Consider the following 48,784-nt stretch of genomic DNA (forward strand, 5'->3'; position numbering starts at 1 on the left):
TTTTGTCAACAGCCTCAATGGATTTGCCATCCATCCTTTTTTCAGAAATCAATCATTCCCAAACTGATCATTAACGCTTCATTGACGCGATTCATCATCTCATCATCCAAATGAGTAATTTTATCCGTTAGCCTTTGTTTATCGATCGTTCGTATTTGTTCCAACAAAATCACAGAGTCACGATCAAACCCATATGCTTTGGCATCGATTTCCACATGCGTAGGTAATTTCGCTTTTTGAATTTGAGCTGTAATCGCGGCGACGATCACGGTGGGGCTGAATCGATTGCCAATATCATTTTGAATAACTAAAACAGGCCGAACCCCACCTTGTTCGGATCCGACCACAGGGGATAGATCTGCAAAATAAACATCGCCACGTTTCACAATCAAACCGGTTACACCCCACTAACCAATCGATCCAAAGTATCTTCAGCCTCTTTCTCCGCTACAAATGCTTCTGAAGCGATGTTGAGATTAATGCGTGCCATCTCCATATAGCCTCTTTGCATCATTTCGCGGATGATTCGTTTTTTCCGTTCCTGGAGATACATCTTCATCGCCTGACGAATAAACTCACTCCGATTTGAGTTTTCTCTCGCCACCATTCCATCCACTTCCTGAAGCAAATTTGTTGGCAGGCTGATCATGATTCTTTTTGTTCCGGACAAATGAAGCACCCCCAACCAATCATCACCGTTAGAATTCCCCTATTAATACTACCATTATGTCGAAGATGTTGCAAAATTATACTTATATGAAAGTGAATAAAAAAGCCTAGTTAAATCTATTCGTTCAAATATACAAAATTCCTTCAGCAACATTTCTGCACACGAAAATTAACAGTTGTCCCATTCTTCCGTCATACATTCAGCAAGACATTCTCCCGCAGCCGGTTTACAATATCTACCACTTTCCCGTTACGTTTGTAGACTCTCGGGATTCTGCTGCTTAACATGCAGGTAACCTCATAATTGATGGTATCCAGGAGATCAGCCACCTCATCCACTGTGATTTCAGCTCCCTGCTGTTTCCCGTATACAACCACTTCCTGCCCGACTTCCACCGGCATGATTTCTGTCACATTGACCATGAGTTGATCCATACAGATCCTTCCGATGATCGGAACTTTTTTGCCGGCGATCAGGACGTGCCCGCGATTTGAAAGGCGGCGATTTATTCCGTCTGCATAACCGATGGGAAGAGCGGCAACCCATTCTTCACCATTGACAATATAGGTTTTTCCATAGCTAATCCCGGTTCCGGCAACAGGTTTCTTGACAGAAGCCACTTTCGTTTTCAAAGTTAAAATGGGTTTTAACGAAACGGATTGTCGGTTTACTTCGGCAGAGGGATAAAGACCATACATACTGATCCCCAATCTTACCATATTATACGTGCGTTCACGCAGATCAATCGATCCGGCACTGTTGGCAATATGGGCAATTTTGGGTTTCAGGTTTTCTCTGGTAAGCGATTCTACCACTTGCCTGAATTTCTGCTCCTGTTTCAAGGCATATTCCTTGTCTGCCTCATCGGCTGTCGCATAGTGGGTAAAGATTCCTTCCCAGTCGATATAAGGGGATTGAACCATATCTCGCACGAAAGAAAGCACATCCTCCGGAAATAAACCCAATCTCCCCATCCCTGTATCCACTTTGACATGAACACGCAAAGTCTTTCCTGCTCTTTTGGCTGTCTCAATCATTTGCCGCAAGTTTTCCCGTGAATAAACCGTGCAGGTCAGGTCGTATTGGACTGCGGTTGAAATGGCCCTGGGCGGAGTATACCCCAGAATGAGAATGGGTGCTGCAATCCCCGCATTTCTTAGCTCAACCGCTTCATCCACAAATGCAACCGCCAGATAAGAGGCACCTGCTTGCAAAGCGGTCCTGGCAACCTGTACTGCTCCATGACCATATGCGTCCGCTTTCACAACCGCCATCACTTTCACATTTTCCTTCAAGTGCCTGCGAAATTGCCTGATGTTGTGCTCAAGTGCATCCAAATCTACTTCAATGACCGTATCCCTGCCAATTTGGTTCTTCCAGCCAGTTTCATCCATGCTTAACCACTTCCAATTGTCCATTTAACTTCTCTAAAAATTGATTGCTTACTAATAAGCTTTCCCTTTTATTTTCAATTACATAAATATAAGACAAATCAAAATCCTTTTTGATTTGCTTCAGGGAAAACGTCTTTGTACGGTTTCTGAATCCGATCTGCAACCGGTCCGGGTACAGGAGATAGTACGGACGCAAGCAATATTTATAAATAAGCGGAGCTCCAAAAAAAACGGCAAATGCAAGACTGAAAACGGCAATAAAAAAAGGGAAACTGCGAAAAGGAAAGTTCATGATCACGATAATAAGTCCAAAAACAAATGCGATTGACTCGCCGTAACGCATCCAACGCATTTTCCGGTAGAGCAAGGTTACATAAGAGGTATATTCTTCGGCTATCGGCTGACTCATGTTGTTTCATCCTTTTTTGCGCCAAATGCTACAAGTATTATACCAGTTTTTGTGCACACATGAAATGCAAAAATGAATTGGCGCGGGTTTCCGATTGCACTTTGCGTGTGAAACCCGCTGACAAAACCGGTAACGGAAACAGCAATTCTTCCTATTTATATGGCTGGTCAAAAGTAGAATTGGCGATTTCGATCATTTCCTCCTCCGTCAGCTGGCCGACAATCTCATAATCAATACCCTGATAGGTCCAGCTCAACCGTTTTTGATCCCCGGTTTCCAGCAACACCCCAACGGTTCTTTTCAGTTCAATCGGTTTGCCCATTAACGGAAGACTGGTAGCGACCGGCTGGGCAACCCGTTCCGTCAGGGTAAATGTCTTCTCTCCCTGGAAGCGCATAATGGATACCGGACCATTTGGTGTTTGAATCGTTTGTTCGCTGGACAAATGGCTCTTTTCCGGAACATAGCCCGGCAAAACCGTGGCCAATTCCCTGTTTTTCTGGTCAGGGACAAGAGTTTGCCTGGAGTCTGTTGACAGATCCTTCATGTTTCGTTCTGTATCAAACGCATCCTTGTCAAAGGAAGCGTCTAAATGAAACCGGTCAAAGCGAACATGAATCAGGGGCTCGTTCTGCTCGCTCAGAACATCCAGTTTGGTCGGCAATAGCTTGGAATCAAGCCATATCTTCTGTTTGGTTGCTTCCGAATTGAACGGATACTTGGCTGCCACTTCCAGTTGGTATGTCTTTTTGTCGGCCTGAAAATGCCGCTCTTCATCATCAATAATGCTCTGTATGATAGATTGATATAAATAGATTTGTCCATTGCTTTGCGGCCAGTCACTCTGAAAACGGAAACTTTTTTTCAATTGTGGTGTCATCACATATACGCCATCTTCATTACGCAATAAAATCTGGGTAATGTTTTTCTTTACATTTTTTATGGCAATCCGATAATAAAAAGGTTTCATGTACCAAACTTCAATATCGTATTCTTGCGGCTGGGAACTGGTTAAAATGGTCATTTTCCCGTGACTGAGATACGATTCCATTTTTTCCGCCCTTTGTGCCAGTTCACTAACCACATCCTGCTCGCCTTTCATTCCGCAGCCGGTCAATCCCAGAACGAGAATGCCCAGCAAAAGAAATAAATACCATTGTTTCCGACACATATAACCATCCCTTTCGTCAATTTCCCGGGCAATGTGTCGGCTAGTAAGGGACACTACTCGACAAATTCCTGATCGATGGTCTGCTGAAGTCCGTGAAGCAAATTGTTATACATCACACTACACGCATGGACTCCCGTCATCTCCCCGGCTTTTCCATGCAAGTAGACCGCCATGCAAGCAGCCTTGAACGGAGATACTTTCTGAGCCAGCAGGGACCCGATCATCCCCGTCAGCAAATCTCCGGATCCTGCTTTGGCCAGCGCCGGACTACCCGAATGATTTAAATGCAAGGTACCGTCAGGATGAGCGATCAGGGTATGACGCCCTTTTAAAATAACAATCATTCCTGTTTTCTCCGCAAAAGAACGGGCCGTTTCACGCCGGTTTGCTTCCACCTCAGCGACAGATAATGAAGTTAAACGGGCCATTTCTCCCGGATGGGGTGTCAGGATGGTGGATTCCTTTCTTTTTCGACACAGGGAAAGCAGCTCCGGGTATGCCGCCAGGATATTTAATGCATCCGCGTCAAGTACCAGGGGAACCTTTATTTCTGTCAACAGGTGTTTCAGCCATTCATCTTCGCCGGCAAATCTGCCCAGACCCGGACCAATTGCGACAGAAGTAAACCGATTGGCCTTTTGCCTGAATTCCCCCGCACTCTGCACTGAAAAAAATTCTTTTCCCGGCCAGGGCCAAATCAGTTCCTGTGTAACTTTGGCCGCCAGTGCATGCCGTTCCGACTCCGGAACCGTTAATGTGACATAACCGGCACCCATGCGGTAGGCGGCTTCTCCTGCCATACAGATTGCCCCCAGCATGCCTTTTCCTCCGCCAACCAGCAGCAAATGGCCATGGCTTCCCTTGTGTGACCATTCATCCCGGGCTGGCCAAGCGTCTTTCCACCATGAGGGGTCATTGATTTTTGCGGACGGTTCCAGTTTCCTGTCAGGAATGGGCGGCAGTCCGATATCTTTTACAATCAATTCTCCGCTCATTTTTTTGCCCTGCCGCGAAAAATGCCCCCACTTGGGATACTGAAATGTAACGGTAACATCGGCTTTCACACAATTGCCTTCATTGTACATGCCATCCGTATCGACTCCTGTGGGCAAATCGACGGCCACCACCCACTTTTGCGCCCGGTTGATCTGATCCACAATTTCCTGATACATCGGACGCAAGGGACCTTTTACTCCAGTTCCCAACAGCGCGTCCACAATAACGGCCGCCCCGTTTAAATCAGCCGCCAATTCCCCGCTGTGGGTCGTATCGAATCTTTTGACCGGCTGATTCAGCCTGATCAGCAATTGATAAAAAACCTTTGCATCCGGAGTAATCTGATCCGGATTTCCAATCAGCCAGCAAGACACATTCCAGTTCCGCTGCATAAGATAACGGGCAACCACCCATCCGTCTCCACCGTTGTTACCTTTTCCGGAAATAATAACGGCTTTTCCCGGCTTGGGGAAGCGTCTTGCAATTTCATCCGCCACCGATCTTCCTGCTGTTTCCATTAACACGATACCGGGCAAACCTGCCTTATGAATTGCCCATTCCTCCAAACGACGCATTTCTTCTGCTGTGACCAGATACAATGATTGTCCCTCCTAACCGCGTTATATATGTATGTCCACAACCAGCAAGTTATGATTATTCTGCTGCCTGTTCCTCCGGCCGTCCATTCACCTGTCATTTTCAATAATGGCCATCGCCAGCACATAATGCTCACTATGGGAAATGGATAAATGAACATGAATCCGGCTTCCAGAAAACCGTGACTGAATCAGCCGGGGTGAAAGGGTAACAACCGGCTTCCCCTGCTGGTCATTCAGAATCTCTATATCCTGGAAAGAACACTGCTGACCAATGCCTGTTCCAAGCGCTTTGGATACAGCCTCTTTGGCTGCAAATCTCCCGGCGACAAATTCCAGACGACGCCTGGGATGACGAGGCAAACAGGAAATCTCTTCTCCGGTCAAGATCCGTTTGGCCAAACGGGAAACAACCTTTTCAACCCTTGAAAGTTCAAGCATATCTGTGCCGATTCCGGTAACCAACTATTTCACATCCCATCGAAACGTCAAGGCTGCAATCACAAACGAGCCCACAGCCCATGCCAACAGGACCGTGACCGGAAGGATCAGCTGTCCAAGTGTCAAGCCATCATTCATCACTCCGCGCAATGCATCCGTCAAATGGCCGATCGGAATTGCCTGGACAAGCGGTTGGAGAATCCCTGGCAAATCGCGAATCGGGAAAAAGATACCTCCCACAAAAATCATGGGAAAAGAAATAAGCCCGGCAATCGGTGATGCGCTTTCCGGCGTTTTGGACAGACTGGCCACGATAAATCCCATCGACATGAACGTCAATGTTCCCAAAAAGATGAGCAGGATCAGTGTGCTCCATGAACCAAATACACTGATATCAAACAGAAAATAAGCAACCAGTAATACAACAATGGCCTGAAACGCGTTTAACAGTATGCGGGCCGTCATCTGCCCGGCAATAAAGGTGGAGCTTGTCAGCGGCGTTCCCTGCAGGCGGCGCAAAATTCCGCGCTCACGCCAGGAAGCAATGGTTGCAGCTACTCCATTTAAATTATTACTCATAATCATTAAAGACAAAATCCCTGGCACCAAAAAATCCATATAAGAAAGGTTTCTACTATGTACGGGCTTGATTTCCGTCTCTACCACCGGCTGATAATCAACGCGCTCTTTATTGAAACGTTCAACCGCCTGATTGACAACGGTTGTTGCCATTTGTGTCACCGTCTGATTGCCAGGGTCCGCATAAATGGCCACCATTTTGGCGCCGGAATAGGGTTCTTTCGCTTCAAATGCTTCCTGAAACCCCTGTTTTATTTTCACAATCAGATCAATATCCCCGGTTTTCAACTGCTTCATCAGCGCAGACTCTGATCCGGGTTCCAACTGCACTCCCTGGAACCCGGCAATCTCTTTTTTCCATGCTGCCGAGGCCGCAGTCCGGTCAGCATCCACCACTCCGATTTTCAGAGAAATCTGGTCTCCCCCATCATTCATAAATGTTCCCAATGCCAACATCATAAAAACCGGCAGGAAGAAAGACCAGATCATCGTATTCTTGTTGCGCACAAACAAGAGAAGCTGCGCCCGCACCAAATGCCAATATGCTTTCATTCGCCACTCAACCTCTTCCCTGTTTTCTGAAGGAATACATCTTCCAACGTTGCACTTCGCGTCCTGAGTCCCATCAAGGGAACGGAACGGTCGCTGGCCCACGGGACCAGGTCATGCAAAGTCCGGGATAAATGGTCAGTATGGAGCGATACGACCTCATTTTCTTCCCTGACGACATCTGTCACTCCTTTCAGACGGGTCAATTCCTGGTCCAGCCGGTGATCCGGCAGTACAAACTCAATGCGGCTTTTTGAGGAAAGCCCCCGAATCAGGCCCGCCGGAGAATCGATGTCAATAATTTTCCCCTGACTCATAATCCCTACCTGATCGCACAGTACTTCGGCTTCCTCCATATAGTGGGTAGACAAAATAACTGTCCTTCCTTCATCCCGAAGCTGAAAGACAATATCCCACAATCTCCTTCTCGCTTGCGGATCAAGACCGGTAGTCGGTTCATCAAGAAATATAACCCTGGGATCATGGATGACGGCAATAGCAATCGCCAGCCTTTGCCGCTGCCCTCCTGACAGATGCTTTACTCTGGCTTTCTCTTTTTCCGTCAGGTCAAACGCCTGCAGGATCTCTTTCAATGGTCTGGTTTTGCGGTAAAAGCTGCCATATAATTGCAAACTTTCGCGCACGGTCAAATGTTCAAACAAAGAAGTTGACTGAAGCTGGACTCCAATGATCCGTTTCAGTTCGCTCCGGTTTTTCACTGCATCGATCCCGGCAATTTCAATGCTTCCTCCATCCGGAGTTCTCAGCCCCTCCATCATTTCCATCGTAGTCGTTTTTCCGGCACCGTTTGGTCCGAGCAACCCGAATATCTGTTTTTCCCTGACCATAAAAGAAATACCCTTTACGACCATCTGGCTGCCATATTTCTTGACCAGATTTTTGACAAAAATCATCTGTGCATCACTTCAATCCCTGTTTTTTTAAAGTATAACATGATCCATCTCCAATTAAAAAAATGATTCAAAGTGAAAAGCAGGTCTTTATTTCGCATTAAAAATGGTATAGTATTAAATGTTACATATACAGCTATGGGAGGTTTTTTTATGTATCTCGTAAACAATCGGATTGATCTTCAGTCTTCGGAACACTTTGCCAGATTGAAAGAGCAGTTTGCCAAGGCTCCTGAATCCATGAAAGAGGTGCCCGGATTTCTGTCCTTCCGGTTGCTCAAGGCGGAAGATGGTTCCCATGTGGTTGCGGAAACGGTATTTGCATCCAAAGAAGATTTTCATAACTGGGTTCACAGCGAACATTTCCAAAAAGCCCACGGCGGCCGGAAAGGGGATCTGAACCGTCCTGAACTTTCTGTTTACCACATTGTCATCGGCTAGAAAGGAGTAATCGAAGTGACAGCATTTGGCATCGTAAAATTTTTGCATGTTGTGTCTGTCGCCTTTTGGCTTGGTGGCATCGCTTTACTGGCATTTTTCCTGAGAGATGCCATGATGACAAAACAGATTGACCAGATGAACCATGTGCTTGAGCGGGCCCAACATTGGAACCTGGTCATGTTTGTCCCAACTTCGGTCATTGTTTTGCTGACCGGTGTAATCATGATGATGACAGTTGACGGGCACAAGCCTTCCTGGCTGCTCGCAAAGGAACGGTTTGGCAGCCTGTTTGTCATTCTGTTCATCCTGTTTGTCGTCTTCAATGGCCGAAAGACTTTGGCAAAGGTGAAATTCAAAGGCTTTGGAGACGAAAAAACTGTTCGAATTTTGAAATATTATATTGCATTTTTAATTATATCTCTAATTTGTATGGTTATTCTCATTTTCTTTGTAACCGTAAAATAAGGACTTCCTTTTTAAAAGACTGCTGACTTGAACGAGTCAGCAGTCTTTATGTGGTTTAATCGTCTTCAACAGGGTCCAGCCGACATTCTTCCAGTGGAATCACTTTCGTTTTGTTTTTCCATTTGTAACCCAGCCACAACAGGATAAACAACGGCAAACCGATATAAGATACGAGCAAACCATACCAGTCGATGGAATCACCCAAAAACGCCTGATAATTCTGCCCTGAAATAACAACCGTACACAGGGCAAAGGCAAACAGCGGTCCAAACGGAAACCATTTTGCCTGATAACCCAATTCTTCCAGGCTCCTGCCCTGACGGATGAAAGCACGGCGAAAACGGTAATGACTGATTGCGATTCCCAGCCAGACCAAAAATCCTGACAAACCGGAAGCATTCAAGAGCCATGCATAGATAGTGCCATCTCCTACCAATGAAGCGAGAAATGCAACCATGCCAACAACTGTTGTCAAGAGCAGGGAATAAATCGGAACCCCGCCTTTATTCAACTTGCTGAAGATTTTCGGGGCTTTTCCTTCTACAGCCAGTTGCCATAACATCCTCGTCGATGCATACATTCCGGAATTTCCCGCTGACAATACCGACGTAAGAATCACCGCGTTCATCACGGAAGCAGCAAATGCCAAACCGGCCCGCTCAAAAACCATCGTAAACGGGCTTTTGGCAATCTGGTCAACGTCTCCGCCCACCAAATTAGGATGGGTATAAGGCAGGATCAGCCCGATTACCAGAATGGTCAATGTATAGAAAAGCAATATTCTCCAAAAAACCTGGCGAACAGCCCGTGGCACGTTTTTGCGCGGATTTTCACTCTCACCTGCCGCGACACCGATCAATTCAGTTCCCTGAAACGAAAAACCTGCAATCATAAATACTCCAATGATTCCCATAAATCCTCCAGGGAAAGGAGCTTCATCCACCGTAAAGTTCCGGAATCCAATCGGCTCCCCTCCCATAATTCCGAAAATCATCATGAATCCGACAACAAGAAAAATAATGACCGTGGATACTTTGATAAAAGAGAACCAATATTCTGATTCTCCGTATCCTCTGACGGACAAGACATTTAATCCAAACATCAATGCCAGAAAGCTGGCACTCCAGACAATTCCCGGCACATCCGGAAACCAGTATTTCATAATCAATGCGCCTGCTGACAGTTCGACTGCAATGGTGATTGCCCAGTTATACCAGTAATTCCAGCCCAGCGCAAACCCAAGCGCCGGATCCACAAACCGGCTGGCATACGTACTGAACGACCCGGCCACCGGCATATGGGATGCCAGCTCTCCCAAACTGGTCATCAGGAAATAAACCATAATCCCTATCGCAATATAGGCAACCAATGCTCCGCCCGGACCTGCCTGATGGATCGCTGAACCACTGGCCAAAAACACTCCTGTCCCTATCGATCCCCCAATTGCAATCATAGACAAATGCCTGGTTTTCAAGCCTCTTTTCAATTTTTGATTTTCATCTACCTCTGTCATATGAAGACACCTTTCCCTTCCTGTACGCCGAGGTAAGGCAGGGAAAATAAAAAATACCGCCACTTCTTTAATGGGACGGTATGATCTCACCCACACCAAACCCCTGCAAGATAGCGCACCACGCTTGTATGGGGGATACAAACGTGACAGTGCTGGCCCTGTTCGGCACCAGCCCCAGCCTGCCCGCCTGGAGTTATGCGGACAAACTTCGGCGACTTTTCCTTTCCCCTGCAGTCATAAAAAAACTCCCAATCTCGTGCAAAGTACTCATAAAAGACGCAGCCTCTACCTCACCGAGAGAAATCGATGAGGGTATTATGCACTTTTTAAAGATATTTTTAGTATAAATAAAAAGTTCTATGCTTACAACGGAAATTTTTTCAATTCTTACCGATTTTAATAATCGTAAATATATGAAATCATTCTCGGAGATGATTTTCATAAGCCCCGGCAACTTTCAGTTGTTTTTTGGCCAGACAAGCATAAGTTTAATGATGAGTAAACGTAAAGGAGCACCGTCTATGGAAACATGGCTGGGCTATTTCCTGTTGGGCTTTGCATTGTCTACTCCCATTTGCCCTGTAAATATCGAAATGATTCGCCAGGGTGCCGCCAACGGTTTTTTTTATTCCTGGCTGGTCGGCCTGGGTGACGTTATTTCCAATTTACTGATGATCGGAATTATTTTTTACGGATTTTCCAACTGGTTCAGCAATCCGGAGTATTTATCCGTTATTGCCATCACAAGCGGATGCTATCTGATTTACCTGGGAATGACAAATCTGAAAGCCGATCTGTCGATCTCCCAACTGATTGGCCCTTTTATTCTTCTTGGCAAGGGATTTGTTCTGGGTTTGACCAATCCCATTGACTTTTTGTCCTGGCTGGGTGTATACAGTACGATCCAGCATCTGCCACTCTCATTTTTTATAACAGCAGTCTTATATTTGTTGATTGGCTGCGGAATGTGGAACCTGGTCCTGTCGCTGTCTGTCAGCTGGTGCCGCCGCTATCTCAAGCCGGAATTTATTCGGAAATTTCATGTTGTTTCCGGACTGATCCTGTGTGCTTATGGTATTTTCTTTGCCTGGTACGGATTAAAGCTGCTGTTTGAGTAATGTGTGGAATAGCTGGTACCATTAGAACGTGGCTTTCCGTTTTTTTATCTTTCCGGTTTAAACGGTATGATTGGATCGAAGCATTGCCGTATCGCACCACCAACAAAAAATAAACTGGCTGGTTGAAAAAGACAACCAGAGGCTACGAAGTGTAAAACTGATTGCCAAAGAAGTTAAGGCATGCAATAAGGCAGCCCTTATGGTAGCACACGTTGAACGGATGCCGGAATATTGCATACGGTTTATCGCATGCACCGATTTTTCAGCCGAAACCCGCTTATTTACGCATTGCAGGAAATACTCACAAAGCATGAAAAAAGCTGTCCCCGTTCCTGGACAAGCTTCTTTCACAGCTACATTTTATACACTTGTCAAGCTCGTATTTAAAACTCTGTATTCCAGTAAATTTATTATTATATCATATATCAGCAAGGAGGGAATTAAGGAAATATTCGGGCTTGCTGTTTCCTGATCGGGCAAACCGGGCCTTTGCCTCAGGAAATCGTTATATCGAGACCTCTTTCCTCCAATTGCTGAACAATCTGGCGATCTACCTGATGATCGGTAATAATCCTGTCGATTTGATCCAAGCCGCCCATGCGCGAAAATGATTGCACACCAAATTTACTGAAGTCCATAAGCAAAAAAACGGTATCGGCAATTTTCATCATCTTCTGCTTGACACGGGATTGCTGTTCATCCGACTCACTGATCCCCCGCTCCAGGTGGAGTCCTTTACAGGAAATAAACGCTTTGTCCACGTAATAAGCATCCAGTGAGGACTCCGCCAACGGACCGACATACGACAGAGACCTGGAAAGAAGGGTACCGCCGGTGGAAATAACCGTAATTCTGCTTTTTTTGCTCAGCTCCATGGCCACTTTGATCGAGTTGGTCAGAACAGTAAGCGGTATATCAGGCAGGGTTTTAGCCATATACCAGGCGGTTGTGCTGGCATCCAGTATGATTTTGTCGCCTGTTTCCACGTGTTTCACCGCTTCAAGCGCAATTTGCTTTTTTTCCAGGACATTGGTTGCTTCCCTTTTCGTATAAGGGATTTCAACCGAGTCCGGAGTTTGAATACTGATCGCTCCACCATGACTTCTGATCAGTTTTTTCTCTTTTTCAAGTTTTTCCAGGTCCCTGCGAATCGTTTCTTCTGTGACTGAAAATATTTTGCTTAATTCGCTGACCCGGACACTCTTTTGCTCATTGACCAGATCCACGATCATCCGTTGTCTTTCACCAACAAGCATTTGTTTCCCTCTTTCTTTTCCATGGAAATGATTTGTTGTATCTATTCTTCCGGCTTAAACCACGCTGCAGGTTTGACACCGAATGCTTTTGCCAGATCCCATAGTTCCCGGTCTGTAATGATTTGTTTCACACCGCCTTGATGAGCAGAAACAAGCATATATATTTGCGCTGCTTTTTCCACTGTTTCAATCAATCCAAACGCTTCATCAAAAGAATCTCCTGCACCAAAAATGCCATGGTGCGGCCAGATTACCAATCGATGATCTTTCATTTTGCGGGCTGTTTCCTTACCGATTGAATCGGTTCCAGGAATCATCCACGGGAGAATTCCGATCCCTTCCGGAAATACAATAATACATTCCGTCGACATTTTCCAAAGTGTTTTTGTAAAACTGTGTTCATCCAGTTCATGATTAAACGTCATGGCAATCACATGGGTCGCGTGGGTATGCATGATGATGCGATGGGACGGATTCTGTTCCAGGCGGACAATATGACTCATAAAGTGTGATGGAAGTTCACTGGTTGGTTTGCCATTTCCGGATAAACCCCACAACAGATCAATGCTTTTTCCGTTTTCACTTACCCGGATCAGCCCCAGGCACTCTTCCGGGTTTTCTTTTATATTTTTAAAATACTTTCCGGACCCCGTAACCAAAAAATATTTATTGGCCAATTCTTTGACCGGAAAATCAAGCGGAATATTGCGCGAAACCCGGTCTGTATTCAGGTAGGGAGAAACTTCCTCCTCTGTCAAAAGACAGCTGATATTGCCCCCATTTCTCTCATCCCAGCCTAATTTCCACATATCGTATGTGATCTGCATCATTTTTTTGGTATATGGCGCTTCCAAAAAAGGGTGGATCTCCTTCATGTTTAAGCTGGTCATTATAATCCCTCGTTCCCTATCAAATTAAATGTTTTTTGCCACTACCATCATACCGCCATATCAAAAACAAAACAACATAAACAAATAATATATTTGGTTTTTTATTGTTTTTGGCTTTTTTAACCAAGAGGAAACAGGAAGCAAGTCATTACAAACTTGCTTCCTGAGAAAATATCAATTAGTTTCTCTTGGACAATACTTCTTTTTCATAGATTTTTACTTCATCCAGCCAGGACTCTCCCGTTGGAACATGGTTTTTTTCACAATAATAATCCCAAATCGCTCCAAACGGATAAGTTTTGAATTCTTCCATCAATGCGAGTCTGTCCGTAAAATTGCCTTTTTCCTGCAGCTTTTTCAAATATTTGTTTGGCATGAGCAAAGCATACAAAAGTGCTTTCAACAGGTTCCTCGTACCAATAACCCATGCGGCGATCCGGTTAATACTGGCATCAAAGAAATCAAGGCCGATCCGTACTTTGGTAAGCGCATCATTACGAACAATCTCCAGTGCAATTTCCCGCAATTCATCATCAAATATGACAACATGGTCACTATCCCACCTGACAGGCCTGGAAATATGCAATGCCAATTTGTCACTGAAAAGAAGTATGGAAGAAATCTTGTTGGATACTGCTTCCGTCGGGTGGAAATGACCGGTATCCAATAAACATACCTTATCGTTTGTCAAAGCATACGCCAGATAAAATTCATGCGACCCAACCACATAAGCTTCCGATCCGATGCCAAACAATTTGCTTTCCACAGAATCAATATTATATTTTTCGTCAATATTGACAGCAAAAATTTGGTCAAGAGACTCTTTCAATCTTTTTCTGGGGGTTAACCGGTCGCTTGGAATATCCTTATATCCGTCCGGAATCCAGATATTCGTCAGTGCCGGGGTTCCCAGTTCTTTACCAAAATACTCACCAATCCTGCGGCATTGAATACAGTGCCTGATCCAAAAATCCCTGATTTCTTTGTCCGGATGAGCCAGCGTCAGTCCATCACTTGCCTTCTCATGGGCGAACAGGGTGGGATTAAAATCAAGGCCGATTTCCAGTCTCTTCGCCCAATCAACCCAGTTTTTAAAATGTCCTGGTTCGATTTGGTCTCTTTCCACAGCTTCCCCGTCTGTTTCGGCATAAATGGCATGTAAATTAACACGGTGTTTACCCGGGATCAAAGACAATGCCTTTTCCAGGTCGGCCCTCAATTCTTCAGGAGTTCCCGCTTTGCCGGGATAATTGCCAGTCACATCGATACCGCCCGACAATTCCCGCTTCGTTACTTCAAATCCTTCTATATCGTCTCCCTGCCAGCAATGAATGGAAATTGAGACATTCTCCAGTTGCTCAATGGCCTTTTCAACGTCAATACCCCAGTTTTCATAGGATTTCCTGGCAATTTCATAATTTTCCCGTGCCCCCATCACTGTTCCTCCTCATTCGGTCTTTGTATACGTATTCATATCAAACGAATTCCGGATTATTTTTCGCGCCTTGTCCAGACTGCCTATTTTCCCTTGGGCGATCAGCTGTACGGCAATATTTCCGATAGCCGTAGCTTCGACCGGGCCGGCAACAATCTCCTTTTTTGTCTTATCGGCAATCAGCTGGTTCAGCAGTTCGTTTTGGGAGCCACCGCCAATCACATTAATTTTGCGGAATCTTTTATGAAAAATCTGTTCGATTTCTTCTACCGCCTGTTGATAGCTGAAAGCAAGACTTTCAAAAACAGTTTTTGCGATCTGGCCGGGATTTTCCGGAACAGGCTGGTTATTTTCAAGGCAGGCATTCCTGATTTCCTCGATCATATTTTCCGGCTTCAAAAACCTGTCATCATTTACCGGAACAATCGCGTGAAAATGTCTTTCCATGCTTGCCAGCTTGGCAAAATCAGCATATGAATAACGATGATTCAAGTTGCGTTTAACTTCCTGGATCATCCAAAGGCCCATAATATTTTTCAGAAAACGGAAACGGTAATCCAGCCCGCCTTCGTTGGTAAAATTGCAGTCAAGCGCTTTGGCCGAACATATTGGAAAACCCGTCTCAATGCCAATCAACGACCATGTTCCGGAACTGATATAAATCGTATCATCTGTTTCAGGAACGGAAACAACTGCAGAACCGGTGTCATGGGTTGCCGGCAAAATAACTTCCATATCGAAACCGAATTCTTCCGCAAGTTCCGGTCTGAGCTTGCCCAAACAGGACTTGGGCATCCGGATTTGCTGAAACATTTCACTCGGTATTTCAAGTTTGTCAAGGATTTTTTTATCCCATTTTTTTGTATTAGCGTTTACCAGTTGGGTAGTGGTGGCATTGGTATATTCATTCACTTTTTTTCCGGTCAGCAAAAAATGCAGATAATCAGGGATCATCAGAAAAGTTTTGGCCTTTTTCAGAATATCCGGGCGGTGCTTTTTAAGATAATACAATTGATAAATGGTATTAAATTTCTGGAACTGGATACCAGTTTCAAAGTATAATTCTTCTTTACGGATGATGTTGAATACTTCTTCCATCATTCCATCGGTACGCTGGTCACGGTAAGCAACCGCATCGGTTAACAGGTTGTCTTCTTCATCAAGTAATACAAAATCAACCGCCCATGAATCAACACCAATACTTACCGGTTTAAATCCGTATTCTCGTGACTGGTGAATCCCTTTTTTCATTTCCGCAAACAATTTGCCAATATCCCAGCAGAAATGGTTATTTTTGTGTACAATCCTGTTTTCAAAGCGATAAACCTCTTTCAGATGCAACCTCCCGTCCTGAGTATATCCTGCAATAATCCTTCCGCTTGATGCACCAAGATCGACAGCCAAGTTGCATGTCTTTTTCATTGCATTTCCCCCAATATTGGCACCAGGCCCGTTTCACCAGGATCAATTCCGGTTGCAGGCAGATGTCTGGCCAACTTGTTTTCCATCAGGCAAATCCGTGCCTCCGTACCGTTCCTTTTCAATTTGTTCCAATGTTTTTCCGCTTGTATCGGGAGCATAAGCGATGCCAATAACCATATGGATGGCAAGGAACGTAATCATGACAATCCCTGCTACTTTAAATCCAAGCGTTGCCATTAATGTTGGCAGGATAAATGACCATATCGCAATTCCGCTGCGTACAATAAAATACATCATTCCCTGTGCACTGGCCCGATACCTGGTAAGAAACAATTCACTGGTCCACAATGCGTAAAAGGCCTGTGCGCCGATCCCCGCCGCAGACCCCCAAAGTGTTACGAATATAATCAATGTTGGCCATGTCATCGGCATAAATGTCAGGATGATCCAGGCAACAACCCCCATCAAGGCACCAATGCCAAATAAAAATCTCCTGCTGATTTTGTCTCCCAGTCTCATAAATCCGAAATAGGTCGTCAACACAGTAAGGGTCCAAAGAAATGCCTGCAGGAGGTTAGCCTGGGCCTGACTCAATCCACCCACATTTTCATAGATATATGGCATAAAGTAACCCATGGCTCCCGCTGTCAGGTTCCAGAACAGATAAATCCCGATTAACAGAAACAGGGCCTGGCGGTTTACTTTAAGAGAAAATAACTCTTTCAGTGAACTCATTTTTACTTTGCTGACAGCACTGTCTTTCTTCTGCACCTCATTTTGTTTTTTCCAGATTTCCGATTCAGGCAGTCCGCGCCTCAAATACCAGGTAAAAAATGCGACAACAAACAGGTGGAAAAAGATGATTCGCGAGCCTAAAAGGCCAAGTGGTGCCAAAAGCACGGCAAGAACAAAAGTTATCGCAGGTCCGATTGACCAGGCCAATTGGGTTGCACCAACGCGAAATGCGCGCCTGTTGCCCGGTGCTTCTTCAGCTATATAGGTCCAGGATACCGGAACTCCGGCACCTACGGCCATGCCCGTAATAACCGTACCAATTAACAGCATGGGAAAATTAACCGAAAATGTGATAAATAAAACACCGATCATATAGAACAGCAAATCATAATTAAAAATAATTTTGCGACCGAATTTGTCGGTTAAAGGACCGCCAATAGTGGCACCAAGCGCGGCTCCAAAAGCATTGGCACTTAACGCGCTAAGCAGACCGATTCCGATATTGCTAATCCCGAGGTATTCCTGCCACAAGGTCAAACTGCTGGCAGCAGCAATAATGGAACCCGCTTCAATATAGTTAGCCATCGATACAGCTACGGTTGCTTTCTTGCCGGAAACATTTTTTGCGGCAAAATATTTCTTTTTTTCCATAACGTTTGATCTCCTTTTGATATAAATGGTTAATCCATATGAAATACCATTTTCAAATCTTTCGTGACAGGACTGTGATCCGGATTGGTCTCCATAACGGGAGTCATGTAAACCCACCACTTTTGATTGATTTCAGCAGAAGACAATTTTTCCCATTTTTCTTCATCTTCAATTTCCACATAAGCAAATAACTTGTCTGTCTCTTTATCGAGAAAGATTGAATAATTCCTTACTCCATGATCGTGCAATGCCTGAACCAGTTCTGGCCAGATTTCCGTGTGTCGCTTTTCGTACTCCTCATGCATGTCAGGATAAACGGTCATGACAAATGCTTTTCGGATCATTTTCATCCAACCTTTCTATGAATGATGGGGCGAAATGTCAGCGGTTTCATCCTTTCGCATGAACCTGCCTACATTTGTTTCCCCATATATAAGTTTAATTGAATTTATGCAGGAAATCAATATAAAACGGAAAAAATCAAAAATAATTTATTTTGTTCTCTTTGTTTTATGTTGTATTTTGATGGATTAATTTTTATTTATGTCACTGCATCTTTGCAAAAAGTTTTACCCAGCGTGATTGTGGCTTTTCGGTTTCCAACTCCATTCAATCGATATGATTGCTGGTGTGATAACCAATAATTTCATATAATTACTTCATAAGAAAATTATATTTTTCCACAAAATATCTATATTTTTCACATCAATGTCAATATTTCCTTTATACCCGTGGGGGTATAATAAAAACGTGAAGGAGATTTGACCTGTTTTTCCGGATAAGGAGGCCATATTATGGAAGAAAACAAAAATCCTTCTTTTGCTATTATCGTCATGTCAGAGGAATTGGAAAAAATCCATGCCGCCGCTTTGATTGGCTCCATGGCGGCAATGACCGGCACGACCGTCAATTTTTTTCTTACCATGAACTCATTAAAAGCGTTTCTTAAAGAAAACGTTTCCGAAAAAAACTTCAAGACAGGCGACGTTGGAAAAGCCATGATCGAAAAAGATGTGACACTGTTTCCAAAACTTCTTGAAACCGGAAAGGAAATGGGAGACCTGAATATTTACTGCTGTGCATTGGCGATGGATGTAATGGGCTGGAGAAAAGAAGATCTGATTGATATTGTCGACGATGTGATTGGGATTACCACATTTTTAAACATGGCGCAAAATGCCAAAGTAATTACCGTTTGATGGGAAGACAATCACTATAAGGAGGAAAAGGACATGAGTGAACCAACCGTAACCGAATCGGTAGATGCACGCGGTTCCTATTGCCCGGGCCCGTTGATGGAACTGGTAAAAACCATTAAATCTGCCCAAGTCGGAGATGTAATCGAAATTCTTTCCAATGACGAAGGTTCTGCCAAAGATATCCCGGTCTGGGTCAAAAAAATGAAACACGAATTGGTTTACAGAAAAAAAGTTAATGACTATTGGAAAATCGCAATTCGCAAAAAACATTGAATGGAGCACACGATAAAACAAAATGTTCCGCCAAAAAGGGGGGTTACCGATGACTAAACGAATTGTAGTGCTTGGTGGAGGAACTGCTGGCACAATGGTTGCCAACAAGCTTGCCCGTCAATTAAGCGCCCCCATCGGGAATAAGGAAGTAGAGGTCACGTTAGTTTCAAATGCCGAAAAACATATTTACCAGCCAGGCTATTTATATATTGCATTTAACGAAAAGATGCCAGAGCATTTTGTTCGGAAGGAAAAAGAACTGGTTCATCGCAACGTCAATCTTGTTTTTGATGATGTGGTCCGGATTGACTCGGAAGCAAACAAACTGGTATCAGACAAAGCTTCCTATCCATATGATTATCTGGTGGTCGCAACCGGTTCCTATCCCGATTTTGACTCGATTCCCGGTTTGAAAGAGGCTGCACACGATTTCTATACATTGGAAGGAGCAATAAAATTACGTGATGCTTTGGCATCATTTGAAGGGGGCACCATTCTTCTTACCGTGGACGTACCTCACAAGTGTCCTGCCGCTCCGTTAGAAATCACTTTAATGATGGAAGATTATTTTGCCAGACGCGGCATCCGGGATCGGGTAAAGATCGTATACACGTATCCCATTAACCGGATCCATTCATTGGAACCCATTGCCAGATGGGCAGAACCTGCCTTTGAAAAACGGAACATTATTGCTGAAACATTTTTTAATCTGGAAAAAATTGATCCGGAACGCAAAGTCGCCATTACGATGGATGGAGAAGAACACGCTTTTGACCTGTTGATCTCTGTGCCGGCCCACAAAGGAGCTCCGGTTATCCTGAATTCCGGGATCGGGGATGAAACCGGCTTTATCCCCACAGATCGTTACACATTGAAAATGGAAGGTTCCGATAATATATACGTAATCGGTGATGCAACCAATCTCCCGATCAGCAAGGCAGGTTCCACGGCACATTACCAGAGTGAAACACTCGTACCAAACCTGATCAGCCGAATTAACGGTATTTCCGAAACAGCACACTATAACGGCAAGGTAGCCTGTTTCCTTGAAAACAGCCTTCACGATGCCAGCATGATTACTTTTGATTACACACATCCGCCGCAACCAGCAACAACCTCTGAATTGCTGCACTGGTTTAAAGGCGTATACAATGAAATTTATTGGCTCAATGTGCGTGGCATAATGTGAGGAGGTGAGAATTCCATGGGAATCCCTGCCATAGAAAAACCGGAGATGAACGCGAAAGAAGGCAAAGAACTGATTTCCGTGGCACTGGACTCCATGACGGATGAAATGGTTGTGGAATTGGCCCGAAAAGCTGTTTCCGCGATTGAACTGCTGGATGACATTTTACAGCCGGAAACCATCTCTTTACTCCGGAAGCTTCCGGAAACGGGCAAAAGTCTTGAAAACACCCTGGACATGCTGCAAACCCTGGAACAGACAGATACCCTGAAAACGTTAATCGAACTCGGTGAGATGGCATCCAGTTTGAAAGCTTCCATAACCAATACCATGGTTACGGATTTGACTGAAAAAGCAATTTCCGGTATTGAATTGGCTGATGATCTCCTTCAGCAGGGCGGGCTTGAAATGGTACAAGGGATGACCAATGCCTTTGCCAAGGCAGAGCAAAATATGAAATCAACGGATCAGGCACCATCGTTGAGACAGATTGTTCACAGCCTTAAGGACCCGGAGGTTCGCAAGGGGCTTGGTTTAATGATTGCCTTCCTTAAACTCCTGCCCTCGGAACTGGATAAAACTACCAAACAGGGCAGTTAAGCATATACAAGAGTGTGAAAACGATGTGATATGAATTGAAAAAATAACAGACGTCAAAAATTCTGGTAGTATTTTTCAGGATACAAAAAGAATCCATGCTTACATCCGCATGGATTCTTTTTATTTATAACCAGCCTAAATTCAATGCGTTTCATTTCCTTTTTTTGCTTTTGGCCAACATGGATATGGAACAAACCGGACCATTGCCTTAAAAATCCCTTTCCACTGTTCTTCATGGATTTCTCCAACCGGGATATCGGCACTTACGTTTATATCTTTCTTCAGACACCTGATCTGAGGCGGTGTAAACAGTCCCTTGAGCGCATAATCGAGCGGGGCTTTCGGGTTTTGGAGTGCATACTCAGCCAACCCCAGAAAAAAACGGTAATCTTTGTACGGTATGAGTGAATCTTTTTTTCTTGTGATCTGAATCATGGCTGAATCCACACTTGGACGGGGTGAAAAATAGTTTCGCGAAATATCCCTGATATAGTGAATATCAAACCACATTCTCCAGGCCAGTACATAAGCATCTTTAATTATCCTGGAAGTAAAGCGTCTGGCCGCTCCCTTCTCCATGACAATAATCCCTCTTTGCATCCCGCTGCAAGGATTGCTTAAAAGTTTCTTCATGATCGGTGTGGTTATGGCATACGGAATATTGGAGACAACGACAAATTTCCCTTTCGGCAGGCAGAATTGCATGATATCGCCATGGATTATTTTTGTATTCAAACTACCGGCCGTTTTTTTCTTAAGAAGTTCAACAAGCCGGGCATCATATTCTACCGCCCACACCTTGCCCGCTTTTTGCATCAGGAGAGTGGTCAAGGCACCTTTTCCTGCTCCCAGGTCCAATACGGTATCCGCAGCGCTTACTTTGGCTCTTTCCACCATTTCGCAAAGCACCTTTCTGTTTTTCAGGAAATGCTGCCCGGAGAAATTGGGAGGTCGCCCGCGACTTGTTTTTTTCCCGTTATTCTTATGAATTTTTCTGCTCACTTGATCTCTTCCTCTCAAAAAAAATCACAGACATCTGCCTGTGATTCAGAGTAAAGGGAAAAAGACCCATTCTATTCATTTGACGGCAAAAGCCTTTATGGCCATTACCAGAAATGCCTCCCAATTGCCAAAAAAAGAAAGGCAGCAATCCGCCCCCCCAATAGTAGAAAAGCATATCATTAAAGCCATATTCGGGGATCGTGACACCGGCAAAAGCACATAAAGTTTCCCGGCACCGCTGACCGTTTCACCGTTTTTCCTTCCATGGTACCTTTTTACTTTTAACCGGCACGAAGACACCCGTTTCCAGTAAATGCTCCCTGTAACCTGAGCCATATGCTTTTTCATTCCATTTTTATTGGATGGAGATTATTAAAAATGGGCAGACTTGTCCCGTTTACTCTGTTCACAAACAGAGCCTTTGAACATATTCAATTACCTGTTCAAAGTTGGGAAACGAAGTCTGGCAGAATACATTTTTTAATAATCCTCCTTATGATCGATAAATACAGTAATGATTATAAAGACACGTCCGCAATATGTCAAAAGCAAACATGTTCAAAGCCATGGCATTTTACTTTAAAACCCGGGCCAGTTCTTTTATGCCGGGCTTCCTGCTTTCAGCAGCACTTTGCTCCGCCCCAGGAAAATTCCCAGTACAAATATGAGAAACCCGGTTCCGACCAGAAGCCATTCAATTTTGATCACATCTGCGATCGGGCCAAACACAAGCATTCCTATCGGCATCATCGAAGTCGAAATCATACCAAATACCCCAAATATCCTTCCTAAATAATTTTCTTCTACCTTCTCCTGCAACAACACCGTTGCTGGCGTATTGAAGATGGGCATCACCACCCCGAATACTGCCATGAATAACAGATAAATCCAAAAGACAGGAATCGTGCCAAGCGCAAAAGTACAAGCTCCCATAACCAGACTTGAAAATACCATCGTATGGACTTTATTTGCAAATCCTCTCCAGGAAGCAATAATTCCTCCACCCAGGATCATTCCGACGGAATAAGCAACTTCGATCGCAGTCAACCGCCAGACCTCACTGCCGAAACTTCTTGAAACCTGCAATGGCGTCAGGAAAGCGGCAGGTGCGATTAACACAAAGAAGATAGCAAAAAATAAAAAGAATCTTTTCAGGAAGCCATGGGTTCTGATATATGACAATCCTTGCTTCATATCATTAAAATAGCTTGTTATCTGTTTTTTGGATGCCTTCTCATGCACCTGAACATGGAAAAACACAAGCAGGATCAATATGGCAACGACTGCCGTGATCACATCAACGAAGAAAATCATCTCGATCGAAGCTGTCGTCAACAGTGCCGCACTAACCATGGGAGAAAGCAACGTAATCAACGATTGAAGACTCCCGTTGATCCCATTCACTTTCGTGAGCATTTTTTTGGGCACGATTTGTGGCAAAACAGCCCCGACTGCCGGAGTTTGTATTCCTGTTCCAACCGCACGAACAGCGGATATTACAAAGAGCAGCCAAATGGCATCATAGCCCATCAGAAACACAACAGCGAGCATCAGTGTCACTAATGCAATCATGGCATCGGATAAAATGATCAGCAGCTTACGGTTATAGCGATCCGCCCATACCCCGGATAGCGGCGACAGAATAAAGGTTGGAATAAAACCGCAGATAATATAGATTGTCATCATTGCACCGGATTGTGTAGCAAGCGTAATGTACCAAAATATGGCATACTGCACGATTGACGAGCCAAACAGGGAGATCGTCTGACTGGTTAGAAAAAAAATAATGTTCTTTTTCCAATTTCCCATCAAATGGTCTGCTGGATTCATCTATTTTTCACAACCTTTTCTGCTAACAATTCCATGAAAACCCGTGTATTTTATTTTTACACTTTCACTTGAAAAAAACTTCTTCTATTCATTGGTCCATTTCCAATTTTCTTTTTTCAGCCAGGAGTTGCTGAAATTCCTGTTCCAGTTCTGCAGATGGCTCCATACTTAACCGGCCAAGCACTTCCGATATTCTGGTTTCCAGGACCAGCCGCCTGTCTTCCGTGTCATTTTGCTTTTGCTGTGGTTTATATCTCCTGTACTGATCATAAGTTCCATCAAAAAGCCGTATTTTCCTATGCTCGAAAACAAGGATCCGGGTCGCCGTATTTTGCACAAAACGACGGTCATGAGTCACAAAAATGACGGTTCCTTCATACTGTTGCAAAAGAGACTCCAACGCTTCCACAGCTTCAATATCAAGAAAATTTGTCGGTTCATCCAGGATCAATGTATTGATGTTACTGACAAACAGTTTGGCCAAAGCCACTTTTACCCTTTCTCCGCCACTTAAAACCCCCACACGTTTGTACACATCTTCCCTGAAGAAATGCAGTCTTGCCAGCACTGTGCGAATCAGCGTTTCATCCTGCCTGGATGAGGATTGGACATTTTCCAGAATTGATTTTCCATTGTCCAATATATTCAGATTCTGACTGAAATAACCGCTTTTCATCGATGGCGAAACAGTAATTCCTTCATCCTGGTGAATAATTTTTTTCACCAATGTGGTTTTTCCGCAGCCATTCGGCCCGATGATCGCCAACTTATCGCCACCCCGAACAAAAAAGCTGGTTTTCTCCCAAAGAATCCGGTCACCAACCTTGCCCGAAACATCTTTTACCCGCAAAACAATCCGGTTCCTGAATGTTTCCTGATGAACCAGGTTCATTCTGAGGGGGGGAGCCTCTTTGATTTTTTCCACTTTCTCCAGTTTCTCCAGCCTTGTCTCAATCGCTTTTGCTGCTTTTTGCAGTTTCTTTTGTTTCTTGGCAAAATAGGGTTTTGCCCCGGTAATTTTTGTTTCCGATCTGCTTGCTTTTCTTGGAACTTTGGTGGCCCTGTTCGCCTTTTTTTCTTTCAACTTTAATGCTTCTTCAAGCTGCCTTTTCTTTTGCTCATATTTTTCATACGCCAGTTTCTGACGCTCAACTTCCAATTCTTTTTGTCTAATGTAATCTGAATAGTTTCCTTTATATATCTTTACGTGTCCTTCATCAATCTCCCAAATGGTTGTACACAGTGCGTCCAGAAAAGCGCGGTCATGGGAGACAATTACAAACGCCCCTTGCCAATGCAAGAGCAGTTTTTCCAGCCATTCGATATGATCGGTATCCAAATTGGTCGTGGGTTCATCCAAAAGCAACAGCTCCGGTTCTCTGGAAATGACAGCGACAATATATTCCTGTGACAGTTCTCCTCCGCTTTTTGCCGTTACGGTCGGTTTCAGTTGCGGTAATAACTCAACAGTGGTGTGGGCAATAACCGTTCCTCCATCAGGGATTTTTCTTTCAGCCAAAGTCATCAGCAAAGTGGTTTTTCCACTGCCATTTCTGCCCACCAAACCGATCCGGTCATTTTCATCAATGCGCAAATGCTCTGCATCAATTAACAAACGGTCTTTTATATACAGCTTTAAATCGCGCGCTTCCAATAACATGTCATCATCCCCGTTTTTATCATGTTTTGGAGACAATAAAAGCCTCCTATCCACAATCAGAACAGGAGGCTCAGGTACAGGTGCAGACCAAAAGAAACCATTTTCTTTATGCTCCCAACCATAAAGACCAATCCTATTCTGAAAAGCTCCGATTGAAGGCAACACAAAACAAGCAGATCGTCTCTGCCGTAAACACTCTTCAATCAATTGGCTTTTTCGATAGGATTAGTACTTCATGTAATTGGTTCACCCTTCCGCACTATTTATTTACCCTGTCATCATAAACATAAATTAAGGTTTTGTCAATTCAGCAAACCGTAAAAAACAGATTACTTATTCTTCCTGGCATACGGACAGTTCTTCGTCAGTGCTGTCCAAAAATTGCTCCACCTTTTCTTCTGATATACCTGGCATATAATAACCGGCAGTCCCGGGGTGTCGCAACAAACTCTTGTTTTCCATTCATGATTTCGTAGGTTCCATTCTATTCAAACGGCTATTTTCTTCTTTTATCATATCCCCGTTTCCATACGGCTGCAGCTTTTCCAGCTCCTTTTTTTCTTAACAGAAAAACATGTAATAACATAACCAGAAAACAGCCTCGCAAAGATTGAAAAACCCAGGAGTTTTTATCATCTTTATTTATATTTGGTTTCACCTGACCTGTTGCTTTGTCGACTTTGATCATTTGCCTTCCGCCTGCTTCTTTACAAAAAGTGACGGATCAGCAAAAATTATCACATGTCGTAATTAAATATAACCTATTCAATTGACGAATCACCCGGGCAAGAATATGTAGTACAGATCCAATGCTTGAAACTGGTTATTTTTTTCCCTTTCCAACCCATTTTTTTCAATTCCCTGGCGATTAACAGATTAAAAAATCCATGACCGACCAATACTACAGAATTACATTTCTCAGCATAATCAACCAATAACTTTGCAGCTTTTTTCGCCCTTTTCCTGGCATCACAGAAAGACTCGCAGCCATTTGAATATCCGCTGATCCATAATAAATTTAACAGGACTATCCAAATACACGGTTTTAATTTTATGCTCCGCAATGGTTTCGAAGGAGCGGGAAACTCTGTTTCCCGAAACAATGGGTCCATGGTGGGATCCAGGTTGGGATTTAACAACTTCGCTGATTCAATGGATCTTTTTAAATTGCTTGTGATCACGATATTGGCTGCTTGTATTTTCTCCAGGGTTTTGGCTGGATAAAAAGATTCCTCGAAAACTCCGGTATGATCATACTTTTCAACCCATTTTTTAAAATCGCTCAATGTTATTCGCTGATTCTCTGTAATCTGTGGCTTTCCGTGTCTGATCAAAGATATCTCCATAGATCATACCCCTGTAGTATAGGATCAAAAAGTTTTATCATGTCAAACAACCAAAAATAATACGTTTTCCCTCCCTTGTCCTGATCTTTCTGCTATGCGTACTTCGGGGTCTGCATCTCCCGTCTGTTCATTTTTTACCCTCAAAATTATTCTTTCGAACAGCGAACCATCACTTTTAGCCAGATGAATCGATCAACCACGTCTTTGTGTTGCAGAGAAAAATGGCCTATGGGTGGAAAATGAACAACATGAAAGAAGAACCGCCTCTCCTTGCAAGAGGAAAGGCGGTATTGCTGTTGATTTCATCTTAATTATTGCTTTGTCGCCTTGATCAATTGCCTTCCGCCTGCTTCTTTCCAGGGAGCAGCGGATAAACCGGCATCGGCCAGCCAGGTTTTGTATTGTTCGTAAGTCCAGGTTCCCCCGGTTTCTGTATTGATAAGCATGTTAACTCCAAATAATGCCGGCCAGGCTCCGGTCCCCCGAATCATATCATTGATGACCAGCTGTCCTTTCGGAACCAGTTTTTCTGCTACATCAAGAAACAGTTTTCTGTTCTCCTGTTCCCCATAAATGTGACAAATATTTCCGAGATAAATGAGGTCGAAGGATCCTGATGGCAAACCTCTGGTAAAATCTCCTTTAACCATTTGGATGGGCAAGGACGGTTCCAGTTCGGGTTGCATCATATCTACCACTTCAGGCAGGTCCATTACCGTGACGATGGCTCCCTTGCGGGCAAAGGCCCTCGCATAGGTTAACGGGCCTCCGCCTACATCAAGCACTCTGGGCTTTGCCGGCAAACCTTCCAAACAATAATCTGCAACCTGTTCAGCAGATCTTTGGGCATTATGACTCATCGCCCGGATAAAGTGCCTGGTATGATCCGGAACATCCTTTTTTGAAACCGGCTTCCCGCTTTTCATCACTTCCGGAAGTTCGGTCCATGCCTTGATCAGGTGATAAGTGTGCATGAATGAATAACCCATATATCGTTCATGATCCGGGTTAAAAAAGAGATTGTCCGCCTCTGCGGTCAACTTGATCTTTTCCCCATCAGATGTGAGGTAATTCAATGCTTTCAAAGCTTCGACAACTATCCACAAAGCTCTTTGATCCAGGTTCAGTTTGGCCGTCAATTCTTCCAAAGTACAAGGATTGTTTTTTATTTCATCAAAAAGGCCGGTTTGCACAGCGGCACCTACAATCAAAAATTCCTGTGGCAGTTGAAAGGAGCTCGGGTCAGACATGCAAATTCCCCCTGTTTTTTAAATGTCAGCAAACTGGTTCCAAAGATCGACATCTGGTTGGCAGAAAACCGGGAAAAACGCGACAGGGATTGTTCCTTCAATCATTTTATGAATTACCCAGGCAGAAAAACACTCTTTATTAGGTTTTCTGATATTAATTTATAACTTTCATTATAGTATATCATATTAAGAGAATTTATTATATTGTAAATATAAGCATGCGTTTTTTTATTTCATTGGCATCTTTTAATAACCGATAAAATATCATAACAAAGCAATCAGACATCTGTTTATCTCTCCCTCTCATCCAAAACCCGTTAACAGGTATCCTTTTTATCCTGTCCTTATTGCTTCAATAATAAAAAAACACTCATTCCAAATGAAAGATGAGTGATTCGCAGACAGAGTTATTTATCCAGACGGATTTAGACTTTCCCTTTTGATCTGTATCATGCAGTTTTTCAGCAATCAGATAACAGGCCACATTTCATTAGGGAACCCGCAAATTACATTGTTATAAAATTCCCAAAACATTAAAAATATAACAAGTAACTTCAGGAAATCGCAAATTGATGTTTATTTAAAAATTTTTCCATGGAATCAACTCCTGTAAAGAATACCAATAATTCGCAAACTTTTTAATCAGATGACGGGTAATCAATTCTTATTCATATTTTATATAATAATGATTATCATTATCAATATAATTTGATTCCTTGCTTTTTTCCGATTGATTCCTTTCCAGACCGTTCTCTTTAACTCCTGTTACCCGTTTCCCCATTACCGGCGACGATCATATCGCAGGAATAAATAAAAAAAAGCCAAGCTTATAAAATTTGGCTGCCCGTTAACCCTGGACAAAAATCAATGATGGTTTTTAGACACACGGGAAAACTTTCATAAGTTGAATTAAATGAAGCCCCGTTACGACTGTATTCAACGGCTGAATACAAATCGCAAGGCACGGCTTAAGGTTGCAGGTAACAACATAAATATGGTTTTCCCCGTTCACCTCATTAAACTCTATCTGCAATCCGGAGTTTTTCAAGTTCGACAATCGATTTGACAGTTCTTTTACATCCCTGACCATATGGTCTTTTTCCAATGATCCTACTGACAGGAAAACTCCGCATCCACTTCTTTTTCACTTAATCGGGATATAACTTGTTGCTCTTTTTCTAAAATACATTGATTATTCCACCAAATGGAAGGACTGCTCACAAAATAGGTTTGAAATGCATCTGTTTTTGTAAACAAGACATACAACGCAAACAAACCGCCTAAAGAATGCCCGAAAATGGTTTGGCGCCCTCTATCCAGATGAAACCGTCTGTTCAGTACCGGTTTCAGTTCTTCTCCAATAAAATTCAAAAAAAGCTCAGCTCCTCCTGATTTGGGCCAGAGTTTTCTATTAGGTCTTGGTGGCAAGTCAACAGAGGAGGATGGGGGGGTAAAATCATAAAATCGATACACAGAAGCGAAATCTTCTTCTGCTGGATAACCGATCCCGACAATCATTGCCGGAGCAATTCCTGTTTTATCAGGTCTTTGGGATTGTAATCTTATAATTTCCTGGAATGTCTGAAAAAAAGCATTTCCGTCCAGTACATAAATAACCGGGTATCCTGAAGGCGGAGCCGGTTCCCTGGGTTTCGCCACAAAAATTCGATACGGACGATTCCCGATTTCAGAATGGAGCGTCCATTGTTCTGCCCCTGGAATGAGAATATTTGTTCTGGCCAAGCTATCTCCCATCGTAAGCTTCTCCTCCGTTTAACAATGATTCCTTTCATTTTGCCACGCGAACACCCCCAGACTCTTCCTGCGATACGGTGTCATATCCGAAACATACGGGGGTACCGCAATAAGAATCAATCATGATTCTCGCATCAATATGAAAAACTTTTCAATACTACCTTTGTCATGATTTATGAAGGTGCTCCGGTCTTTACAATCTTCCCTTGTTTCATTGCGACAATTTCATGTGAAAATCGGGCCGCATGATTAATATCGTGCAATACCATTACAACCGTACAGTTTTTTTCTTTATTCAATCTCTCCACGATCTGCAATACTTCCAGCTGGTGGGCCATATCGAGATAGGTGGTTGGCTCATCCAGCAACAACACTTCTGTTTCTTGCGCCAAAGCCATTGCCAGCCACACTTTTTGCCTTTGTCCGCCCGACAGGCACCCGATCTCACGTTTTCGGAAAGAAATGGTTTTTGTTATATCCACAGCCCATTCGATGATTTCCATATCTTTTTTTGATAAATTATACCCGTTCTTCCGATGCGGATATCTTCCGTAAGAAACAAGCTCTTCCACCTTTAATTCCGCCGGTGCAACAGGATTTTGCGTCAGTAAGGCAAGATGTTTTGCAATCTGCTTTGTAGGAATGTTGTGCAAATCTTTTCCCAGTAAATATACTTTTCCGTTCTTCTGTTTTATAATTCGTCCCATTGTTTTCAATAAAGTGGATTTGCACATCCATTCGGACCGATGATCGTCGTGATTTTTCCTGTCTTAATGTTCAGGTTCAGTTCACAAAACACAATATACCTTGGATAACAGCCCCGGCAATTCAAAGACCTAATCCCACTAAACCGGCAACCTGAAATCAAAGATGACCAAATCGTATTCCGGAAAATTGTCCGAAACACATCCGCAATGCTTATATCAAAGACCCCAATGGTCAAGCTGATATGGATGGCGGCAATAATGAGACCTGCATTCACCAGAAGTACCATTCCGTAATGCAGCCATGATTCCCTATACACGGTTTTCTCCTCCTTTTCTTCTTATCAAATACAGAAAAAAAGGAATTCCGATCAAGGAAGTAATAACTCCTATAGGCATTTCAAATGGATAATTCACAAATCTGCTTAATACATCACACAATGCCAGAAAAATCCCGCCAATCACACCGGCGCACGGAATAATCCATCGATAATCGGCACCTGTTAGAAACCGCGTAATATGAGGAATAATAAGACCAACAAAACCAATTTTCCCTGCCAAGGCAACCGCGGTACCTGTCAAACAGACAACAGCTATGATGGCGGCACCTTTTACAAGGTTCGTCCGTTGACCCAAATTGATGGAAACTTCTTCTCCCAAAGAAAGAATGGTGACCGATTTTGAAATAAACAGAGCCAGAATGATCCCGACTGCTTCAAACGGTATTGACAGCTTCAATACTTCAGGGACAACCTCGTGCAATTTCGCGTTGTACCAGAAACTGATATTTTGGGAGACCTGAAAATACGATGCCATCGCCGCAGATACACTGCTTAAAAAGGTTCCGATCACCGTTCCAATTATGGCCAGCCGGACCGGTGATAATCCATTGCGGAGCAATGCCCCGAATCAGCCATGGAGCACAGAATCATCTGCAAGGAAGACAGATCCGGAACAAATATCATGCAAATTGTAATGACAAAAAGATCCGTCTGTTACTCCCATAATTGAAGGGAATGCGAGATAGTTTCTTGTCATCCCCTGCATAAACGCTCCCGATATAGCCAGAAGTGCACCGGCAAGAAGTGTGCATAATATCCTTGGCAAGCGGGAAGTGATAATAATATTATGATCGGCATTGCCGGAATCATAATAAAAAAGTGCATTCCAAACGGTTGAAAAGTCAATATTTTTTGCACCGTACAAAATCGAGAGCATAATGGTCAATAAAATGAAGATGGGTGCCATGCTTAAAATAACTGTTGATATTGAATTTGTTTTCCCCATATTATTCAACGCACCTTACCCATTTAATTGGATAAATGTTGCTCTGCTGCTTTCAGGAAAGCAGTCTTGCTCCAAGCCGTACCACCTTGAGCCAGGGGATCCACAACATTGATAAATACCTTTTTGTTTTTTACAGCCTGAATACTATTCCAGACCGGATTGCTTTGCAGATTTTCCATTTGGCTGCCACATGGGAAACCGGTATCATCGGTGCCACTTTATTCAACGATTCTGCCACATCCGGTCGAAATTTGGTACTTCCCAGGATCACATCCGGTTTCAAGCCAAGAAGTGTTTCATAGTCGGCTGCATTTTTTCACCAATCGACTTTGCATCTTCCAATTCTTTGGCCACATACTCCGGCAGTTTGCCCGCAATTGTAATAGCCCCTACCGGTTTTACTCCCAATACCGCTGCATCTTCCATCGATTCCATACTGGCTGTCGCAATTCTTGTGACTTTTGCAGGGACAGTATATTCTTTATTTAAATAAGTTATCGTTCTTTCCTTCGGTGCATCTGTCGAACCGACCTCCCCGGCATTGCTGCATACAATTGCCATTCCACGGGCGCAAGCATTCCTCCCCCGGCTCCCTGTATAATTCGAAACACATTCAATGTGACAAGGCTATCGGCAAATCCGCACCTGTGAACAAGCTCAGTGCAATCAAAAAGACCGTTTGGTTCCCCACCGGTCACCGAGCCATCCTGCAACTGGAAGAAATACAACCAGACTCATTAAATACCCAATATTCACAGCACCAGTGGCGGAAGGCGGGACCCGGAATTCATGCCCGATAGCCGGCAATGACACATTGATGATGGTCCCGTCCAATGCTGCCATAAACATTGCTGTCACATAGACAACACTAACGACGATCTTCTGATTGGGCCGGATGCTCATTGTTACTTCCCTTTGCTATCACTCACAACAGATTTAATACTGTTGGGTTTCATATCGGTCCAATGCGTTGATATAGTCCAGACACGTTTGGCGGCTCTCTTGCCCGTAGATTTCCTTCCAGCCGTGCGAAACTTCAAGAAATGCAGGCCAGAGGGAATACTGTTAAATTAAATTTTTATATATACTATAATATTATGTAAACTGCCAAAGTATTTATGGATTAACTAAAGGCGGGTTACTTAAACGTGGAAAGGTTTGTTTTCCCAATAGCATTTTTGGTTATCGGCACGGTTTTGTTTCCGGCAACCTGGGATTTCCCCATTTTTTTAGAGAAAAAGGAGCATCCTTCTGATGATGCTCCTTTTGATCGACAAGCTCTGTCCCCTGTTTATTTTTCATTGATAATTTGCCACCGATTTTAATATATCGTGGTCTGCATATCGTTGTCATTCAGGTCACTGATCGGGTTAACGGCTACTTTCGCGCCATCATCAGCACAAATACCGACAGCCCGCTTCGACATTTGTCCTTCCGTCCGCATCGACGTCTTTTCAAACCAACATTCTCTGCCAAGGTTGTCTTTATGCCTGTAAAAATAATGTTGTTTTTCGCTTCAACCAACCACTTTCTGACTCATTTTAAAACCATCATCCGTTTTGGTCAGGGCTGTAACATTTGTTTCAGTAAATCAATCATATCCGGACCGGTAATTTCTTCTACCCCATAATTAGCATCAATGCTTTTTTGTTATACTTTGGCTGTTGTCAAAATCACTGTTTTCTTCCCTGTTTTTGCCGTGAAAAAGGCTGCGCTTCGCCGGCAGGACCTGCTCCAATAACCGCCACTTCATACATGTCAATCTTCCCTTCAAATTCCACTTTACCAAAAATCAATCAATTCAACATTTTATTTGGATTTTTAATTATTCGTAAAATACAATTATATGAAAAAATTTAAAATCAATATAACCTTGACTTGAAATAAGCAAAACGACTAAAATGTTAGCATCCTAACAAATTGGCAGGGAGTTGGTTGGATGCGTCCAACAAAAGGAATCGGATTTGAAATCAAGGTACTGTCCCATTTAATTAAGCGATGCATTAATGACCATGTTATAAAAACCAGAGTAAAAGGCTTGACAGGATTGCAGGGAATCATTATCAGATATATCTTTGTCCATTCCCAAACCCGGGACGTATATCAACGTGACCTGGAAAATGAGTTTAATATCCGGCGTTCATCCGTAACAGGCGTTTTGCAACTGATGGAACGAAACGGACTGATCACAAGAGAGCATGCAGAACATGACGCAAGACTAAAAAAACTGAAACTAACCCCTAAAGCAATCAAAATACACAAGATCATTACTCAAGCAATTATTGAAGTTGAAAAGAAATTGCGCAAGGATTTAAGCGAAGATGAGATCAACTCCTTTTATACAACACTGAATAAAATCAAAAAAAATCTTGAAAAATAAACGGGATCTTTAGACTGTTTATTGTTTACGATAGCTCATCATGTTGTTGAATTCTTACAATAAGGCAGCTAGCAATAATGTTTTCCGATGGAGGATGAATATGATCAGGAAGTTGTCAATGTGTGTAGGACAATATAAAAGAGACTCCATTCTTGCTCCGGTCTTTGTTATTCTGGAAGCTGTGATGGAAGTCATTATCCCCCTTCTAATGGCTTATATGATCGACGATGGCATACAGCCTGGAGATATGAGTGTAATTACAAAATTGGGCATTGCGCTATTTTTATGTGCCGTTTTGTCGTTGACATTCGGAATCCTGGCTGGATATTCCGCTGCAAAAGCATCAAGTGGATTTGCAAGAAATCTTCGCCAAAAAATGTATTATGCCGTACAAGACTTCTCCTTTTCCAATATTGACCGATTTTCAACCGCCAGTCTTGTAACCCGTATGACAACCGATGTAACCAATATACAAAATGCCTTTCAAATGATTATCCGAATTGCAGTGCGTGCCCCAATTATGCTGATCTTTTCTCTTTTTATGGCTTTTACTGTAAATTCAAGGCTTTCTCTCGTTTTTCTGGGGATTATCCCATTTTTAGGAGTGGGGCTTTACCTGATTATCAGGAATGCCCACCCGATCTTTAAACGTGTGTTCAAAACCTACGACAAGTTAAACAAAGTCGTACAGGAAAATTTAAGAGGAATCCGGGTTGTGAAATCCTTTGTTCGCGAAAACTATGAAAAAAACAAGTTTCATTCCGTTTCCCGGGCCATTTTCAAGGATTTTTCCAGGGCAGAAAAAATTCTGGCTTTCAACGGTCCGTTGATGCAGTTTTCTATTTATACCGGTATCCTTCTCATTTCATGGTTCGGAGCAAAGATGATTGTTTCAGACACGATGACAACCGGACAACTTGTCAGTCTTATTTCCTACGCAAGCCAAATTCTGATCAGCCTGATGCTGGTGTCGATGGTTTTCGTTATGATTACAATTTCACGGGCTTCAGCCGAACGGATTGTTGAAGTTCTGGATGAAGAAACCGAACTGAAAAACGGGGAGAATCCGATTCAAAAAGTGAAAAACGGGGAGATCCAGTTTCAAAACGTCAGTTTCAGCTATACAAATGACCCGGAAAATCTTTGTCTGAAAGATATAAACCTTCATATTCAATCAGGGGAAACGGTTGGAATCCTCGGTGGCACCGGAAGCGCCAAAACAACTCTGGTCCAACTGATCCCACGGCTTTACGACGCAACAAAAGGGGCAGTCCTTGTTGGCGGTGTTGATGTTCGGAAATATGATCTTCAAACACTGCGGGATGAGGTGGCCATGGTTTTACAAAAAAACTTGTTATTTTCCGGAACGATTAAAGAAAATCTGCGTTGGGGAAACAAAAATGCTACGGACGAGGAACTGATCCGTGTTTGTAAAATGGCGCAGGCTCATGACTTTATTACAGCTTTTCCCGATGGATACGACACCTATATTGAACAGGGCGGAACGAATGTCTCCGGCGGACAAAAACAACGATTGACGATTGCCCGGGCATTATTGAAGAAACCAAAAATCATCATTTTTGATGATTCAACCAGTGCAGTTGATACAAAAACGGATGCATTGATCCGTAAAGCAATCAGTGAGGAAATTCCTGATACGACAAAGATTATCATTGCCCAACGCATCTCTTCTGTCATGGATGCCGATAAGATCGTCGTTATGGAAAATGGAAAAATCAACGCAATTGGCACCCATAAGGAGCTGCTGGAATCCAATACAATTTATCAGGAAGTATTCTATTCTCAGCAAAAAGGGGGAAACATCCATGCCATCAAATGAAAATACCCCTGGCAAAAGAGTCCCTCCTAAACCTAAAGCAGATCTAAAAACACTCAAGCGGCTTTTTTCCTATATTACAAAGGATTACAAACTTCCATTTGCCATGGTCCTGATTGGCATTTTACTAAGTTCAGCAGCCAATGTGGCTGGTTCGCTGTTTCTGGAAATCCTGATCGATGACTATATTCTTCCGCTGCTCGCTGTGGAGAATCCTGTTTTCGACGGTCTTTTGAAGGCAATTCTTATTATGTCCGGCATTTATCTTCTTGGCGTCATATCCACATTGGTCTATAGCCAGCTTATGGTTGTCATTGCCCAAGGAGTATTAAAAAAGATCCGTGATGAAATGTTTGATCACATGCAAGAACTTCCGATCGAATATTTTGATACCCATTCCCACGGCGATCTCATGAGTCACTTTACCAATGATACAGACACTCTCAGGCAAATGCTGGCCCAAACCATACCACAGCTGTTCTCTTCGGTAACTACCATTACGGCCGTTTTCTGTGCCATGGTCGCGACCAGCTTGCATTTGACGTTTGTAGTTATCCTTACCTTGGTGTTCATGTACTTCGTTACGGGCAAAATCGCCAGAAAAAGTAAAAACTATTTTATAAGACAGCAAAAATCACTCGGCAAGATAAATGGTTTTATTGAAGAAATGATTACTGGCCAAAAGGTGATAAAGGTATTTAATCATGAAGAAGAGGCAAAAAAACAATTCGATTTACTGAACGATGAGTTATGTCACAATGCAACTGAAGCTAACCGATTTGCCAATATCCTTATGCCGGTTATGGCCAACATTGGAAATATCCAGTATGTATTGATTGCCATTGCCGGCGGGGCTCTTGCCGTTGGCGGGATCGACGGTATAACGCTTGGGGCAATTGCCAGCTTTTTGCAATTGAGCAGAACATTGAGCATGCCTGTCAGCCATGTATCCCAACAGCTGAACGCCATTGTTATGGCCCTTGCCGGGGCAAAGCGAATTTTCGACCTGATGGATGAAAAAAAGGAAACAGATCATGGGTACGTTACTCTTGTAAATGCCAAATATGAAGATAACTGGTTGGTTGAAACTTCTGAACCAACAGGAATCTGGGCATGGAAAATCCCCAATGAGGACAAAACCTTCACATATATCCGATTAAGAGGCGATGTACGTTTCTACAATGTCAATTTCAGTTATAACAAGGAAAAAACCGTTCTACACGACATCACCCTTTATGCCGAACCAGGACAAAAAGTGGCTTTTGTCGGTGAAACGGGTGCCGGCAAAACAACGATTACCAACCTGATCAACCGTTTTTATGAAATTGATAGCGGAAAAATCCTTTATGACGGGATTGATATTCAAAAGATCCGAAAAAGTGATTTGCGCCGCTCTCTAGGCATTGTCCTGCAGGATACCAATCTGTTTACAGGTACGGTAATGGAGAATATCCGATATGGCAAACTGGATGCTTCTGACGAAGAAGTTTATGCTGCAGCAAAACTGGCCAAGGCGGATGAATTCATTTCCATACTTCCGCAGGGCTATGATACCGTTATACAAGGAGACGGTTCCGGGTTATCGCAAGGGCAAAGGCAACTTCTGAACATTGCCAGAGCAGCAGTTGCAAATCCTCCGGTCATGATTCTGGATGAAGCCACTTCCAGTATTGATACCCGAACCGAGTTCATAGTGCAAAAGGGCATGGATGCATTAATGCGCGGACGAACCGTTTTTGTGATTGCCCACAGGCTTTCCACAATCCAGAACTCCGAAGCCATCATGGTCCTTGACCAGGGCCGAATCATTGAACGGGGAGACCACGATCAGTTAATCTCGGAAAAGGGAAAATACTATCAACTGTATACAGGTGCGTTTGAATAAGAATAAGGTAATGAAAAGCCCCGTTTTTCCATACCATAAATGGAAAACGGGGCTTTTGATCCCTTCTGGACAACCAGGGATATTCTTCCGAACCGGTTAGAAAGATCCGTCATCTTCACTTCCGTTCAATTGTTTAAACCTGTTTCGCTTCTTCTGATGTTTGCACTGCAATTCCTGCTTCAGCCGCCTGTTTTACAAGAATGTGGATAAGTGAAGCCAGTACTTCTCCAAATGTCCGGTAAAAACATTCCGGTATCTTATCAATCACAGACGTGAGCATCAGGAATCGTATTGAAATAAAACGGAAGCTTTCAACTAAGGAATCTCTTACAAAAACAAAATCCAATGGCAATAGTGAGATAACTTGATCTCTTCTGTTTCCAATGGAGTACTATTTCGATGTGATCTATACATCATCTGACTTACAGGGAAAATCGCCTGTTTTTCGGATGATGCTTTCTACTGCGCAGTTCCCGTTACATTATTTCAGTACATCGTGATCTACATAACGCTTGCCATCAAGCTCGCTGATCAGGTTAACAGCTACTTTCGCGCCATCTCCGGCAGTAATAATCGTATGCATGCTTACACCGGCGCAAACACCAGCTGCCCATAACCCTTCAACATTTGTTTTTCCATCAGCATTAACAGCAAAAATCGTCTTGACTCTTGGTTCTGTACCAGGTTTTGTGGTCAAACCGGCACTTTCTCCCAAAGAAGTCTGCATGCCTGTAGCAATAATGACATTTTTGGCTTCAACAGAACCATTACCTGTTTCAATTTTAAAACCATGATCCGTTTTAACCAGTGCTGTGACCTCTGTTTCAATAAACTCAGCACCAAACCCTTTTGCCTGGGCAATACCTTTTTCCAGCATATCCGGGCCGGAAATTTCTTCAACCCCGTAATGGTTTAGCATTAAGGCCTTTTTCATTATATTTTTGCCATTATCCAAAAGGACTGTTTTTTTCCCAGCCCTTGCTGTAAAAAGAGCCGCACTGGCACCGGCAGGACCTGCACCAATTACCGCTACCTCATACATATTCAATCTCCTCCTCCATGTACATTATCATTTTATCAAAAATTAATCCTTTTTAACACTAATTTTAAAAAATAACAGGCAAAGGCATGTTCATCCAGAAAACATTTTTAACTCCCGATTACCGACCTTCTCTCCACCAATATAATCGTAAAGCAGGTAATCTTTCAGTCCACTATGGTTTATATCAGAAACAATTCCAAACGTCTTTTTCCTTTAAACCTTTTCTTCTCAACTTTCCATGTTCTTTTTCATTTGGACATAAAAAACACCCCTTTAGGCAATTATGACTAAAGGAGTTAAATATTACATCTTTTTATTTCAAATCCACAATTGGATATTGCTCTTTTATCTTTATTTATTTAACTTTATTCGATAATAGATGCGCATAACTGTAAGAACCAATCCAATGATGAAAACAATCGCCAACAAGAACATCGAGGCGGGCCAAATACCAAAAGCATCTATCGTCGTAGAACTGTTATCCTTTAGTGTTGGAACAACAAAGAATAGCCATCCGATCCCCACGACTGGCACCAATAATCAAACCAAGGGACAGATCGATTATTGTAGGCACAGGTGCTGTTATTTCCGGTTTATTTCCTTCAGTTATCTGGATGATTCCTGAACTGATCTCATAAGCATGTTCCAAAGTAGGGGTAAAACTGTTGAGTAAAACAGCTACTGCGTATCCAATGCCTGGTACGATATCTGTTGGGCTTGATAAGTTGATAACGAACCGCTATGTGAAATACGTGCCGGTTTAACGCTTGAAGAGTTTAAAGACCATCCAAGTCCGTATTTTTCGCTTCCAGGTTGCGGAGAATAGGACTCTTCCAACAATTCTTTGGATAATAATTGTTCCCCAGATTCATTTTTTCCGTCGTTCGTGTGCATGGCAAGCCATTTGCCCATATCTGATGCTGTTGTTACAACTCCTCCTGCCCCCAGGAACATTTGTTCAAGTTCGGTCCAGGGCATTGCAGTCCCATATGCCGTTATATAGCCTTTAGGCGTCCTTGTACAGAATCTCCAGAGTTTACAGCCGTGAGCGAATCATTCATCCCTAGTGGAGAGAATAACTTTTGTTTAAGATATTGAGAGAATTCCATTTCACTTGTTTCCTCCACCAATCGGGCCAAAATCCAATAGTTCGCATTGCTGTAAGCATATTTCTCTCCAGGATTCGGTTGCAGTTTCCAGTCGTGTAAACGGTCGACACCTGCTTTCAAGTTATTCGCCGGAGGCACAATCGTTGGATTCGGAATCCCTGATGTATGGCTCAATAATTGGCGTATTGTAACTTGGCTCCATCCGGGATCGTCAAGTTTAACTTCTGGTAGATGTTTCACTACCGGGTCATTCAGTTGGATTTTCCCTGCATCAACCAGTTGTAATACGGCAAATGCCGTAAATGATTTTGGAAACGGAAGCAAGTCTCATTAATGACTTTTCTGTCAGCGGTTTTCCGTCAGAATCATGTCCATATCCTTTTTGATATAATACCTTACCGTCCTTTACGATCACGATCGAAGCACCAGGCAGCCCATTCTGTTCGATATAGTTCGCAACAAAGTTGTCAATTTCTTCCGTATCAAGCGGTCCAGCAAGCCTGAGCGGATTGAGGGAGATTTCACAAGTACAATAGAATAATTGATATTAGAAAAATAATGCCTAGTATTTTACGCATATTATATACTCCATTTCAATTTGCTATGTTTATTCATCTACACTCATTAACAGTAGTGTAAGCATTTTGTCCAATTATATAAAGTTGGTATTAACGCACCAGACTATTCCTCACAAGAAAGCGGCCATGATAAATAATTGGGACGACGCCTTTGCCATCCTTCCCGGCATGAATATGCAAGTGGGGTTACTCGTATTTCGGGAATTGCCCACTTTCCCGAGGACTTGACCTGTAGTTACTTTCTTCCCTTCAGCGACAGTTATACTCCCTTTCTTCATATGAGCCAAATGCAGGACAGCATCGGTATTTTCGCATAACAAGGCAACATAATTGCCCGTTCAAAAGAAGTTTGAAGCTTATTTACGCATACGCAATTTTAGTATGACAGGTTGACTTATACAAGCTGGTATAACGGATTACTATGACATAAAATCATAATAACCTTAAGATCAACTAATACTTCTTTCATCCCCCGTAAGAATAAGTTTAATAAAACGAAGATTTTCACATTACCAGAAACAGTGTAAAGCAAAAATTATATTGTGCACGCAAATTATTAACCTTATTCCTTCTTTTTCCATATTTCATTCCTTTCATTTTGATAGTGCGAGTATCTTTAAATGTCTCTTTTTCCTTTATTAACAGTGCATGTAGTCATCAGAATAGGCTCTCCTGTTTTATGGTCTTTTATGATAATTAATACCTAGTTCCTCTGCAATTAAAATCGTTTCTTCTTGAGGTACAGGGAAAACTGTTCACAAATATCGGAATTTCAGATATAAAAACACCCCTTTAGATAATCATATCCAAAGGGGTAAAACGGTACATCTTTTTTATAAATGCTACGACTTTATTTCAAAGCTACAACCAAAAAGAGAAAGTACAACTTTTTATTCCACAGTTACGCTTTTCGCCAGATTGCGTGGTTTGTCCACATCATATCCCCGTTCCTGGCAAGCATAATAAGCAAACAGCTGGGTTGGGATCACGGTCAATACCGGTGCCAGCAAGTCGAGGGTTGCCGGAATATGGATCACTTCATTGACCGACTTGATCAGTTCGGTATTGCCTTCCTGGGCAAGGCCAAGGACATTGGCGCCTCTTGCCTTGACTTCCTGAATGTTGCTGACCATTTTTTCATAAACCGACTTTTGTGTGGCCAGGGCAATGACGGGAACCCCCTCTTCAATCAGGGCCAAGGTACCGTGTTTCAGTTCCCCTGCGGCATAGGCTTCCGAATGGATATAGGAGACTTCTTTCAGCTTCAGGGAACCTTCCATGGCAACAGCATAATCCAATCCGCGTCCCAGGAAGAAAAGATGTTCATTGGACGCAATGCTCCGTGCAAATTGTCCAATGGCTTTTTCTTCACCGAGCACAATTTCTGCTTTCTCAGGCAATTCCTGCAGATGATGCACAACTTCCTCAAGCTCCGCTTTTGTTTTGCTGCCGCGAATTTGCGCAAAATAGACACCAAGCAAATAAATGGCGATCAACTGGGAAGTATAAGCTTTGGTGGACGCTACTGCAATTTCGGGTCCAGCCCATGTAATAATGACATTATCCGCTTCACGGGCAATGCTTGAACCGACTACATTGGTAATGGCAAGCACTTTTGCGCCATGCTTCCTGGCTTCCCGCAATGCAGCGAGGGTGTCGGCTGTTTCGCCGGACTGGCTCACCAGGATAACCAGTGTTTTGTCCGTGATGATCGGATTGCGGTAACGGTATTCGGAAGCAACATCACATTCGACCGGAATCCGGGTGAACTCTTCCATGACATATTTTCCAACCAGGCCTGCATGGTATGCTGTACCACAAGCAATAAAATGGATCCGGTCGATGCTTTTGATTTCTTCATCGCTCAAGGCGATTTCATGTGACAAGTCGACATTGTGTTCTTTCAGGCGTCCTGCCAGGGTATCGCGAATCGCTTTAGGCTGTTCATGGATTTCTTTCAACATGAAATGGTCATATCCGCCTTTTTCAGCCGTATTGATATCCCATTCCACCCTGAATACATCCCGTTTAACAGGCGTGCCATCCACTTTCATCAAGGTAACCTGATCCGCTTTTAAGATGGCCATCTCTCCATCTTCCAAGATGTAGACATTGCGGGTATGTTTCAGAATGGCTGGAATATCGGAAGCGATGAAATTCTCTCCTTCGCCCACTCCAACGATTAACGGGCTAGCCTGACGGACTGCCACCAATTTATCCGATTCAAACTCGCTGATAATTCCCAGGGCATAAGCGCCGGACAGGCGTGCCACTGCTTTTTGCACCGTAGAAACCAGATCTCCGTCCCACAAATCGGCCAGCAGTTTGGCTACGACTTCCGAATCGGTTTCCGACTCAAAAACATGCCCTTTCGCCGTCAATTCTTCTTTCAGTTCAATATAGTTTTCAATAATGCCATTATGCACAATGGCAAAACGTCCGGTTTGATCGGTGTGAGGATGTGAGTTTTGATCTGACGGTTTCCCGTGAGTAGCCCAACGGGTATGTCCGATCCCCAACGAACCGGGCAAGGATTGGACATTCAATCTTTCTCCAAGGCGGGACAATCGACCTTCGGTTTTTTGAATTCCGATCGTTTCCCCGTTGTAAACGGCCAAGCCGGCAGAATCGTACCCCCGATACTCTAATTTGCCCAAACCCTCGATTAACAGATTCTGAGCCTGTTTAGAGCCAATGTAACCAACAATACCGCACATATATATTTACCCCCTGGTTTATAGGAAATGACAACAATCCAAACAGGTGCATATCCCGGAATCTCCTGTTTCCGTTCCAGATCCCGCCGTCACCTTCTCTTTACCTGTTATCATTTCGTTAGTTTTTTTATCTGTTTTTCTGTCCACAACCAATAAATGCGTCAATCGCAGCCTTTGTACAACGAGTCACCCCATTGTTTTGTGCCGCGACTCTTCGGCTTTGGCGCGAAGCCGGGAGGTATCCGCCGATTACTCGATACTCCTCCTCCTCGTCAACTGCAATTCTCTCCGCTCTCATGCAGTTCAGGCGCTTTACGACAAAGTTGCTGGTTTCCACAAAGCCTTCTTTTTTCCAATCACCTCCTTAACATTGTAAATCCAGTAGATATTCATGTTCTTATGGTATGCAATTATACTTTACTTGTAAAGTGCGGTATCAAAAAAGATACCGCACTTTGTTATGCCAACTGATTGCGTACTTCTCCCGCGATTTGATCCACATATTTTTTTAACAATTCTTCGTCAGGACCTTCAGCCATGACACGAATCAGTGATTCTGTTCCTGAAGGACGCACCAACACCCGTCCGTCGCTTCCCAAAGCTGCTTCAACAGACTGGATCGCAGACTGAATGGCATGGTTTTGTTCCCAGCCCTCCTTTTCCTTCACACGAACATTTACAAGCAATTGCGGATACTTGGTCATTTGTTCCGCCAAACCGGACAGGGTTTGGCCTTTTTCTTTTACGACCCGTAAAAGCTGGACAGCCGTCAACATGCCATCTCCTGTCGTGTTATGATCCAGGAAAATAATATGGCCTGACTGCTCACCGCCAAGATTGAATTTCCCTTTTCTCATACTTTCCATGACGTAACGGTCGCCAACTCTGGTTTTCCTGGTTTCGATCCCCAACTTTTCGGCTGCCTTAAAGAAACCGATATTGCTCATCACCGTCGTAACGATGGTATTTCCCTTCAGGGTATTGTTTTCCTTCATATAGGACCCGCAGATCAGCATAATATAATCCCCGTCTATAACATTTCCTTTTTCGTCAACGGCGATCAGGCGGTCTGCATCCCCATCAAATGCCAGGCCGAGATGTGCCTGTTTTTTGATGACCTCTTCCTGCAAACACTCAGGATGGGTCGAACCGCAATTGACATTGATATTTATACCGTCCGGATGTGCATTGATGGTTGTTACGTCGGCTCCCAGATCACGCAGCAGCAAAGGAGCCAGTTCATAGGCTGCTCCATTGGCGCAATCGACAACAATATGCATACCACACAGATCGGTATCAATAGTTTGTTTTAAATGATCCAGATAAGCTTGCACAGCATCATGATCACGCATGATCCGTCCGGTTTCTTTTCCTGTTGGACGCGGCAGATGATGCTGCTCACTAATTAATAACGATTCAATTTCCGCTTCTGTTTCATCTGATAATTTATATCCATCTGCGCCAAAAAATTTAATTCCATTATCTTCAAAAGGATTATGTGACGCAGAAATCATTACTCCGGCATCTGCATGGAGATGGCGCGTCAAAAAAGCCACACCCGGTGTGGTGATAATACCTAATTTATATACATCACATCCGATGGAAAGCATTCCTGCGATCAGAGCAGACTCCAACATTTCCCCCGACAAACGTGTATCTCGACCCACTACAATTTTCGGGCGTTTTTTCTCTCTGGTCAGTACATAGGCTCCGTAACGGCCGAGGCGGAAGGCTAATTCTGGTGTTAATTCTTGATTCGCTATTCCTCGTACTCCATCAGTTCCAAAAAATTTACCCATGATTTTCTCCTCCTCATAAAGAACCATCTGTGATCAACGAATCCCTATCTTTGCTTTGGGATTCGTCTGCCCGACAACTTGAATAAAGTTGGGCAAGATAAACCGGATCGGCACCTCATGAACACCTTCCGACAGGCCTGAAACATCGATCAGCACTTTTATGTCGGATTGATTGATCCCCAATAAGTTTCTGGGTGCCCCTGAAAGAGTGATATTCATGTTTCCGCCGGATGGTGATAAAATATCGACTTTTTGTTTTTCTTTTCGACCGGTCACTGTAAGTGGAACATTGTCCAGTCTCTTTTGCTCAGCAGAAACTATTTTAACATAAATCTCTATTTCTTTGGGTTCAACCCTGAGTGCACCATTATGCAACGGAACAGGCACAGAAATGGTCATATCTTTCCGTGCATCTTTCAGATCCAGTTGCGGACCGATATAGTATTGAATATTTTCAATATACTCTTTTGGCCCGTAAACCGTCACCTGATCCTGCCGGGCATGAATCCTTTCCACCGCGTACCCCTTTGCCGGCAACTGCTTCACCTCAATGGAAATGGGAACTTTTTTGTGTGGAATACTGATCGGCACTTTGACAGATGCCACATCCGGAGTAATTTTCACCTTATGGATTGGCCCTTTTTCACTATATGCCTGGAGCCGGACCACTGTCTCCATTGATTTCGTATGATCAGACAGGTAAACAACTGCCTTTACAGTTTTTACCTGATCCAGGTTTGGCTCCGTCCCGCGAACCAGCACCTTGGAAGGAGTAACGACCGGTTTGTCGATATGCAACCCTTCTGGCACATTACCAATGATATCCACTTGAACGGGCATTTCTTTCTGCACTTTTTGTGCCAGCTCGACTTTTACACGTTTCGGCTCAACTTCTCCTTTTACACCAAATGGCAAACCCTCCACCTGGACAGGCAGGCGGTGTTCGCCAGCCCCCACTTCCTGAGCATCAACGAAAACACGATAGGTCCCGGGAACATTATTCAGTGCTTGTTTGTCTCCGTATAATTTTAGCTCCACCTTGGATGGCTGGCTAAGAAGTTCAAATTGTTCCTTGTCATATTTAACCTGGACAGACACATCATGAATGATTGTGCTTCCCTTGGTTGAAAAGGAAGAAAAGGAATGTTCCGTTACGGTAATCCATAACAGAACCGCCAATAACAGGGAAATCATGCGTAACACCAAATCTTTTTCCAACCATTTATCCATCTTTCGGCTTCCCTTCCTTTTCCTTGCGCACCCAAAAAACGGAAGAAAATTTCTCCGGTGGCTTCAGCAATTCATACAGTGTAGAGACAAGCTGTTCTTCACTCAAATTCCGTTGCAGTTCTCCCTGAAAAGCAACCGATATTTGCCCGGTTTCCTCAGACACGATCACCACAACGGCGTCGGAAATCTCACTCAAACCAATGCCCGCGCGGTGTCTTGTACCCAAATCCTTGCTGATATAAGGATTTTCACTTAAAGGCAGATAACATCCGGCAGCCATCAGTCGTTCCTTGCGAATAATCACGGCACCGTCGTGCAGGGGGGCTTTGGGGATAAAAATGTTTTTGAGCAGTTCTGCACTCAGCTTGGCTTCCAGAATGGTTCCTGTCTCAATATAGTCTGAAAGGCCTGTATCTTTTTCAATCACAATCAATGCGCCAACTCTTTGCCTGGCCATCTGTGAAGCAGCTTTTGTCACTTCTCCCACGATTTTGGTAGCGATCTGGTCTTCCACCTGGCTGCTTCGGCCAATAAAATACCCTCTTCCCAATTGTTCCAAAGCTCTTCGTAACTCTGGCTGGAAAATTACAATCACGGCAATCAATCCGACAGAAAAGAAGTTCTCAATGAGGAATTCCAAGGTTCTCAGTTCAAACTCATTGCTGATCACCCAAATGACCAGCAATACAGTAATCCCTTTTAAAAGCTGAACAGCACGGGTACCCCGCAAAAGTTTGAGTAAATGATATATCACATAACTAACAATCAAAATATCTACAACATCACTTAGATACTCTTTTATTTCAGCCAAAGACTGCATTAGGCCCCTCCAATTATGTCCATCAGTTCTTATATTATCTGGTATTAGTAAAACATACATTTCCTCCCAGAAGCTTTTTCTTATTTTTTCATAAGCAACTTAAAAATATTGAACAAAACATTTCTTTTTCTTTTTTATAACCCTTTTACCTGTTTGATCCACCGTTCAGAGGTAACAGATTGATTAACACCATTTAATATAACATTACATCAGGCATGAACCCAAATTTGGATATCAATTTTGCCATGCACTCGGAGATCTGTAAAAACATGACTTGATAGCCGTATTTAGTAGATTCAATCAGGAAAGCAATTTTTAGAGTTTTATCCTGTCTGCAGCAGATATAAATCTTTGCTACGAAAAACCGCATCCTCATCCTTGCTTTTGAAAATGGAGCTGGTATCATGTTGGTTGCTACAGATCAGGAAAACTTGAGTCAAATCCCTTTGTAAAAGAGACAACCAATTCATGGAAAATCGGTTAAATGAAAGAAACAGCAGTGCATAGCAATAAATTGATATCCAAACTTTCCAATCAAACACTTTTGTCAAATAAATAGCAAAGAGCAACAAAGCCTTTGTTTCCTTGTAATTTTTAACTGTCACTCCTTTAAGGTGTAGCATCATGATAAATAACTATATCCAATTATACAGGAAACAGACACTTGATTTTCCGACTATAAAATGAATTTTCTGATTGGATGGCGAAAGATTTGTAAAGCGGAATTTCCAAACCGTAAATGTCATTGCTAAACGGGGAGATTATAAATTCTTTTGCCAAAGACAGAATCGATCAACTGTACAGCAACCTTGGCTGTCAGGTTCTCCCGGTCAAGAATGGGTTGATTTCGACTTCTTCCGTCCGGATTTTGCACAGATTGCACTGGGTGCCATATCCATCCTGCGGCGTTCTTTTCTCTAAATCATAACCACCCGTGAAAACGGGTGGTTTGCTCAGGCCTGCAAGGCCTTGTTACCGGCTAGCGTCTAAAGGCGCTAGCTTTCACTTTCGTTCAAGCTATATTGCCATTGCCACTTTTGCTATCCCTAAAGGGAAATGTTTGTACTACTCTGCTACCCTTAAAAGGGTCTTCGTATTCTCGTACACTTAACTTATCTAGTGCTATATCCCGTTTTTCCTGTTCCCGAGTATATTTCCGAATTGTTGCTTCATTTAAACCCGCGGTACTCACATAATACCCTTCTGACCAGAAATGACGATTCCCAAATTTATATCTTAAATTTGCACGTTTATCAAACATCATTAACGCACTTTTTCCTTTCAAATACCCCATGAAACTTGACACACTCATTTTTGGTGGAATACTCAACAAAAGATGTACATGATCTGGCATCATATGGCCTTCTATTATTTCTATCCCTTTATACGCACACAACCGTTTGATGATTTCTTGCAAACTTTTTCCGATATTGATTGTATACGATTTTTCGTCTATACTTTGGGGAAAAGATGATATGATACTTACACAACCACTTCGTGTGGGATAAGCTATTTGCTTTGTTTGCCATTGTTTTCCTCTTCCTTTCGTTACAATATAGCCTGAACAACTATATTCTAACTTAGGGAGAGGTTATTGGTATAACCAAATTGTCATCCACCCGCATAGCGGGTGGTTGAGGCTGTTGACAAAAG

General features: G+C 43.2%; 46 protein-coding genes, 7 pseudogenes and 1 riboswitch. Of the genes and pseudogenes, 10 read left to right on the forward strand and 43 right to left on the reverse strand.

Annotated features, from left to right (window positions below):
- Positions 1-41: 41 nt before the first annotated feature.
- The 9 genes from H2C83_RS13895 to H2C83_RS13935 form a co-directional block, all read right to left on the reverse strand.
- Entirely contained in the window at positions 42-392 is a 351-nt protein-coding gene (locus H2C83_RS13895; protein WP_054095634.1) for a type II toxin-antitoxin system PemK/MazF family toxin, read from the reverse strand.
- A 5-nt stretch (positions 393-397) separates the two neighbouring features.
- Positions 398-649, reverse strand: a complete 252-nt coding sequence (locus H2C83_RS13900; RefSeq protein ID WP_181741852.1) for a CopG family ribbon-helix-helix protein — start codon at positions 647-649, stop codon at positions 398-400.
- A gap of 212 nt (positions 650-861) precedes the next feature.
- A complete protein-coding gene (gene alr, locus H2C83_RS13905) occupies positions 862-2,088 on the reverse strand; it encodes an alanine racemase (protein ID WP_246333930.1) in 1,227 nt (408 codons plus the stop codon).
- Positions 2,057-2,473 (reverse strand): hypothetical protein, encoded by a 417-nt coding sequence (locus H2C83_RS13910; RefSeq protein WP_181741794.1) that lies wholly within the window; start codon positions 2,471-2,473, stop codon positions 2,057-2,059. Before H2C83_RS13910 ends, alr begins: the two co-directional genes overlap by 32 nt.
- A gap of 151 nt (positions 2,474-2,624) precedes the next feature.
- Entirely contained in the window at positions 2,625-3,644 is a 1,020-nt protein-coding gene (locus tag H2C83_RS13915) for an outer membrane lipoprotein-sorting protein (protein ID WP_181741796.1), read from the reverse strand.
- 53 nt (positions 3,645-3,697) lie between these two features.
- A complete protein-coding gene (locus H2C83_RS13920; RefSeq protein WP_181741798.1) occupies positions 3,698-5,239 on the reverse strand; it encodes an NAD(P)H-hydrate dehydratase in 1,542 nt (513 codons plus the stop codon).
- Positions 5,240-5,326: 87 nt separating this feature from the next.
- Positions 5,327-5,701, reverse strand: coding sequence for a holo-ACP synthase (gene acpS / locus H2C83_RS13925; RefSeq protein WP_181741800.1), 375 nt, complete (start codon positions 5,699-5,701; stop codon positions 5,327-5,329).
- Positions 5,702-6,808 (reverse strand): ABC transporter permease, encoded by a 1,107-nt coding sequence (locus tag H2C83_RS13930; protein ID WP_181741802.1) that lies wholly within the window; start codon positions 6,806-6,808, stop codon positions 5,702-5,704.
- The gene (locus H2C83_RS13935) at positions 6,805-7,719 is read right to left on the reverse strand and encodes an ABC transporter ATP-binding protein (RefSeq protein ID WP_181741804.1); all 915 of its coding nucleotides are present in this window, start codon (positions 7,717-7,719) and stop codon (positions 6,805-6,807) included. Before H2C83_RS13935 ends, H2C83_RS13930 begins: the two co-directional genes overlap by 4 nt.
- A gap of 150 nt (positions 7,720-7,869) precedes the next feature.
- Between H2C83_RS13935 and H2C83_RS13940 the strand changes: the two genes are divergently transcribed.
- Complete coding sequence (locus H2C83_RS13940; protein WP_181741806.1) at positions 7,870-8,157, forward strand: antibiotic biosynthesis monooxygenase family protein; 288 nt, start codon at positions 7,870-7,872, stop codon at positions 8,155-8,157.
- 15 nt (positions 8,158-8,172) lie between these two features.
- Positions 8,173-8,622 carry a DUF2269 family protein gene (locus tag H2C83_RS13945; protein WP_181741808.1) on the forward strand — a complete coding sequence of 150 codons (450 nt, stop codon included), beginning with the start codon at positions 8,173-8,175 and terminating at the stop codon, positions 8,620-8,622.
- A 55-nt stretch (positions 8,623-8,677) separates the two neighbouring features.
- Here H2C83_RS13945 and H2C83_RS13950 read toward each other — a convergent pair whose 3' ends face one another.
- Complete coding sequence (locus tag H2C83_RS13950; protein WP_181741810.1) at positions 8,678-10,135, reverse strand: amino acid permease; 1,458 nt, start codon at positions 10,133-10,135, stop codon at positions 8,678-8,680.
- A gap of 103 nt (positions 10,136-10,238) precedes the next feature.
- Positions 10,239-10,431, reverse strand: a riboswitch (Lysine riboswitch).
- A 225-nt stretch (positions 10,432-10,656) separates the two neighbouring features.
- Between H2C83_RS13950 and H2C83_RS13955 the strand changes: the two genes are divergently transcribed.
- A complete protein-coding gene (locus H2C83_RS13955) occupies positions 10,657-11,253 on the forward strand; it encodes a LysE family translocator (RefSeq protein WP_181741812.1) in 597 nt (198 codons plus the stop codon).
- Between the two features lie 494 nt (positions 11,254-11,747).
- Here the strand turns inward: H2C83_RS13955 and H2C83_RS13960 are convergent, their stop codons facing one another.
- From H2C83_RS13960 to rhaM, 6 genes are all read right to left on the reverse strand, one after another.
- On the reverse strand, positions 11,748-12,509 hold the full coding sequence (locus H2C83_RS13960; RefSeq protein WP_181741813.1) for a DeoR/GlpR family DNA-binding transcription regulator: 762 nt from the start codon (positions 12,507-12,509) through the stop codon (positions 11,748-11,750).
- A 41-nt stretch (positions 12,510-12,550) separates the two neighbouring features.
- The gene (rhaD, locus tag H2C83_RS13965) at positions 12,551-13,399 is read right to left on the reverse strand and encodes a rhamnulose-1-phosphate aldolase (RefSeq protein WP_181741815.1); all 849 of its coding nucleotides are present in this window, start codon (positions 13,397-13,399) and stop codon (positions 12,551-12,553) included.
- A 178-nt stretch (positions 13,400-13,577) separates the two neighbouring features.
- On the reverse strand, positions 13,578-14,834 hold the full coding sequence (gene rhaA / locus H2C83_RS13970) for an L-rhamnose isomerase (protein ID WP_181741818.1): 1,257 nt from the start codon (positions 14,832-14,834) through the stop codon (positions 13,578-13,580).
- Positions 14,835-14,846: 12 nt separating this feature from the next.
- A complete protein-coding gene (gene rhaB / locus H2C83_RS13975) occupies positions 14,847-16,256 on the reverse strand; it encodes a rhamnulokinase (RefSeq protein WP_181741820.1) in 1,410 nt (469 codons plus the stop codon).
- Positions 16,257-16,298: 42 nt separating this feature from the next.
- Positions 16,299-17,642: an MFS transporter gene (locus H2C83_RS13980; RefSeq protein WP_181741822.1), complete on the reverse strand. Its 1,344-nt coding sequence runs from the start codon at positions 17,640-17,642 to the stop codon at positions 16,299-16,301.
- Positions 17,643-17,671: 29 nt separating this feature from the next.
- The gene (rhaM, locus tag H2C83_RS13985) at positions 17,672-17,986 is read right to left on the reverse strand and encodes an L-rhamnose mutarotase (RefSeq protein ID WP_181741824.1); all 315 of its coding nucleotides are present in this window, start codon (positions 17,984-17,986) and stop codon (positions 17,672-17,674) included.
- A 450-nt stretch (positions 17,987-18,436) separates the two neighbouring features.
- On the opposite strand from rhaM, the gene H2C83_RS13990 reads away from it, so the two are divergent.
- Genes H2C83_RS13990 through H2C83_RS14005 form a run of 4 tightly spaced genes read left to right on the forward strand, consistent with a single transcriptional unit; the run spans position 18,437 to position 20,900 of the window.
- Positions 18,437-18,841: a DsrE/DsrF/DrsH-like family protein gene (locus H2C83_RS13990; protein WP_181741826.1), complete on the forward strand. Its 405-nt coding sequence runs from the start codon at positions 18,437-18,439 to the stop codon at positions 18,839-18,841.
- Positions 18,842-18,874: 33 nt separating this feature from the next.
- Positions 18,875-19,114: a sulfurtransferase TusA family protein gene (locus H2C83_RS13995; protein ID WP_181741828.1), complete on the forward strand. Its 240-nt coding sequence runs from the start codon at positions 18,875-18,877 to the stop codon at positions 19,112-19,114.
- A gap of 49 nt (positions 19,115-19,163) precedes the next feature.
- On the forward strand, positions 19,164-20,303 hold the full coding sequence (locus H2C83_RS14000) for an NAD(P)/FAD-dependent oxidoreductase (RefSeq protein ID WP_181741830.1): 1,140 nt from the start codon (positions 19,164-19,166) through the stop codon (positions 20,301-20,303).
- 15 nt (positions 20,304-20,318) lie between these two features.
- Positions 20,319-20,900 (forward strand): helical membrane plugin domain-containing protein, encoded by a 582-nt coding sequence (locus tag H2C83_RS14005; protein WP_181741832.1) that lies wholly within the window; start codon positions 20,319-20,321, stop codon positions 20,898-20,900.
- 141 nt (positions 20,901-21,041) lie between these two features.
- Here the strand turns inward: H2C83_RS14005 and erm are convergent, their stop codons facing one another.
- From erm to H2C83_RS18195, 15 genes and pseudogenes are all read right to left on the reverse strand, one after another.
- The gene (erm, locus tag H2C83_RS14010) at positions 21,042-21,902 is read right to left on the reverse strand and encodes a 23S ribosomal RNA methyltransferase Erm (RefSeq protein ID WP_181741834.1); all 861 of its coding nucleotides are present in this window, start codon (positions 21,900-21,902) and stop codon (positions 21,042-21,044) included.
- A 75-nt stretch (positions 21,903-21,977) separates the two neighbouring features.
- Positions 21,978-22,238 (reverse strand): hypothetical protein, encoded by a 261-nt coding sequence (locus H2C83_RS17445; RefSeq protein ID WP_220184191.1) that lies wholly within the window; start codon positions 22,236-22,238, stop codon positions 21,978-21,980.
- A gap of 264 nt (positions 22,239-22,502) precedes the next feature.
- A complete protein-coding gene (locus H2C83_RS14020) occupies positions 22,503-23,711 on the reverse strand; it encodes an MFS transporter (RefSeq protein WP_246333931.1) in 1,209 nt (402 codons plus the stop codon).
- Between the two features lie 109 nt (positions 23,712-23,820).
- Positions 23,821-25,392, reverse strand: a complete 1,572-nt coding sequence (locus H2C83_RS14025) for a Vga family ABC-F type ribosomal protection protein (RefSeq protein WP_181741854.1) — start codon at positions 25,390-25,392, stop codon at positions 23,821-23,823.
- A 333-nt stretch (positions 25,393-25,725) separates the two neighbouring features.
- Positions 25,726-25,854: a hypothetical protein gene (locus H2C83_RS18185; RefSeq protein WP_281364171.1), complete on the reverse strand. Its 129-nt coding sequence runs from the start codon at positions 25,852-25,854 to the stop codon at positions 25,726-25,728.
- Positions 25,855-26,153: 299 nt separating this feature from the next.
- Positions 26,154-26,738, reverse strand: coding sequence for a histidine phosphatase family protein (locus H2C83_RS14030; protein WP_181741840.1), 585 nt, complete (start codon positions 26,736-26,738; stop codon positions 26,154-26,156).
- A gap of 311 nt (positions 26,739-27,049) precedes the next feature.
- On the reverse strand, positions 27,050-27,988 hold the full coding sequence (locus H2C83_RS14035; RefSeq protein ID WP_181741841.1) for a class I SAM-dependent methyltransferase: 939 nt from the start codon (positions 27,986-27,988) through the stop codon (positions 27,050-27,052).
- A 936-nt stretch (positions 27,989-28,924) separates the two neighbouring features.
- Positions 28,925-29,743, reverse strand: a pseudogene (locus tag H2C83_RS14040) (alpha/beta hydrolase).
- A gap of 34 nt (positions 29,744-29,777) precedes the next feature.
- Positions 29,778-30,584: pseudogene (locus H2C83_RS14045) on the reverse strand (ABC transporter ATP-binding protein).
- A 175-nt stretch (positions 30,585-30,759) separates the two neighbouring features.
- Positions 30,760-31,734: pseudogene (locus tag H2C83_RS14050) on the reverse strand (FecCD family ABC transporter permease).
- Between the two features lie 23 nt (positions 31,735-31,757).
- Positions 31,758-32,268 (reverse strand): annotated as a pseudogene (locus tag H2C83_RS14055) (ABC transporter substrate-binding protein); the annotation flags it as partial.
- Positions 32,269-32,297: 29 nt separating this feature from the next.
- Positions 32,298-32,637 (reverse strand): annotated as a pseudogene (locus H2C83_RS14060) (MFS transporter); the annotation flags it as partial.
- A 2-nt stretch (positions 32,638-32,639) separates the two neighbouring features.
- Positions 32,640-32,799, reverse strand: a pseudogene (locus tag H2C83_RS14065) (MbtH family NRPS accessory protein); the annotation flags it as partial.
- Positions 32,800-33,055: 256 nt separating this feature from the next.
- Positions 33,056-33,178, reverse strand: a complete 123-nt coding sequence (locus H2C83_RS18190) for a hypothetical protein (RefSeq protein WP_281364172.1) — start codon at positions 33,176-33,178, stop codon at positions 33,056-33,058.
- A 229-nt stretch (positions 33,179-33,407) separates the two neighbouring features.
- The gene (locus H2C83_RS18195) at positions 33,408-33,530 is read right to left on the reverse strand and encodes a hypothetical protein (RefSeq protein WP_281364173.1); all 123 of its coding nucleotides are present in this window, start codon (positions 33,528-33,530) and stop codon (positions 33,408-33,410) included.
- A 143-nt stretch (positions 33,531-33,673) separates the two neighbouring features.
- Between H2C83_RS18195 and H2C83_RS14070 the strand changes: the two genes are divergently transcribed.
- The 3 genes from H2C83_RS14070 (at position 33,674) to H2C83_RS14080 (ending at position 37,836) form a co-directional block, all read left to right on the forward strand.
- Positions 33,674-34,114, forward strand: coding sequence for a MarR family winged helix-turn-helix transcriptional regulator (locus H2C83_RS14070; RefSeq protein WP_181741842.1), 441 nt, complete (start codon positions 33,674-33,676; stop codon positions 34,112-34,114).
- Positions 34,115-34,214: 100 nt separating this feature from the next.
- A complete protein-coding gene (locus H2C83_RS14075) occupies positions 34,215-35,954 on the forward strand; it encodes an ABC transporter ATP-binding protein (RefSeq protein WP_181741843.1) in 1,740 nt (579 codons plus the stop codon).
- The gene (locus H2C83_RS14080) at positions 35,941-37,836 is read left to right on the forward strand and encodes an ABC transporter ATP-binding protein (RefSeq protein WP_181741844.1); all 1,896 of its coding nucleotides are present in this window, start codon (positions 35,941-35,943) and stop codon (positions 37,834-37,836) included. Before H2C83_RS14075 ends, H2C83_RS14080 begins: the two co-directional genes overlap by 14 nt.
- A gap of 133 nt (positions 37,837-37,969) precedes the next feature.
- Here H2C83_RS14080 and H2C83_RS14085 read toward each other — a convergent pair whose 3' ends face one another.
- From H2C83_RS14085 to tnpA, 12 genes and pseudogenes are all read right to left on the reverse strand, one after another.
- Positions 37,970-38,182, reverse strand: a complete 213-nt coding sequence (locus H2C83_RS14085; protein ID WP_181741845.1) for a hypothetical protein — start codon at positions 38,180-38,182, stop codon at positions 37,970-37,972.
- Positions 38,183-38,317: 135 nt separating this feature from the next.
- Positions 38,318-38,878 carry an FAD-dependent oxidoreductase gene (locus H2C83_RS14090; RefSeq protein WP_181741846.1) on the reverse strand — a complete coding sequence of 187 codons (561 nt, stop codon included), beginning with the start codon at positions 38,876-38,878 and terminating at the stop codon, positions 38,318-38,320.
- A gap of 678 nt (positions 38,879-39,556) precedes the next feature.
- Complete coding sequence (locus H2C83_RS18200) at positions 39,557-39,856, reverse strand: serine hydrolase (protein WP_281364174.1); 300 nt, start codon at positions 39,854-39,856, stop codon at positions 39,557-39,559.
- Between the two features lie 17 nt (positions 39,857-39,873).
- Positions 39,874-40,311: a serine hydrolase domain-containing protein gene (locus tag H2C83_RS18205; protein ID WP_281364175.1), complete on the reverse strand. Its 438-nt coding sequence runs from the start codon at positions 40,309-40,311 to the stop codon at positions 39,874-39,876.
- Positions 40,259-40,402, reverse strand: a complete 144-nt coding sequence (locus H2C83_RS17855; protein WP_312853931.1) for a serine hydrolase — start codon at positions 40,400-40,402, stop codon at positions 40,259-40,261. Before H2C83_RS17855 ends, H2C83_RS18205 begins: the two co-directional genes overlap by 53 nt.
- Positions 40,403-41,455: 1,053 nt before the next feature.
- Positions 41,456-43,282, reverse strand: coding sequence for a glutamine--fructose-6-phosphate transaminase (isomerizing) (gene glmS, locus H2C83_RS14100; protein WP_181741847.1), 1,827 nt, complete (start codon positions 43,280-43,282; stop codon positions 41,456-41,458).
- Positions 43,283-43,409: 127 nt separating this feature from the next.
- Positions 43,410-43,619 carry a hypothetical protein gene (locus tag H2C83_RS14105; protein WP_181741848.1) on the reverse strand — a complete coding sequence of 70 codons (210 nt, stop codon included), beginning with the start codon at positions 43,617-43,619 and terminating at the stop codon, positions 43,410-43,412.
- Between the two features lie 121 nt (positions 43,620-43,740).
- On the reverse strand, positions 43,741-45,081 hold the full coding sequence (glmM, locus tag H2C83_RS14110; RefSeq protein ID WP_181741849.1) for a phosphoglucosamine mutase: 1,341 nt from the start codon (positions 45,079-45,081) through the stop codon (positions 43,741-43,743).
- 33 nt (positions 45,082-45,114) lie between these two features.
- Complete coding sequence (locus H2C83_RS14115) at positions 45,115-46,311, reverse strand: CdaR family protein (protein WP_181741850.1); 1,197 nt, start codon at positions 46,309-46,311, stop codon at positions 45,115-45,117.
- On the reverse strand, positions 46,304-47,131 hold the full coding sequence (gene cdaA / locus H2C83_RS14120; protein ID WP_181741851.1) for a diadenylate cyclase CdaA: 828 nt from the start codon (positions 47,129-47,131) through the stop codon (positions 46,304-46,306). Before cdaA ends, H2C83_RS14115 begins: the two co-directional genes overlap by 8 nt.
- Before the next feature lie 748 nt (positions 47,132-47,879).
- Positions 47,880-48,014 (reverse strand): hypothetical protein, encoded by a 135-nt coding sequence (locus H2C83_RS18210; protein ID WP_281364176.1) that lies wholly within the window; start codon positions 48,012-48,014, stop codon positions 47,880-47,882.
- Between the two features lie 129 nt (positions 48,015-48,143).
- Positions 48,144-48,660: pseudogene (tnpA, locus tag H2C83_RS14125) on the reverse strand (IS200/IS605 family transposase).
- Positions 48,661-48,784: the final 124 nt, after the last annotated feature.

It is taken from the genome of Thermoactinomyces mirandus (assembly GCF_013868055.1).
In the GTDB taxonomy this organism is placed as follows: domain Bacteria; phylum Bacillota; class Bacilli; order Thermoactinomycetales; family Thermoactinomycetaceae; genus Thermoactinomyces; species Thermoactinomyces mirandus.

What these genes read in the sequence shown, in the direction of transcription:
- H2C83_RS13900 (WP_181741852.1), bottom strand. Translation starts at nt 649, where the DNA reads ATGATCAGCCTGCCAACAAATTTGCTTCAGGAAGTGGATGGAATGGTG.
- alr (WP_246333930.1), bottom strand. Translation starts at nt 2,088, where the DNA reads ATGGACAATTGGAAGTGGTTAAGCATGGATGAAACTGGCTGGAAGAAC.
- H2C83_RS13910 (WP_181741794.1), bottom strand. Translation starts at nt 2,473, where the DNA reads ATGAGTCAGCCGATAGCCGAAGAATATACCTCTTATGTAACCTTGCTC.
- H2C83_RS13915 (WP_181741796.1), bottom strand. Translation starts at nt 3,644, where the DNA reads ATGTGTCGGAAACAATGGTATTTATTTCTTTTGCTGGGCATTCTCGTT.
- H2C83_RS13930 (WP_181741802.1), bottom strand. Translation starts at nt 6,808, where the DNA reads ATGAAAGCATATTGGCATTTGGTGCGGGCGCAGCTTCTCTTGTTTGTG.
- H2C83_RS13935 (WP_181741804.1), bottom strand. Translation starts at nt 7,719, where the DNA reads ATGATTTTTGTCAAAAATCTGGTCAAGAAATATGGCAGCCAGATGGTC.
- H2C83_RS13940 (WP_181741806.1), top strand. Translation starts at nt 7,870, where the DNA reads ATGTATCTCGTAAACAATCGGATTGATCTTCAGTCTTCGGAACACTTT.
- H2C83_RS13950 (WP_181741810.1), bottom strand. Translation starts at nt 10,135, where the DNA reads ATGACAGAGGTAGATGAAAATCAAAAATTGAAAAGAGGCTTGAAAACC.
- H2C83_RS13955 (WP_181741812.1), top strand. Translation starts at nt 10,657, where the DNA reads ATGGAAACATGGCTGGGCTATTTCCTGTTGGGCTTTGCATTGTCTACT.
- H2C83_RS13960 (WP_181741813.1), bottom strand. Translation starts at nt 12,509, where the DNA reads ATGCTTGTTGGTGAAAGACAACGGATGATCGTGGATCTGGTCAATGAG.
- rhaD (WP_181741815.1), bottom strand. Translation starts at nt 13,399, where the DNA reads ATGACCAGCTTAAACATGAAGGAGATCCACCCTTTTTTGGAAGCGCCA.
- rhaA (WP_181741818.1), bottom strand. Translation starts at nt 14,834, where the DNA reads ATGGGGGCACGGGAAAATTATGAAATTGCCAGGAAATCCTATGAAAAC.
- rhaB (WP_181741820.1), bottom strand. Translation starts at nt 16,256, where the DNA reads ATGAAAAAGACATGCAACTTGGCTGTCGATCTTGGTGCATCAAGCGGA.
- H2C83_RS13980 (WP_181741822.1), bottom strand. Translation starts at nt 17,642, where the DNA reads ATGGAAAAAAAGAAATATTTTGCCGCAAAAAATGTTTCCGGCAAGAAA.
- rhaM (WP_181741824.1), bottom strand. Translation starts at nt 17,986, where the DNA reads ATGATCCGAAAAGCATTTGTCATGACCGTTTATCCTGACATGCATGAG.
- H2C83_RS13990 (WP_181741826.1), top strand. Translation starts at nt 18,437, where the DNA reads ATGGAAGAAAACAAAAATCCTTCTTTTGCTATTATCGTCATGTCAGAG.
- H2C83_RS13995 (WP_181741828.1), top strand. Translation starts at nt 18,875, where the DNA reads ATGAGTGAACCAACCGTAACCGAATCGGTAGATGCACGCGGTTCCTAT.
- H2C83_RS14000 (WP_181741830.1), top strand. Translation starts at nt 19,164, where the DNA reads ATGACTAAACGAATTGTAGTGCTTGGTGGAGGAACTGCTGGCACAATG.
- H2C83_RS14005 (WP_181741832.1), top strand. Translation starts at nt 20,319, where the DNA reads ATGGGAATCCCTGCCATAGAAAAACCGGAGATGAACGCGAAAGAAGGC.
- H2C83_RS17445 (WP_220184191.1), bottom strand. Translation starts at nt 22,238, where the DNA reads ATGGCTCAGGTTACAGGGAGCATTTACTGGAAACGGGTGTCTTCGTGC.
- H2C83_RS14020 (WP_246333931.1), bottom strand. Translation starts at nt 23,711, where the DNA reads ATGGGAAATTGGAAAAAGAACATTATTTTTTTTCTAACCAGTCAGACG.
- H2C83_RS14025 (WP_181741854.1), bottom strand. Translation starts at nt 25,392, where the DNA reads ATGTTATTGGAAGCGCGCGATTTAAAGCTGTATATAAAAGACCGTTTG.
- H2C83_RS18185 (WP_281364171.1), bottom strand. Translation starts at nt 25,854, where the DNA reads ATGGAAAACAAGAGTTTGTTGCGACACCCCGGGACTGCCGGTTATTAT.
- H2C83_RS14030 (WP_181741840.1), bottom strand. Translation starts at nt 26,738, where the DNA reads ATGGAGATATCTTTGATCAGACACGGAAAGCCACAGATTACAGAGAAT.
- H2C83_RS14035 (WP_181741841.1), bottom strand. Translation starts at nt 27,988, where the DNA reads ATGTCTGACCCGAGCTCCTTTCAACTGCCACAGGAATTTTTGATTGTA.
- H2C83_RS18190 (WP_281364172.1), bottom strand. Translation starts at nt 33,178, where the DNA reads ATGCGGACGGAAGGACAAATGTCGAAGCGGGCTGTCGGTATTTGTGCT.
- H2C83_RS14070 (WP_181741842.1), top strand. Translation starts at nt 33,674, where the DNA reads ATGCGTCCAACAAAAGGAATCGGATTTGAAATCAAGGTACTGTCCCAT.
- H2C83_RS14075 (WP_181741843.1), top strand. Translation starts at nt 34,215, where the DNA reads ATGATCAGGAAGTTGTCAATGTGTGTAGGACAATATAAAAGAGACTCC.
- H2C83_RS14080 (WP_181741844.1), top strand. Translation starts at nt 35,941, where the DNA reads ATGCCATCAAATGAAAATACCCCTGGCAAAAGAGTCCCTCCTAAACCT.
- H2C83_RS14090 (WP_181741846.1), bottom strand. Translation starts at nt 38,878, where the DNA reads ATGTATGAGGTAGCGGTAATTGGTGCAGGTCCTGCCGGTGCCAGTGCG.
- H2C83_RS18200 (WP_281364174.1), bottom strand. Translation starts at nt 39,856, where the DNA reads ATGCCCTGGACCGAACTTGAACAAATGTTCCTGGGGGCAGGAGGAGTT.
- glmS (WP_181741847.1), bottom strand. Translation starts at nt 43,282, where the DNA reads ATGTGCGGTATTGTTGGTTACATTGGCTCTAAACAGGCTCAGAATCTG.
- glmM (WP_181741849.1), bottom strand. Translation starts at nt 45,081, where the DNA reads ATGGGTAAATTTTTTGGAACTGATGGAGTACGAGGAATAGCGAATCAA.
- H2C83_RS14115 (WP_181741850.1), bottom strand. Translation starts at nt 46,311, where the DNA reads ATGGATAAATGGTTGGAAAAAGATTTGGTGTTACGCATGATTTCCCTG.
- cdaA (WP_181741851.1), bottom strand. Translation starts at nt 47,131, where the DNA reads ATGCAGTCTTTGGCTGAAATAAAAGAGTATCTAAGTGATGTTGTAGAT.